The following is a 57,671-nucleotide window of genomic DNA, read 5'->3' as shown; positions in this document are numbered from 1 at the left end:
CGGTAGAGACGTTCAATTTTTACCCGCCGTTTGTTTGGCGGGGAACGTCTCTACAAGTTTATTTCCCAATCGCATGGTCAATTGCGTTCCGGACTGCAGTAATATTCGCCGGCAGAAGTATGGGCGGATTCGGATAAAGTGAATTCACATCAGACAGCGTTTTCTCATGATAGTCCACCTTGAATTGTGAGAACTTCAACCCGTGCGCTGTGGATATGACTACGACACGGTCTTTCTTCGTAATAACTTTGCGTTCAATCAATTTTGAGAGCGCAGCGAGTGCCACGCCGGTTTGCGGACAAGTGAACAATCCCGCACGATCGGCACGGGCGGAGGCATTTGCTAATTCATCTTCCGTTGCCTGCTCTACGATACCGTCAAACTGCCGCAGTACTTTCACAGCTCGCTCATAACTCACCGGTGCTCCAATTTGGATTGCAGAGGCGAGAGTCTTTTTTGCCTCGACGGGTTTATATTCTTTATATCCGTTCAGAAAGCTTAGATAGAGCGGATTTGCATGCGATGCCTGCGCGCATGCAATACGCGGAAGTTTTTTAATCAGACCGAGATCGCGCATCATCAGTAGACCTTTGCCCAACGCGCTTACGTTGCCAAGATTTCCGGCAGGGATGACAATCCAATCCGGCACTACCCAATCGAACTGCTGAACGATCTCAACACCGACCGTTTTTTGTCCCTCCATCCGCAGGGAATTCATCGAGTTGGCAAGATAGATAGAATTGTCTGCGGTGATTTCCTGTACAATACGCATGCATCCATCAAAATCAGTATCGAGCGAGAGTACTGTTGCGCCATTGGCAATCGGCTGTACCAATTGCGCTGTAGAAACCTTTCCCTTCGGCAAAAAGACGATTGTTGGAATACCTGCCGCCGCACCGTATGCAGAGAGTGCAGCAGAGGTGTCGCCTGTAGAAGCGCACGCAACAGCACGAATCGGTTTTCCATCGGCGATCATCTGTTTTACAACGGAGATGAGCACCGTCATACCAAGATCTTTGAACGAACCTGTATGACTGTTGCCGCAAAGCTTTACCCACAAATCAGGAACTCCGATATCTTTCCCCAACCGTTCTGCCCAAAAACAATTTGTATGCCCTTCGTACATCGAAACAACGTTCTCATTATCAACGTCAGGACATACCCATTCTTTCTTTCCCCACACACCACTGCCATATGGCCACTTATTGATGCGCGTACGATCATCGAATAGTTTTTTCCACGATGCTGCTTTTCGGCGCTTCAGTACTTTCATGTTGTGCTGAACATCTAACAATCCGCCGCAATCTTCGCACCGGTACACAACGGCATCGATGGGATACCGGCGGCCGCAATCACGGATACATTCTAGCCAGCTGTGCTGCATATTTTTCTCCTCTTTGATACCAAGCTATTCACAAAAATCATTATATCCAAATTGTGACAATACTGACAATCATCAGTGAAAACATCGTATATCCCAAAATCTGACTTGCTTTCTCCGACTTGAATATTTTTGCAATGACATCGCCCATCTTGAGCCAAATGATCATACAAGGAATCCCGACCAACCCGAAACTTATCGCATAGACGAAAACATTCAGATGAATGTTATTTGATTGCGGCAAAAAAGCACTCGCTCCACTGATAGCCATAACCCACGCTTTCAAATTCACAAATTGCATGGAAAATGCCTGACCAAATCCGATGGCGGCTTTTTTGCCAGGTTCTATTTCCACGTTGAGCTTTCTTAAAACAAATGCGAGATAGAGCATCCACAACGATCCGACAATTTTCAATACTAATCCAGCTGTCGGATTGTTCGTAATGATATTTGCAATGCCATATCCGGCCAAGCAGAGCATAAGAAAGAACCCGAGAAAAATTCCGAGCATAACATTTCCCGAATCGTTGAAACCATATGCTTTTCCATAGGAAAGGAGCATCAAGTTGTTTGGACCTGGGGTAATAGACATCAAAGAAGCGTAAAGGAGATAACCGAATAAATTAAAACTCATGGTATGTACACGTTTCCTTACTTCAGGAAGGATTCCATCAATCGGTAACCATTGTCAAAGACGATACCTGTACGTGCGGCATTTGTTTCTCCAAGAGGCAGATGTACCTCGGCATTGATTCCATCGCCCATCATTGCAAAAGGCACCGCCTCACCCGTATGTCCCTGGGTTGATACCGGCGTAGGATGGTCAGGCATCACAAGCATTCGCCAGTTGTTGTACTTCTTGAGCTCTGCCATCACCGGCCCTACAATGTGTTTATCAATTTCTTCTAACGCTTTTTTCTTCACATCTGCTTTTCCTGCATGGCCCGCTTCATCCGTCGCTTCCACATGGACCAGAACAATGTCATATTTTTTGATCGCTTCAATTGCAGCCAATCCCTTTGCGCGGTAATCGGTATCGAAATATCCTGTCGCACCTTCAACTTTTATAAAATCGAAACCGATAAGATTTGCCAATCCTTTGACAAGATCAACCGCTGTGATTGCCGCTCCCTTCAAACCGTATTTTTTTTCGAACAATTCCATCCGGGCCTTCTTGCCATGACCCCAGAGCCATATTGAGGTTGCCTCGTTTTTTTTGAGACTCCTGCGATGAAGATTAATACGGTGGTCCTTAAATAGTTTTTCACTCTTTTTAATAAGTTCGATAAGAACATCAGCGTTTTTTCCGCGCGGTAATAATTTTATTGTCTCCACACCAATATTATCATGCGGCGGCTGTAATTGGAGATCAGGGAAATTATAATCTTTTACTATCATCAAATGACGGTAACCAACTCCCGGATAAAATCTGACGCGGTTGCTCCCTAACGCCTTGTTCAGTTCCTCGATGAATTCTTTGCCTTCTTCGCTTGAGATATGCCCGGAACTGTGATCAACCATTTTACCGTCCGCGGTTGTCACAAGATTGCAACGGAATATCCAATCGTTTTCTGTAACATCGATCCCTTGTGCAACGGCTTCGATTGGGGCTCTGCCTGTGTAATATTCTGCCGGATTATAGCCAAGCACTGCCATCATTGCGACATCGCTGCCTGGTTGAAGCCCAGAAGGTACGGTCTGGCAAAGTCCCTGTTGTCCATTCATAGCTATGAAGTCGATATTGGGTTTCTCTGCTGCTTCGAATATCGTTTTACCGCCAAACACCTGTAACGGTTTGTCCGCTGCTCCATCAGGCACAACTATAACATACTTCCTACTCAATGAAAAACTCCTTTATTCGATTGTACTATTGAGGTAAATAGTGGAGCAATTTGAGGAGATCGGAAAAAACTCCCATAGCTGTAACATCCGCTCCCGCACCGGGACCCTGCACTACGAGCGGTGTTTTTGAATATCGTTGTGTTTTGAACGCAATAATGTTATCGCTTCCCTTCGTTGAAGCAAGCATGTGATTTTCCGGAACTTCCAGAATACCGGCATGTGCCTTTTCACCTTGTAAGACTCCAACATATCGAAGAACACAGCCATGGAATTGGGCGGCTTCAAGACGGCGTTTCATAGCTTCATCATACTTTGCATAGCGTTGAAAGAACTCGCCCGAGAATTTTCCGCCCTGTAAAGGCTTCGGAACAAGATTCTCAACTTTGATATCGTGCATATCCATCTTCAATCCTATTTGGCGCGCAAGAATTAAAAGTTTCCTTGCGACATCGCCGCCCATCAGATCTTCGCGTGGATCCGGCTCTGTGTAGCCGAGACCGAGCGCCTCTTGTACAAGTACACTGAATGGCCGTGTGCCGTCATAATAATTGAAGAGATGACTGAGTGTTCCGGAAAACATCCCTTCTATTTTTACAATTTGATCTCCGCTCGCAATTAGATCTTGCAATGTGGAGATAATCGGCAAGCCTGCGCCAACGTTTGTTTCATAGAGAAAATATTTCTGCCGATTCTTCATGAGTTCAGTCAGTTGTTTATACCGCTGCCACGGAAGAACATTCGCTCTTTTGTTCGGTGTAATAATGTGCATATTCAATTTTACAAAATCTTCGTACATATTGACAATTTCCGGGCTTGCAGTACAATCGACAAGGACAGCGTTCGTTAAGTGAAGCGCTGCAATTTGCTGTAATAATTCTGGATATTTCATTTTTTTAGGAGCGTTATCAAGAAGTTCTTTCCATCGTTTGAGATCGATCCCTTTTGAAGAAAAAACAGCTTTTCCGATATCGTAAATTCCGCATACACGGACATCAAATCCTTCCGATCGAAGATAGGAATGTTGCTGCTGGATCTGCCTGAGAAATGTACCGCCGATATTACCGGGACCAATCAGAACCACACCAAGTTTTTTCCTTGGCTCGAAGAATGCCTCGTGGATAACATTGAGTGCAAGAAGTTTCTGTGCTTCGTCAATGACAAATGAAATATTACGTTCCGATGCTCCTTGAGCAATGGCAGAAATATTGACGCTGTTTCGTCCAAGCGCCTGAAATACTTTTCCCGACACACCCGGTGTGCCCTTCATTCCATCGCCGACAATTGCAACAATCGTCTGATAAGGTTTTTCGTCCAACGAAGTCAGTCTGGATTGAAGTTCAAAGTGAAATTCATGATGCACCGCTTTTTTCGCCGCGCCTGCATCCGACGTGCTGATAGCAAAGCAAATAGTATGTTCAGATGATGCCTGGGAAATCAAGATCACATTAACACTGTGGGATGCAAGCGCTCGAAACAATCGCTCTGCGATTCCGGGAACTCCTACCATGCTCATACCGCGTAAGGTAAGAAGCGTGCAATCATCTACTGAGGTGATTCCTTTCGCTACGCCTTCCCAGCGGTTGATGTGATGCGAAATGTGTGTACCTGCTGCCGCTGGATTCAGTGTATTCTTGATATCAATCGGAATATGTTTCGCTACGGCAGGAGCAATAGTGGAAGCATGGAGTACTTTTGCACCGAAATAGGAAAGCTCCATCGCTTCTTCATACGACATCTGCGGCACAACGAACGCAGCGGGAACAGAGCGCGGATCCGCACTGAGAATTCCATCGACATCTGTCCAAATTTCAATTAACGAAACATCAAGCGCAGCCCCGAAAATTGCCGCCGAATAGTCGGATCCATTTCTTCCGATGGTGGTGGTAAGACCGTCGTCGGTTGAACCGATGAATCCTGTAACAACTGGAATAAGTCGCTTGCTCGAATGTTCAAAGAGTTTTTTGAAATGTATTTTGATTGCACGATTGGTTTTATCAAATTGAACGGCAGCACGTGTGAATCGATCATCGGTCTTCACAATTTCGCGTGAATCGACGAAACACGATGGTTGTGATTGTTGTAGAAATGAAGCGATGATCAATGCCGAAAGCCGTTCACCAAAGCTCGCTGATAAATCAAGCGCGCGCGGAGAACTGTGGCGAAGCAGATAAATTCCTTGAAGAACATCTCTGAGTTCTGCGAGCATTGTTTGAAGTTGTGCTGCAACATGCTTCGGTGGACAATTATTATGAAGAACTTTCAATATCGTCGTATGGCGTTTCACAAGTGTTTTGTACATTGACTGAAACTTTGTATCACCTACTTCTGCCAGATGCGCACATTCTAATAGTTGATTTGTGACTCCTTGAAAAGCCGAGACAACGACAACCACGCGTTCTTTCTTCGCAGCATCGAGAACAATGGAAGCAACGTCACGAATCCGTTCTGGATTGGCCACTGATGATCCGCCAAACTTCAATATTTTCTTTATCTGCATGTGGTTTCTCTATCGTTTAAAGACTGAGAGGTATAGTTTTATTTTGTAGAATATTTGCAAGCTGAAGCATGTCTTCCATCACACCGGCGGCTTTGATTTCGGGACCTGCTCCAGGTCCGGAGATAACAAGCGGCATTTCTTGATAACGATGCGTAAAGATCGCAACAGAATTTGCCGGACCGCTTTTGGATCCTATGTGGCCATCTCTGGCAACCGACATCAATCCAACTCTGCCTCCTTTGGAAGTCATTTGTGCAACATACCGAAGGCTTTTCCCTTCACTTTGTGCCAACCGAACCTGCGACGCATACATCTCGTCGAGCGATGGGAGTGCAGACATAAATTCTTCAACTGTTCGTCCAGCCCATGTTGACGGATACATTGGTTCTGAAGTCAGATTGTTCATCTCCAACGGCCAACCAGCTGTGCGTGCAAGAATCAGCGCTTTTCGCACAATATCATGTCCGCTCAAGTCGTCCCGAGGATCCGGTTCTGTGTAACCCATATTCTTCGCATTTGCCACAGCGACAGAATAAGGAAGTCCTAGTTCCAGTGCGGTACAAAGAAAGCCGAGCGTTCCGCTGACCGATGCTTCAATACTTGTTACCTCGTCACCGGTATCGAGCAAATATCGCAGCGTAGAAATGATCGGCAATCCCGCCCCGACCGTTGCTTCATAGCGAATGAGCGGATGATCAAAAAACCACTTTGCTTTTGCCCATTCACCGGCAAGCGGAATTTTATTTGCCATGACAATCCCGCATCCTGCCTGTAATGCATCTTTTAACCGCGGCACAGCGTCAGTGGAATGTGTTGCATCAACAACGATGATCCCTGGACGGTACACATCATTTAACTTTGTGTGAGGATGAAGATCTGTAATACCATTGAGCCTGCGCCGTTCATCTGTGTCATGCAGAATTTTCTGCAGCATTTCTTTAGGAATCCCATCGCTTTCCAGCATCAGACCCGAGGAATCTGCAATGCCAACAAGAACAAATTGAATGCCGGTTCTCTGGGCAACAGTTTTGTGCGTGTCAATAATTTGACGCACAAGAGTCCGACCCACCGGACCGAGACCGAGCAAAATAAATGGTACTTGTATGTCCATCATTCATCTCACAAAAGAATATGTATCATTATATTCCCGCAACAACCATGTCACCTATCTCTTCAGTCGTATATCCCATTTTTCCTGCCGCGAGAGTCTTGAGTTTGTTTTGCACGATCTTGATAACCGCATTCTCAATTGCTTTTCCGGCTTTTTCTTCTCCGACTGTTTCTAACAGCATCCCCATTGCACAGATCGCTGCAAGCGGGTTAATGACATGTTTTCCCGTGTACTTTGGAGCCGATCCGCCGATGGGCTCGAACATGGAAACACCTTCCGGATTAATATTACCGCCAGCTGCAATTCCCATACCGCCCTGCACCATTGCGCCAAGATCTGTTATGATATCGCCAAACATATTATCTGTTACGATAACGTCAAACCACTCAGGATTTTTCACAAACCACATGGTCGTCGCATCAACGTGAGCGTAATCTGTCTGAATATCCGGATATTCTTTTTTCACTTCATCGAATGTACGCTGCCAGAGATCCCAGGCAAAGGTCAGTACGTTTGTTTTTCCGCAAAGCGTTACTTTTCGCTTCTTGCTGTTGCGCTTTTTGCAATATTCGAACGCGTAGCGTATGCAGCGTTCAACACCCTTGCGTGTATTGTGCGAGATTTGAATCGCAATCTCATCTTTCGTGCCTTTATTTTCAAAACTGCCTAAACCTTTATAGAGACCTTCGGAGTTCTCTCGCACAACAACAAAATCGATATCTTCCGGTTTCTTATCCTTGAGTGGACAGAAGGCTTCATTGTACAATTTGATTGGACGTAAATTAATATACTGATCGAGAGCAAAACGTGTCTTCAGCAAAATCCCTTGTTCGAGAATGCCGGGTTTCACGTCCGGATGACCGATTGCACCCAGAAAAATTGCATCAAATTTCTTTAAACCTTCAAGCTCTTCATCACTAATAGTTTTTCCGGTTTTCAAATACCTTTCACCGCCGTAATCAAACATTGTTGTATCATAAGAGAATCCATATTTCTGTGAAACGGCCTTTAGAACTTTCAAACCTTCAGCTACCACTTCCGGACCAGTGCCATCACCACCAATTACTGCAATATTATATTTCTTTGCCATTGTTATTCTATCTCTCCTTAGTTATTAACATTAAAAAATATTGCCACGAGCTTCAGCTCGTGGACTTGATTATTAAAAGAGTCTCGGCTTTAGCCGCATCTATGTCCAATCATCTAAACTTGTGACTCAAGCCAAGTCTATCTCATACTCATTACACACGACGTGAACCTGTCTGCCGGCAGGCAGGCGTCGTGGCAATACAGTGACACCTTATTCTTTCTATCTATAAGTTATTCATTACTTTGCTTAATTCTTCCGACCTTCGTGTTGCCGTAGCAACGGCATCAATCAACATCGAGCGAAGGCCATGCGATTCAAGTTCGTGAATTGCATTTATGGTTGTTCCACCGGGCGTCGTCACTTGATCGCGCAAAATTGCTGGATGCAAACCGGAAGATTTTGCCAACTTTGCCGAGCCGAGAACTGTTTGAATGGCAAGCTTTGTGGAAATGTCACGAGACAATCCCATTTTCACTCCGCCATCAATCAGGGCTTCAATCACCATATAAATGTATGCCGGACCGCTGCCGCTGAGACCGGTAACGGCATCAAGTTGATCTTCGGTGACAACGACAACCTCGCCTACAGCTTCGAAGATGGCTTTTGCAATTTTCTGCTGCTCAGCAGTTACGTGCTTTCCGAATGCAACGGCTGCTGCGCCTTCATCAACCGTCGCAGCAATATTCGGCATCGTACGCACAATGCCAAGATTCGTTCCTAGCATCTGTTGAATAAACGCAATGCGCATGCCAGCGACAATCGAAATCACGAGATGGTTGTGCCGAATCGACTCTTTCATGACTTCTAATACTTTGGAAAGTGTTTGCGGCTTCACACAAAGCAATAAAATATCCGACTCTTTCACCGCTTCTTTGATGCTGAGCGTTGTGCGGATTTTCCACTCCGATGCAAGGGTTTTCAGTTTCTCTGCATTGACGTCGCATGCAATAATTTTTTTGGGAGGCGTCAATTTTGCGTTGATGATACCCTTCAGTAACGCCGATCCCATATTGCCTGCACCAAGAATAGCAATCGGCCGATCGATATGATGGTGATCCTCATGCTTCTGCGTCAATTCTTTTCCCTTGGTCTGCATAACCTGTTCTCCGTTATTTTGCGTACTTCGCTTCGTATTGTTCTACCTCTTTGCTGAACCGCCGCAAATATTCCAATTCATCGACGCCGTTCAGGAGACAGAATTTTGAAAACGGATCGATCGGAAACGTTGCGTTTTTTCCGGATGGAAAAACGATTCGCTGTTTTTCAAGATCGATCGTCACTTCGGCATTCGGAGAATTTTGAATTTCTTCTTTGAACTGCTGGTGTTCTTCCTGCGTGAGAACGATGGGAAGAAGTCCGTTCTTCATCGAATTACTGCGGAAGATATCTGCAATGGTCGTGCTGATCACTGCTCGAAATCCGAATGCTGTGAGTGCCCACGGCGCATGTTCACGCGATGAACCGCATCCGAAATTATCTCCCGCTAAAAGCACCTGCGCTCCACGATGATGCGGCTGGTTCAACACAAAATCGGATTTTGGAGAACCATCGGCATCGTACCGCCAATCGCAAAACAGCTGTTCGCCAAGTCCATTCTTATCGGTGACCTTAAGAAATCGCGCTGGAATGATTTGATCTGTGTCTATATTATCCACAAGCAGTGGAACGACGCGTGATGTAAGTTTTGTAAATGTTGCCATAGTATTTTTTAGACTTTAGTGATTGAAAATGAATTTATCGTTTCACGGCTTCGACTTCAAGCCGCATCATATGAACATGAACCCTACCGTTTCCATCAACGGAATGCTGCTGAATATAATCATTCGCTAACCGGGCAATAAAAATTTCTCTCTTTTCATCCGGTACCCGCTGCGTATACGGAAGCCATGTTGTTCGAATCCACGCTTTAAAATCAGTGTGGTCTTGGTGAACCGCGTCCTTGGGTATTAGCTCGATACGTTTTGCATGGAACCCTGCTTCATATACCCACTGACGGTACTCTTCGGCATTGTAAAAGCCATACGGAAAAGTAAATCCATGGAAGTACCCATGCCATTCGTTTGTTTCAATTAATTTATCAAACACAGCCAATACATCCGCCGCATTGCCGCGACCACCCATTTGCAAGAGAATTTTACTACCACGCTTTAAGCTTTTATAGATACCTTGCAATACAGGACGTTGATCAAGGATCCAATGTAAGGTCGCATTCGAAAAGACAATATCGAATTCATTCTCGAACGTTAACCGGCTTGCATCTTCGTGTTGAAATCGCACGTTAGGAAAAACAACTGCTGAAAACTTACTTTGCGCAAGCGCGATCATCGCATCGGAGCTGTCAATGCCAATGACCGATCCATTCGGCAGGCAGCCGGCAATCTCGGCAGTGACTTTACCGTCACCGCTTCCAATATCAAGAAGCTTTTCGTTGCCTTTCAACCTTAGCTTGCCGATAAGCTCACGCGCCCATTGCTGCTGGATGCCAGAACTTTTCGCATAGTCAATTGCATTCCACTGATAGGTTTGCACGTTCATTACTCAATCCGTGAGTAATGTGCGAACATCTGTGATCTTTCCAGTAACAGCGGCGGCGGCGGCAGTCAGCGGAGAAGCGAGAAGAGTTCGTCCGCCTTTGCCTTGCCGGCCTTCGAAATTGCGATTACTCGTTGAGACGGCATATTGACCTGCCTTAATTTCATCTCCATTCATCGCAATGCACATCGAACAGCCGGACTCGCGCCATTCGGCACCGGCATCAATAAATACTTTATGCAATCCTTCCGCTTCCGCCTGCCGTTTGATTTCCTGGGAGCCAGGTACAACCATCGTGCGTACATTCGGTGCAACTTTGCGTCCTAAAAACACGCGCGCAGCTTCGCGTAAATCAGAGATACGGGAATTTGTACAGCTCCCGATGAAGACGACATCAATCTTTTTTCCGGAAAGAGGTTCATTTGGTTGAAATCCCATATACTGAAGCGATTTCTCCAATGTCTGCCTCTCTGACGCATTGCTCATCTTGGATGGATCAGGAATCCGTCCTGTCACCGGTAACCCCATGCCCGGATTTGTACCAAAAGTCAACATAGGCACAAGGTTTGAAACATCCAACAATACTGTTGTATCGTATATTGCACCCGCATCTGTTGGCAAGGAACGCCAGTACTTCATCGCTTTTTCCCATGCATCGCCTTTCGGAGCAAACTCACGATTTGCAAGAAATTCAAATGTTTTATCGTCCGGAGCCATCATACCTGCACGAGCACCGCCTTCGATGGACATGTTGCAGACGGTCATGCGTTCCTCCATTGAAAGAGAACGAACAGTCGATCCGGTATATTCAATGACGTGCCCTGTGCCGCCGCCGACGCCAATCTTTGCAAGCAACGCAAGGATGATATCTTTCGCTGTCACGCCTTTACTCAGTTTTCCTTCAATACGTACTTCCATTGTTTTGGGAAGCCGCTGCAAAAGACATTGGGTCGCAAGTACGTGTTCGACTTCGCTTGTGCCGATGCCAAACGCGAGAGCACCAAACGCACCGTGCGTTGCTGTGTGGCTGTCACCGCACACGATGGTCATTCCCGGTTGGGTAAATCCGAGTTCCGGTCCGATCACATGCACAATACCGCGCTGCGGATGATCCTTGCCATATAAACGGAAACCAAATTCCTGTGCATTCACTTCCATCTGACGCATTTGTTTTGCAGCGAGTTCATCTGAAATTCGAAGAGAGGGCGGCAAGGTCGGAATACTATGATCCATTGTTCCGACAGTTCTATCCGGACGCCGCACTTTGAGTCCGCGACGACGCAGACCCTCAAATGCTTGGGGTGAAGTAACTTCATGCACAAGCTGTAAATCGATGTACAAAACCGCAGGGGAATCTTTTTCCTGCGCGACAACATGTGCGTTCCAAACTTTCTGAAAGAGTGTGAGTGGCTGAGACATTATTTCATTCCGTGATTATTATAGTTCATTGCATATTCAAGAATACTATCTACATGTATTTCGGTTGTATTCAACAATTTGAAATTAATAAAATCCTCTTCTTTTAAGATAAAAGGTAATTCCGTTCCGCCTAATATCAGACCTTCTATACTGTTTTGCTTTATCATGTGAAGAACGATGTCAATAAAGGCATTCTTTGTCTCTTCAAGAAATATTCCCTTCACAAACTCATTCATATATTTATCATGAATGTAATTTTGTGATTCCAAAGACGGTGTTATGATCTCTATTCCTTCTCTGGAAAATCCAGCTTGATAAAATCCGCTTTGCATTGTGGACATTGTACCAAAGAGTCCAAGCTTTTTGACACCGAGTTTTATTGCATACGCGACCGTTACATCAACGATACTGATTAATGGAATAGCAGATCTCTTCTGCAATTGTTCAAAAACAACGTGAGGTGTGTTGGATGCTATCGCTGCAAAATCAGCACCGCCGTCTTTCAGCTTCTGAATCTCACTACTTAAATAATCGACTAATGCGTCGTACCATTTTTTTGCAACCAAGTCTAACATCCGCGTCATATCAATACTATTAATCAATATAGATGGATACTGACGGGTCTTTCCTTTTTCTTGAAATCCAGAAATTATTTTCTGATAATAATCTATTGTCGATGGAGGAGCAATGCCTCCAATAATTCCAATAACTTTTTGCATAGAGATACTGAGACGGTAACACTATCCTTCAGAGATGTTTATTTTGGCTGTTCTTCTTTTCGTTTTTTTGATGCCAAGGCCCGGTTCAACGCTTCTAAGTATGCTCGCGCACTCCCGGCAAGAATATCTGTACTTGCGGCGCGGCCGTTATACAACACACCATCAAACTCAACGCGCACAAATACTTCACCGACTGCATCATGACCAAGGCTAACAGATTTGATAGAATATTCCGTTAGCTTTCCAATCATACCGGTTATACGTTCGATCGCTTTATAAGAAGCGTCCACAGGTCCGTCACCTGTTGCCGAGTCTACAATTGTTTGGTCACCTTGCTGTAATTCGATTGTTGCAGTCGGACGAAGATTTGTACCGCTGACGATTTGAATGTTCGCAAGATGATACACTTCTTCGGTTTCACTGGAGGTTTCAAGAATTGCTTCAAGGTCCTCATCAAATACTTCTTTCTTTTGATCGGCTATCTCACAAAAGAGTTTATAGGCGCGCTGGAGCTCTTCGTCAGATAATTTGTATCCCAATTCAGTATATCGCTGTTTCAATGCATGTCTGCCGGAATGTTTTCCAAGCACCAACATGGTATGTTTGATACCGACTGACTGCGGCGTCATGATTTCGTATGTGATAGGGCTCTTGAGCACTCCATCCTGGTGAATGCCGGCTTCGTGGGCAAACGCATTCGCGCCGACGATTGCTTTATTTCGCTGAACCATCATACCGGTAAGACTGCTCAATAATTTACTTGATTTGTAAATCTCCTCTGTATCAATATTCGTTTTAAGACCAAGTTTTTCGTGCCGCGTCTTGATAGCCATAGCTATTTCTTCTAACGAAGCGTTGCCCGCACGTTCACCAATCCCGTTCAGAGTGCACTCCACCTGTCGTACACCATTTTGAATCGCAGCAATAGAATTGGCAACTGCCAGACCGAGATCGTTATGACAATGTGAGCTCAAAATCGCTTTGTTGATATTCGGCACTCGTTCTCGCACCATACGAAACATTGCACCATATTCATCAGGAATAGCATACCCGACGGTATCAGGCAGATTGATAATACTTGCACCGGCGTCAATTGTTGCTTCGACAACTTCGTATAAATAATTAATATCGGTACGGGAGGCATCTTCACAAGAAAATTCTACTTCTTCACATAGCGATTTAGCATACTTCACCGCCCACACTGCATCTTGTAAAACCTGCTCACGTGATTTCTTCAGTTTGTACTTCAAATGCAAATCCGACGTTGCGATAAACGTATGGATACGCGGCTTGACCGCTCCTTGAATCGCTTCCCATGCACGATCAATATCCAGCTTTACGGTACGGGCAAGTGCTGCGACTGTGCAAGTTTTTATTTTCTCCGCAACGAGTTTTACTGCCTCGAAGTCGCCGACAGATGCAATAGGAAATCCTGCCTCGATCACATCGACGCAAAGAAGCTGAAGTTGACGGGCGAGACGAAGCTTTTCTTCAATATTCATACTACAGCCGGGAGATTGTTCGCCGTCGCGCAGTGTCGTGTCAAAAATATATATTCGGTTTTCCATAGTTTGTTTTCCTACACTGTTTTGTTTTCGAGGTGTGCTAACTTGCGAACCCACTCCATCAATATTCCAAATTGTTCCGGTGTTAGCGATTGCGCCCCATCCGAAAATGCAGCTTCCGGATGCGGATGCACTTCAATAATGAGTCCATCGGCACCAACAGCAATAGCTGCTTTTGCAAGCGGTGTCACAAGACTGCGCACGCCAGTGCCATGACTTGGATCAACGATCACAGGCAGATGACTCAACTCTTTCAAAGCCGGCACCGCTGAGAGATCACAGGTGTTGCGGGTGTAATCTTCAAATGTTCTGATGCCTCGTTCGCAGAGTATGACTTGTTCATTTCCCTGCGACATAATGTATTCTGCCGACATAAGCAATTCTTTCAATGTGCTGGACTGGCCGCGTTTTAGCAGAACCGGTTTCTTTAATTTACCGATGTCTTTCAGCAGTGCAAAGTTTTGCATGTTCCGCGCGCCAACCTGTAAAATGTCTGCATAGTCTGCCACGAGCGGTACGTCGGTCGGTGTGATTACTTCTGTAATAATAAGCAGCCCGGTTTTTTCACGCGCTTCGGCAAGGAGTTTTAATCCTTCTTCTTCTAAACCTTGAAATGCATAAGGTGATGTCCGTGGTTTGAACGCACCTCCGCGCAGAACTTTCGCTCCCGCCTTCTTTACTAATTCTGCTGAAAGGAGAATTTGTTCGCGGCTTTCAACCGAGCAAGGTCCCGCCATCACAACAATAGTGCCGTTACCAATGACAACAGGCGGCAGATTGGTTTCATTCGGAGCCGGAATTGTAATAGACGTTCGAGACTCATTCCATTCCCGGCTTGCAAGCTTAAACGGTTTTAAAATCGGGACAACATTTTCCACGCCATCGAGTGTTTCGAGTGCCTGCAATCGGTACTTCCCGCGCTCATCTCCCACACAAGCAATCACGGTGCGCAATTCGCCATAAATTGGATGCACACGGAATCCAAGTTCTTGCACTTTCTCGAAGACACGGTCAATTTCCTGCTGGGCTGCACCTGCTTTCATCACAATAATCATTGAACAATTTCCCCTTTATAAAGAACCAAATATATTATTTGATCTCTTTTGCCTTGTGCTTCAATAAGTGATAACTGATCGAATCAACCAGAGCTTTCCAGCTTGCTTCAACCACGTCCGGAGATACACCGACTGTATTCCATGATGATTCACCGTTTTTCGTCTCAATAAGTACGCGCACTTTTGCCGCTGTTGCATTTTGTGTATCAAGCACACGCACTTTGTAATCAGTCAGGTGAATTTCACTGAGTTCTGGATAAAATTTTTCAAGAGCTTTTCGCAGCGCTTTATCGAGTGCATTAATCGGGCCATCTCCCTCGGCAGCAGTGATTTCTGTCTCGTTGCCTACGCGTATCTTAATAAGTGCTTCAGAACGTGCATCCTTTTCAAGACTATCTTTTTGGATGCTGACCTTGAATCGTTCTAAATCGAAGAATTGTTTCATCTCTCCGGTATGGCGCTTTACCATCAACTCAAACGATCCTTCGGCATCTTCATAACTATAGCCGAAGTGTTCCATCTCTTTGATTTCATCAACGATTTTCTGCACGGCTGGAGATTTTTCGTTCAGCTCCATGCCTAATTCCTTCACTTTGAAGAGAACATTGCTTCGACCAGAAAGATCTGAAATGAGAACTCGGCGAACACTGCCCACTGATTCAGGTACGATATGCTCATAGGTAAGTGCAGATTTCATCACAGCACTGACATGAACGCCGCCTTTGTGGGCAAATGCACTTTCACCGACGAACGGAAGATTCTTCTGGTGTTTCATATTTGCCAGTTCACTTATGTATCGTGAAACGCTCGTAAGGTGCTGCAGTTGTTCATCTGCAACACAACGATATCCCATCTTTAATTGAAGATCGGGAATAATTGTGCAGAGGTTGGCATTCCCGCACCGCTCGCCATAACCGTTGATCGTTCCCTGAACTTGCACACATCCTTCGCGCACCGCCATCAATGAACTTGCGACAGCGGTTCCTGAATCGTTGTGCGTATGAATACCAAGCGGAGTAGAAATATTCTTTTTGACCTCACGTACTAATTCTGCTACTTCCCACGGCAGGGTACCGCCGTTGGTATCGCACAGAACAAGGATTTCTGCACCCGCCTTGGCAGCAGCCATTAATGTCTGCATGGCATAGGCCTTATCCTGTTTATATCCATCGAAGAAATGTTCTGCATCGTAGATCACTTCTTTTCCATGTTTCTTAAGATAGACGACGGAATCGCTAATGATCGTTAAATTTTGTTCGGGTGAAATTTGCAATGCTTCTTTCACATGGAGCAGCCATGTTTTGCCGAAAATTGTTACAACCGGCGTCTGTGCATCCAAGAGAGCGCGAATATTCGCATCTTTCTCGACAGGATTTTTTGCACGGCGTGTAGAACCAAACGCCGCGATTTTTGCATGCAAAAACTTAGTGTTGCGAGCACGTTCGAAAAATTCCATATCCTTCGGATTCGAACCGGGCCAGCCGCCCTCGATATATGACACACCAAACACATCAAGCCGTTTGGCAATCTTTATCTTATCTTCGGCAGAGAAAGAGATCTCTTCGCCTTGTGTGCCGTCGCGCAGCGTTGTATCATAGAGATATATTTGTTGCATAGACAACCTTTTACTAATCTATGAATGATTACTTCTCTTCACAGTGCATTTATAAAATCTCAAGTTCCAAACTCCAAACAAATGACCATATTCGAAATACCAAAACTAAAAACGATTTGTTGCGTGTTTTAGATTTTCATTGGTGGAAATTGTTTGCTATTTGTCATTTGTAATTTGAGTTTTCCTATATTTTAATTTTGTCCTCGACCGCTGATTCCTTTGACACGCTTGGAAGTCGTCTTTGACTTTGCTTTCTCTTTAGGACGGAGCGCGCGAACCGCACCACCAGTACGCCACATCTCAGAATTATGAATCTCGCCAAGCTTCTTCGACAGATATTCTTGGTAATCCTTACCGCCGCAGTCTTGAATTACTTCGCGTGTTTCCTGACCGGTCTTGACAGACTCATAGAGTCTTTCAAATACCGGAAGATTCGCCTGGTGGAAGATCGGCCTCCACTTAAGCGCACCATGTTGTGCTGTCACGGAACAGTTTGAATACATCCAGTCCATCCCGTTCTCATCGACAAGCCGGATAAGACTCTGTGTCAGTTCCTCAACTGTTTCATTAAATGCTTCGGATGGCGAATGACCATTTTTACGAAGCACATCATACTGTGCCTGCATGAGGCCTGCAAGCGCACCCATGAGAACTCCGCGTTCGCCTGTAAGGTCGCTATAGACTTCCTTCAAAAAGGTTGTCGGGAATAAGTAGCCCGAGCCGATTGCAATTCCAACAGCGATGCAGCGCTCTTCTGCGCGTCCGGTTGCATCCTGGAATACACCAAAACTTGAATTGATGCCTGCGCCGGAGAGAAAATTTCGGCGAACATTGAGACCGGAACCTTTCGGAGCAACAAGAATTACATCAACATTTTCTGGTGGAATAACTCCAGTCTGATCTTTATAGGTAATGGAAAATCCGTGCGAAAAATATAATGCGTCACCGGGTTTAAGATTCTTCTTGACCTCAGGCCAAATTATGCGCTGAGCTGCATCGGACACAAGTATCTGAATGATGGTTCCGCGTTGAACAGCTTCTTCAATCGGGAAAAGTGTTTTACCCGGGACCCATCCGTCTTTCACCGCACGGTCCCAATCTTTTTTATACTCTTTTGACTGGCCGATGATCACATGAATACCGTTGTCTTTCATGTTCAGCGCCTGGGCGGGACCCTGTACACCGTATCCAATGACAGCAACTGTTTCTTTTTTTAGAACCTTGCGCGCCTTTGCAAGTGTAAACTCCTTTCGAGTAACAACTTTCTCTTTTTCTCCGCCAAAATCGATAATCGCCATGAGTTTTTCTCCTTAATTAGATGATTTTTTCTGTTTCAATAATTCTTGTCTTAAGTATAGCCACTGAAGATTCAGTGTCAGTCAATACATCTTTATGATCTTCGTGGACAAAATCTTACGGTAAATTTGAAAATCCCATTAAATGAATATCCATTGCACGGGCAACTTTTCGTCCTTCCGCAATCGCCCATACAACCAGTGATTGACCCCGTCGCATATCACCCGCTGCAAATACTTCGGGAACAGAGGTCATGTAATTCTCGTCGGTGGAAACATTGCCGCGAGAATCGAGCGCAACGCCAAGCTCATCGAGCAATCCATTCTTCGTCGGTCCGGTAAATCCCATTGCAATGAGGATAAGGTCGGCATCCATGGAGAACTCCGATCCCGGAACCGGTTTAAACTCCGGCGCAGGACCAACACGTATTGCGTGCAGTTTCTTTACATTGTCATCAGCATCGCCTTCGAATCGGGTTGTTGCAATAGACCAGTCCCGAATTCCACCTTCTTCGTGTGCACTTTCAGTACGCAATTGCAGCGGCCACAACGGCCAGGGCGTACTGGGCGAGCGGTCATTCGGAGGTTTAGGCATAATCTCAAATTGCTGTACGGATGATGCTTTTTGCCTATGCACTGTCCCAAGACAGTCGGCACCTGTATCTCCGCCGCCAAGAATAATCACGCGCTTGCCGGTTGCAAGAATTTCTTTTTCCGGATCAACAATCGTACCGCCAACACGCTTATTTTGCTGCGTGAGAAATTCCATGGCGAAATGGATTCCTTTTAATTCACGTCCCGGGACTTTCAGATCACGGGGAGATTCAGAACCGCCGCAGAGAAGTATTGCACTGTATGAGCGCTGCAATTCATCGGAGGCGATATTCACTCCGACATGCGCTTTCGTAGCAAACACAATTCCTTCCGCTTGCATTATTTCAACGCGCCGGTCAACTTGATATTTTTCAAGTTTGAAGTCGGGAATTCCATATCGTAATAATCCGCCAATGCGGTCGCTCTTCTCATACACTGTGACATGATGCCCAGCACGATTTAATTGCTGTGCCGCTGCCAACCCAGCCGGTCCCGATCCGATCACTGCTATTGTTTTTCCTGTCCGCACCGCGGGGCGCTCAGCCCTGATCCATCTTTCGCGGAACGCAACATCAATGATCGACCGCTCAATTGCCTTGATTGAAACAGGCGGTTCATTGATGCCTAATACGCATGCAGTCTCACACGGAGCAGGGCAAACACGTCCGGTGAATTCCGGAAAATTGTTTGTCGAGTGCAGAATGCGGATTGCTTCTTTCCATCGATTACGGTATACAAGGTCATTCCAATGCGGAATAACATTATTCAGCGGACATCCTTGATGACAGAAAGGTATTCCGCAATCCATACAGCGAGCGCCTTGCGTACGTACTGCTTGATCGGGAAATTCTTTATAAACATCCTTCCAGTCGTTGATACGCTCTGTGACCGGCCGCCGTGCCGGTGTTTCACGTTTAAATTCTAAAAAACCAGTCGGCTTACCCACGGGACACCTCCTCGACAACCGCTACCGATGTCTTTTTTTCCTGAACCGCATTTGACGCAGCGCTCAAAACTCTTTTATAGTCATGTGGAAATACCTTCACAAACTTTTTTACAAGCTGCGGCCAATGGTCAAGAATAAATCGAGCACGCGGGCTTGCAGTATATTCAAAATGGTTTTCTACAAGCTTTCGTATCGTTTCTTCATCCTTCGCATCAAGCGGATCAACATCGACCATAGACCGGTTACATAGTGTCGTAGAAAACTCGCCTGATTCATCGAGCACGTACGCAAAGCCGCCCGACATACCTGCCGCAAAATTTTTTCCAGTTGGTCCAAGAACCACCACAATTCCATTCGTCATATATTCGCAGCCGTGAGCACCAACCGATTCGACAACAGCAGTTGCGCCAGAGTTGCGGATAGCAAAACGTTCACCTGCTTTTCCATTGAAATACGCTTCGCCGCTCGTTGCTCCATAGAGAATAACATTACCGACTACCGTGTTTTCCTCGGGCACACATTTCGATCTTCTCGGCGGATGAATGATTAGTTTGCCGCCTGACAAGCCTTTTCCCGTATAGTCGTTGGCATCTCCTTCAAGCATCAGGGTGACACCCCGTGCGAGAAATGCGCCAAAACTTTGGCCTGCGGAACCGGTAAAATGAACTTTAATAGTATTCTCCGGCAATCCGCCAGAACCATACTTCCTGGCAATCTCACCGCTGAGCATTGCACCAACCGTGCGGTGTATGTTTCGAATTGGGAGATTGAACTCTACAGGAGTTTTGTTTTCAATTGCTTCCTTTGCTTTTTCAATCAACTGATAATCAAGGACATCGTTTAATCCATGATCTTGCAGAATTTGACTGCGGCGGCCGAATCGTGACGGCGCCGTAGGATTATGCAGAAGGAACGAAAGATCAATATGTTTTGCTTTCCAGTGCTCGACGGCTTTTCGAGCTTCCAGCATATCGACACGCCCGACCATTTCATCCACCGTCCTGAATCCAAGCTGTGCCATAATCTCGCGCAATTCTTCGGCAACGAAGAAAAAGAAATTGATGACATGTTCCGGGGTTCCTTCAAACTTTGCACGAAGAGCCGGATCTTGTGTTGCAATACCGACCGGACAAGTATTGAGATGACATTTTCGCATCATGATGCAGCCCATCGAAACGAGCGGCATAGTCGAAAAACCAAATTCTTCCGCACCTAACAATGCTGCAATAGCAACATCGCGCCCTGTTTGTAATTTTCCATCGGTTTGCAGACGGACACGGCTGCGCAGGTCGTTCAAGACGAGCACCTGTTGTGCCTCCGCAAGTCCGATTTCCCATGGAATGCCGGCATGCTTAATGGATGACAACGGCGATGCTCCTGTTCCGCCGGAATCGCCGCTGATAAGAATCGAATCTGCATGCGCCTTCGCGACGCCGGCAGCAACGGTACCGACACCGTTTTCCGAAACAAGTTTTACGGAAATGCGGGCGCGCGGATTTACATTCTTCATGTCGAAAATGAGCTGCGCCAGATCTTCAATGGAATAAATATCATGATGTGGCGGCGGTGAAATAAGTCCGACACCCTGAATAGAATGCCGTGTTCTCGCAATGATGGCATCTACTTTATGGCCAGGAAGTTGACCGCCCTCGCCAGGTTTTGCACCCTGTGCAATCTTGATCTGGATCTCGTCTGCATTGACCAAATAGTTTGCCGAAACACCAAAACGCGCAGAAGCAATTTGTTTAATAGCGCTCCGGCGAAGATTTCCGTCAGCATCCGGTTTGAATCGTTCTTCATCCTCTCCGCCTTCACCGGTATTCGATCTGGCGCCCATGCGATTCATCGCAACAGCGAGTGTCTCATGCGCTTCTTTACTGATAGAACCGTACGACATTGCCCCGGTAACGAACCGTTTAACGATTTCTTTTGCCTGTTCAACTTCGTCTATCGGGACAGAGCGTGTTCCTTTTTTAAATTCCATCAGCCCGCGCAGATTATACAATCCTCCATCCTGCTTGTTGAGATGCTGCGCATACTCTTTGTAACTTTTTTTATCCGAGAATCGCACCGCTTGCTGGAGCTTTGTGATGGTTGTTGGATTCACCATATGCCGTTCGCCATTGATACGGAAGTAATAATTCCCTCCGAGATCAAGTTCTGTATCGACACTGGTGAGTTTCCGGAATGCAAATTCGTGTTTCATCTTTGCTTCCTGCGCTATCACATCCAGCCCGATTCCGCCAATACGAGAAGCGATGCCCGTAAAATATTTGTCGACAAGTTCTTTTCCCAGACCGATCGCTTCGAATACCTGCGCGCCCTGATAACTTTGTAATGTGGAAATACCCATTTTCGACATTGTTTTGAGTATTCCTTTATTTACTGCTTTTTTATAGTTGTACACTGCTTTTTCAAGCGTCAGGCCTTCCGGAAAATATTCGCGATTCGAAAGCTCTTCTAGTGTTTCGAGAGCGAGATACGGATTGACCGCACTTGCACCGAATCCGATCAGCAAGCAGAAATGCATCACTTCGCGCGGTTCACCGGACTCGACCACCAGTGCCACTTGCGTACGGGTTTTTTCCCGAACGAGATGATTGTGCACTGCAGTCAGAGCCAGTAAACTTGGGATTGCTGCATACTCTTCATCGACGCCGCGGTCGGAGAGGATGATAATGGTGTACCCTGATTTAATTGCCAATGATGCGCGACGGCAGAGTCCGTCCAGCGCGCGTTCAAGTTCCTTTTCTCCACCATCAACACGGAAGAGCGTCGGCAGCATGGTGGCAAGAAAATCTCCCTGCGAGACCCGGCGCATTTTTTCCAGATCGTGATTTGTCAGGATCGGTTCCGGCAATTTCAGCGTGTGGCAATGCTGAGGCGTTTCATCTAGAAGGTTGCCTTCTGTTCCAATATAACTTTTCAGCGACATTACTAACTCTTCGCGGATGGAGTCGATCGGCGGATTTGTGACCTGCGCAAAATTTTGTTTAAAGTAATTGAACAACGGTTGTGGTTTATCCGACAAACATGCCAGCGGTGTATCCGCACCCATCGAACCGACAGGGTCCTGTCCATCTACTGCCATCGGGATCATGATCATCCGGATATCTTCGTCTGTGTACCCGAACGCGCGCTGCCGTTTCAGTAAATCTTCAGGACTGAAACCGATCTCGCGCGGAGGTTCAGGAAGCTGATCGAGCCGAATTTGATTTTCTTGAATCCATTGAGCATAGGGTTGACGCTTTGCAAGCCTGGCTTTGATTTCTTCGTCTGGAATGATTCTCTTTTCCGTCAGATCAGCAAGCAGCATGTTGCCAGGTTCCAGGCATCCTTTGTGTTTTACGTTTTCCGGTTCAATATCCAATACGCCCGCTTCAGATGCCATGATAAGAAAATTATCATGCGTTACCAGATATCGTGCAGGACGAAGTCCATTACGATCAAGTGTTGCACCGATCACGCGTCCATCGGTAAATGCGACAGCGGCAGGGCCGTCCCATGGTTCCATCAATGATGCATGGTATTCATAGAATGCACGTTTCTCCGGCGACATTCCCGTATCCGCATCCCAGGCTTCAGGAATAAGAATTGTCATTGCATGAGGGAGACTGCGCCCGCTCATCGTTATCACTTCTACTGCATTATCCAATGCAGCAGAGTCGCTGACACCCGGCTGGATGATGGGGAATAATTTTTCGATTTCATCACCAAACACCGCCGATTTCAGTACCGATTGACGCGCAGACATCCAATTGACGTTTCCGCGTAAAGTATTAATCTCTCCATTATGACAAATATATCGAAACGGATGCGCAAGCTGCCAGCTCGGAAATGTATTTGTAGAGAACCGCTGATGCACAAGACAGAGCGCGCTCATCGTGTCAGGATCCGACAACTCTTTATAGAAACGTGCAATCTGCGGCGCGATCAATAATCCTTTATAAATAATGGTATAGGACGAAAGCGACGGAACATAAAAGAAATTTTTATTCTGGATATTCGAGGCTGCAATTTCCGATTCGGCTCGTTTCCGAATAATGTACAATTTGCGTTCAAGTTCTTCGCGCGTCATACCAGAAGCCTTCCGAACGAAAATCTGTTCAATGTACGGCTGCGACACGCGTGCAACACGGCCGATCGCATCTGCATCAAGCGGCGTGTCACGCCAACCGAGCATGCTCAATCCTTCTTCCTGCACTATTCGTTCGATGATGGCTTCACATTCAAAACGCGGCTGAGGTTCAACCGGCAGAAATAACATTCCAACGCCATACTCGCCTTCGGGCGGCAGTGCAAAGCCAAGCTTCCCGCATTCTCTTGCAAAAAACTTATGCGGAATCTGTATGGTAATACCTGCACCGTCTCCTGTTTTCGGATCGGAACCGCTTGCACCGCGATGCGCAAGGTTCACCAATATCTGGATCCCTTTCATGATGGTATCATGCGAACGCTCAGCATTCACATTGACGATAAAACCTATTCCACATGCATCATGCTCATTACGCGGATCGTACAACGGAAAATCTTTTAATACTGTTGATGTCATATTATTTTCATTTACCTTATCATTATGCTTATGAATCATTAAGCCATTGGGCCTGTGAGCCTAAAAGCCTTTGAGTAAATATTACTCAAAGACTCAACGACTCTATGGCTCATATGCTATGAAATCATACCTCGCCCTGAAACTCTCGTTTGATTGCTACGCGACCTGTGCGCGCCAGTTCTTTAATACCAAAAGGTTTGAGCATGTTAATAATTGCATCCACCTTCAATTGTGAACCCGTCGCTTCAATGGTTAGTGTTTTCGGACTGACGTCTACTACCTTCGTACGAAAGATTTCCGAGATCTGCATAATCTCCATACGTGTTGTCGGTGTGCATTGTACTTTCACCAACGCTAGTTCCCTGTCAACGAACGTATCATCTGTTAGATCGACCACTTTAATCGTATCGATCAGTTTATGGAGCTGCTTCATAATCTGTTCGATGATCTGATCGTCGCCGCGTGTCACGATGGTCATGCGCGAGACTTCGTCATCCTCTGTCGGCCCGACGGTGAGACTGTCGATGTTATATCCCTTTGCCGCAAAGAGTCCGGCAATTCTATTCAAAGTGCCAAAATGGTTTTCCACAGTCATCGAAATCGTGTGCTGTTTTGCCTGTTCATTTGTCATTGATGATGCCATGTTCATTTCTCCTGTTTTCGGTAGCATTATCCTTTTGCATGAATCATCGTTTTATGAGTTGCATGCGATTGTTCTAGCGGTTCGGGACTATCCATAATTTCGTTTACCGTTTGTCCGGCGGGGATCATTGGATAAACATTTTCTTCGGGTGCTACGACAAACTCAACGAGAATAGGACCATCGTTATATTTTAATGCAATTTTGATGGTGCTCTCAACCTCTGCAGGTGATGTCACTCGCATACCGCGAATACCGTACGATTCAGCCAGCTTCACGAAGTCCGGACTTGTAATTTGTGTATGGGAATACCTTTTTTTCCAGAAAAACTCCTGCCACTGGCGTACCATGCCGAGATATCCGTTATTCATAATAAATATTTTCAAAGGAAGCTTATTTTGGGCAATGGTCGCCATTTCCTGAATGTTCATTTGAAAACCGCCGTCACCGCTGATGCACACAACCGGCAGGTCTTTGCGGCCGAATGCTGCACCCATTGCAGCGGGAAGTGAGAAACCCATTGTTCCGAGGCCGCCCGATGTAATCTGCGTGCGAGGATGTTTCCATTTGAAGAACTGGGCGGTCCACATTTGCGATTGACCGACATCGGAAACAACAATAGCATCGCCGTCTGTAATTTCGCCAAGCTTGTGAATAACATGCTGTGCACGAAGCGACCCGTCCTGTTTATATCTCAGCGGATGTTCTGCTTTCCATCTATCGATTGTCTTCAGCCACTCTTTTGTATCCAGCGGTTTCACAAGTTCAAGCAATTGTTTGACAACGCGTTTTACATCTCCGACGATCGGAACATCCGCCGGCACATTTTTACTGATTGCGGATGGATCAATATCGATATGAATTTTCTGGGCGTTCTTTGCGAATGCTTCCACTTTTCCAGTCACACGGTCATCAAACCGTGCACCAATAGCAACAAGTACATCGCACTGATCGACAGCCATGTTGGAGTACCACGTACCATGCATGCCCAGCATACCGAGCGCCAGTTTGCTCTGCTCAGGATATGCACCTAATCCATGCAGAGTTGTGGTTATCGGTGCATGCAGTTTGTCCGCAAGTGCACGAACTTCCACAGATGCGTTTGAACTGATAACACCGCCGCCGACATATAACAAGGGCCGTTTCGCTTCATTGAGAAGTTCTGCCGCTTTTTTGATTTGTCTCAGGTTCCCTTCCACAACCGGATTATAACTTCGGAGTGAAATTGTCTTAGGATATTCAAAGACCGCTTTTGCCGCAAGCACATCTTTCGGCAAATCGACAAGCACTGGGCCCGGACGTCCGGTGGTGGCAATATAAAACGCTGCCTTGATGGTGTTTGCCAGATCGTTGATATCTTTCACGAGATAATTATGTTTTGTGATCGGGCGCGTGATACCGACAATATCCACTTCCTGAAACGCATCGTTTCCAATAAGTTTCGTGATGACCTGACCTGTGAACACGACAAGCGGTATCGAATCCATATACGCGTCGGCAATTCCGGTTACTGCATTTGTTGCACCGGGACCGGATGTAACAAGCACAACACCAGGCCTGCCGGTTGCTTTCGAATACCCCTCAGCGGCATGTGTTGCACCTTGTTCGTGCCGAGTGAGAATGTGTTTGATGTGTGTTAGGTCATGAAGTACATCGTAGATGCCGATAACGACACCGCCTGGATACCCGAAGAGTGTATCGACGCCTTCTTCTACAAGGCACCGCACAAATATTTCTGCTCCCGTCATCAGTTTGCCTTGATGATTGTCCTGTGCTTTCATCGGTGTCATAACCGTATTCCTAAATTAGTTGTGAGATGAAAAAATAATTTCTTCCTTAACTTCTCAGCGTTGCGCCGGTGTTGGCACTGGTCACAAAATACGAATACCGCCGCAGCCATTTGCTGGTTGTGCGCGGTTTGAATTCCGGCAGAGATGCAATACGCGAACGGATTTCTTCGTCGCTCAAGCGAACGTTCAACGTGCGCGCATCAAGATCAATGTCGATCATGTCGCCGGCGTGTAATGCCGCAATGGGACCGCCGCTTGCAGCTTCTGGTGAAACGTGTCCGATACATGCGCCGCGCGTTCCGCCGGAAAAACGTCCGTCGGTAATGAGCGCAACTTTATCTCCTAATCCCATTCCCATAATTGCTGAAGTTGGTGAAAGCATCTCTACCATACCCGGTCCGCCGCGAGGCCCTTCATAACGAATCACGACAACATCACCGGCTTGCACCTGTCCGGCAAGAATACCTGCTTGCGCATCTTCCTGACTTTCAAAAATTTTTGCAGGTCCACTATGCTTGCGCATGGGAGCAGATACTCCGGCTGTTTTGATCACTGCACCTTCAGGTGCAAGGTTTCCGAAAAGAATCGCCAGACCGCCTTTTGGCGAATGTGGATTTTCTATCGGACGAATAACTTCTGCATTCTTCACTTTTGCTTTCGCAACAATGCTCCGTAATGTTTTTCCGCCCACAGTCGGCCGATCAAGATGCAAAAGATCATCCCCTTTGCGCGTTACTTCATGGAGAATCGCGGGAACGCCGCCTGCCTTGTGTAAATCCTGGATATGCCAGGGACCGGACGGACTGATTTTTGATAAATGTGGAATCTTATCTGCTACTTCATTGATGCGCGAAAGCGGATAGTCTATTCCAGCTTCATTGCAGAATGCAAGCGTGTGCAGCACCGTGTTGGTACTTCCGCCCATCGCCATATCCAAGGCGAAAGCATCGTCGATCGCGTCCTTGGTGACGATGTCGCGGGGCCGGATGTTCTTTTCAATCAATTTCATTATTATTTTTCCGGCTTGCTTCGTAAGGTCGTTCCGCTGTTTGCTTTTCGCAAGAGCGGTGCCGTTAAAAGGCAGACCCAGTCCAATCACTTCTAAGAGACAATTCATGGAGTTCGCCGTGAAGAGTCCTGAACAGGAACCGCAGGACGGACAGGCAAATTTTTCAAGAATTTTTAATCGCTTTTCATCTATCGTTCCAGATTTGTATTCGCCGACTCCTTCAAAAACGGAAATCAGATCAATCGTTTTACCGTCGGGAGTTTTTCCGGCTTTCATCGCACCGCCGGTGACAAAAAAAGTGGGAATATTGGTGCGGAGCGCGCCCATTACCATACCGGGTACAATCTTATCGCAATTTGGAATACAAACCATTCCGTCGAATTGATGACCTTCGATCATTGTTTCTATACAATCGGCGATCAGTTCGCGGGAAGGCAGGCTGTATTTCATTCCGGCATGTCCCATCGCAATGCCGTCATCTACTGCGATGGTATTAAATTCGAATGGTACACCTCCCGCTGCACGGATGGCTTTCTTCACAATTTTCCCGAATGCCTGCAGGTGCACGTGGCCTGGTACGATATCCACGTAGGAATTCGCAACGGCAATAAAGGGTTTGCCGAAATCTGCTTCTTTTACGCCTGTTGCGCGAAGAAGAGCACGGTGGGGTGCTCGTTCAAAACCTTTTTTGATTTGGTCGCTACGCATACTTCATTCCTTTCTGACAGAAAGTAACATACTTTTTCATCTGCCAGAGGCGAACGTTGCAAGACCTGAATTTGTTGGATACCGATTTCGGTGTGCTTCGTCAGCCTCTGGCTTTTCTCAGCCTACAATAATAAGGCTAAGAGTAAGCACGAGGCTAAGAATAATAGTCAGCGGTACAATTACGACATTCGTTGACAGAACAACCGTAGACACGACGCTTGGTGAAGCGGTGCTGTTTGTTGAAACGGAGGCGATATGGTTGTTTTGTTTCACTGTATTTGAGTAAATAATTTCTGTTATACAGTACGAAATTCTTTTCGGTTTGTCAAGAGTTTAGCAAAAAAATCTTAATCCAAACATAAAATTAATGAATATTTATACAGGCAAATGAACATTATCCAAGTGGAAGGATTTATTCGAAAATGGATTCCAAGGACTATTTTAAAGACTAAGCACTAGCCGTCACAGGTAGCGAGCCCTTTGTGATTCCCGCTTACAATCCGCGGGAATGACAAACAAGAAAAATGTCATTCCCGAATGTTTCAGTCGGGAATCTATCCTTGGAATAATAAAACTGTTTTTCAATGACGTGGCGATAGCCTCTCGAACCCCCTGTTCCGATTGCATCGGAACTTCCCCCCTTCAAGCGAAGGGGGGATAAAGGGGGGGTCGCTTTTACAACTCAATTACTTTTTTCTCAACTCGCGGGAAAAGCTTATCAAGCTCTTTCTGTACTTCAATAGTCCTGGCAATGGAGGTTCCCATTTGGCAGTAATGTCCTGAGTCTTCCATTTGTCTGCCTTTGCGATCTTTGAGATATTTTTCCATGACCTGATACCCGCCGATTTGGTAGTTCCATACTTCGGCAGAAACGTTCTCAAAATATTTCTGATCGTTGATATACACGCGTTCGTTCTCTTTATCGTATCGCGGCTTGACTATGGCGTCGTCTTTACCCTTACCAAAATATTTGAGGATGGGTTTGTTCAAAGCTTTATGCTTGAGCAAATGCAGTTCTATCAGTTCACTGCCGAGTTTCGACATTTCATGAAATAGCTCATAATTTTTGGTGAACGGAATGCGCGGGAAATCAATCTTCAAAAACTCTGCATACTTTTCGCGGTAAACATTGCTATATAAGACGGCGTAACAGTATTGCAGGATTTGCTCCGGCGTTGGGACTTTGCCGTACGTTTCGCCCAATTGCTCAAACACTTTCAGCGCAATGTTCGCTTTCTTGCCCCTGTCCCCTTGGGATTTTGCTTTGCCGTATTCCGCTGCGGTTTCAAACAGCATCATAGTGGAAAGTGAGGCTTTCTTTTTTGCTTTCTCGGTTTCGTAGAGATAAAGAGGTGCTATATAGGATATCCCGCCTCCGGCTGTTTTATTTCCAACAACACATTGATCTATGAATGTATCAGATACAAAAGGAGAGACATCAAACTTTGGAGATTGAGGTCTCATAAAACAAATTCCAATATTTTCCTTTAACATATGCTGCATTACATCATAGCGCATTCTTTCAACAATAAATTCAGAATAATAAATGAAACGCTCATCAAAGGGTCGATATAATATTTTATTATAATGCTCATCATAATCTTCGTCTTTCGCCAATTTTTCTCTTGCTTCATCCAAATCCCAACTACCAGAGCTTTTTAAATGATAAGCAGATGCAAGAAATTCTTTGTCAAATTTCATATTTCTGAATTGTCTTATTCTTCCTTCCAGCGCTTCTTTATTAAAAGCAATGGCAAAGTCATCTTTTGCTGTAACTATTCCAACATTATGAGTTGGGAAAACATCATTCACTTTCCACCATTTCTCATAATGTTCAATCTCTTCCGTATTTCTTTTAATCAAGAAATACCATGGTGTTTTTGGATTCAATGTTTCATAATCTTTTTTCTTAAATGGCTTCTTTTCTAACCATTCATATTTTTCATCTCGTAAGCCAAAAATATCCCGATGATAAACCTTACAGCCCTTTGTATTTTTTGTTTTTACAAAAACGGCAATCGCTGTTCCCTGCTGAATATCAAAAACATTTTCATCCTTCTCACCGTCGGGAGTCGTTTCTTTTTTCTTAGCATTGCCGTGCAGATCAATAATATAAATCTCGTTATACGTTTTCACCAAGCTTTGACGCATACCGCGAAATGTAGGATTATCCAAATAACTATGGTTGGTAATCATACCAACAATTCCCTGCCCGGCTTTGTGAATCTTCCATTGAGCAAAGCGAAGGAATTTTACATAATCATCTTGCAGCCATTTTGGGTTTTTCTCGCCAAGCGGTTGTCCATCAACAGTATAATATCCAGTTGCGCCATCAATATCTTCTTTTAATAGTTGTTCTGTCCAATCATTGCTGTTTGCGGAATTAGCTGAGTACGGCGGATTGCCAAGAATAACGAGTATCGGTTCTTTTTGTTTTATCTGTCCGGCAAGGTGGTTTTCATCGCTTAGGGATTCAAGTCCGGGAATTTCGGTTTGCTTTAAATCTTCTATGTCGAGTGTGTTGGTCAGATAGAGCTTAAAGCGGTCGTCGTCCTGCATGGTATAGCCGAGTTCTTCCAGCAAGAAACTGATTTTAATATGCCCGATGGCATACGGAGCCATCATCAACTCGAACGCATAAAAGTTTTTGAGAATCTGGTTTTTAATCAGTTTCGTTTTTCCTGCATCGCCGTATTTTGTTATGTATTCTTGTACCGCCAGCTTAATTGCTTCCGCAGGAAACGTGAGCGTTCCTCCTGCCGGATCGAGCAAAGTTACATCTTTACTCGCCAATCCGTCTTGCAAATGGAAATGTGTTTTAAGCAAATCGTGAATTGCACGGACGATATATTTCACCACCGGTTCCGGTGTGTAATACACTCCGCGTTTTTCGCGCGTGCCTGGATCGTAGATATTCAAAAGGGTTTCGTAGAAGTGAACGATCGGATCTTCGCCTTTTCCCTTCCGGTAATACTCATCCAGAATTTTGTTCACATCGGCCGCTTGAAGCACTTCGGCAATGTCATCAATGATTACTTCCATCTGCGGCGGCAATTTGTCGAGAGAGATAAATCGAAACACATCGCGCAGGATGCCGATGGTTTTGGGAATCAGATCGTACGCTAATTTACGGTTGAACTCTCCGGTTGCACGCGTGCGCGCTGCAAACAATCCGTAAGTAATGGTTTGTGAATAGATGTCCGCAAAATCTTTCGGTGAAAGATCGGAAACGAGATATTGTTTGAAGGCGGTATAGAAGCCGAATGTTTTTCCCTTGCCATGTTCTGCTTCTTCCAGTTCTTTGATGACTACTTCATCGCGCAAAAAGCCGGTACGTTTTGCCAGCTCTACTGCGAGATTTTCTGCGGTGAGCACATTGGGCAGAGAGAAAGAAAAGAATTTTTCCAGAAGCGTGATGAACTTTTCTTTGTGTTCGACCGGCGGAACGGTTTTGAGTTTTTTGGCGATGTACGGCCTGGCGAGAAGAACTTTATCGAACAAGTCGCCGTTGCGGTATAACCGGAACTCGTAAAAATCAGTGAGGATAAGATTGGGAAATGTGGCGCGGTAGCGTTTCAGTTGTTCTGAATCTTCAATGAGGTCGAGATTCTCTCCCGGCTTCTTCGCTTCGATGTACCCAACGATCTGCTGCTTGCCATCCCACACGCGGAAATCCGGATTTCCAGCTTCGGTCTTTTTAGGAAGCGTGGTAATTTGAATATGCTTTTTGCCCGTTTCAGCGGCAAAGGATTCTAAAAAATTGGAGAAGTTACCGTAATAACTTTCTTCGCGGGCGTCGCCCTGTGCGGTGCTGGATGCTATTTTCTTGATGTATGTTTCTAACATATACTATCCTGTACAGAATTCAATCTCATCGGAAAAGACAAGTACCCATGTGCTTGCCTTGAAGCATTGCGGCGGGAATCGTATGAGAAAATAGTAACGAGTTTTGGAGTGGAAATCAAGAGACGTAGAGTCCGACGCCTCGTCGGACATTTTCCAAATCTTCACCATTCCTAATATCGTCCAGCTAAGAGCTGGACTCTACGCCTGCTTTGTAGAATCCGACACCATGTCGGACATTTTCCGGATTCGACTCATTTCCTGTTTGTCCAATTGAGAGCCGGACTCTACGTCTGCTTTATATTCATTTTAAATTTTCTAATTTGACATTAATCGAAGAGGCAGCGATCGCGACGATGCCAACGACAACGACGATAACAAGTGTCACAGTACCAATTATCTGCAATGCATTGTACTTTTCCATTTTGACTCGATCGATGAGTTCTTGCGGGATTCTTTCGCTAAAAATCGAATCTTTACCGTCAACGATTTGAATCCCCACACATTATAGCGGCGGGGAAACGGTATTCACTTCATTTACCTTTGACTTTTTCCTTGCTTTACCTTATTCTATTTATTATTACCTGTTGCAGGATATTAATTCAACGGCACACCGTATTCTCTATTATCAAGCGACTGGAATATTTATAGTTTCATGAGAGTTGAGAAAAAATAGTTGAGGTCGATTCTAATGTTTGAATGGCTGAAGACCCAAAAACAAGTTCTGCCTTTGAAAAACTTCCTCCGGATCATTTTTTTCTTCTTTATATGCTTTGGAGTCCTCGTCGGATCGGGTTGCGACGAATCACTCCCTCCCCGCGATAATCCGGACATTTTATTCAAGGGGGATATCTCCTGTACTTATATTTATTCGGACAAAGAGAATGACTGCAGATTCTTAATCGATGTGACAAATATCTATGATGAAACTATCCAGGATACGGCTTTGGTTCAGGGAACAATCGAAGTGAGCCTCAAGCGGGATCCGCAGTATCACAAAACGATCCATCTTTCTCTTCAAAATTTTCTTGGACCATTCGTCTATGATACGTTGAGAAATCTCTTCACAATCGATCCTGAGAAAAAAGCAACTTTTTCTGCCACGTGGAATTTTGTTGATGACAACCAGGTCGATCTTACAACCACCATCTTCACATATCAGGTGGATACAACTTGCCCGTTCCGAACTATATCACAGACGGAGACGTTTATAGTCAAAGGATCTATTCAGATTGTCAATAGAGGAGGAATTACTTCATTCGGCCCTAAAGAATTCAAGACATTTTATATCACGCCTTCTTATATCGTAACCAAGACCTGTACTCCGTATCCATAATTCTCCAGCCAAGATGAAAAGAGCAACAAAGAACATATTTTTTCTTTTGATAGGTCTCTTCGGATTGATTCACTCAATCTCATTAGGGAGAGGAATCACGGGGACACTCGAGGGAAAAGTACGGGATAAAGATACTGGGGATCCGCTTCCAGGTATAGCGGTTGTCGTGATCGGAGCGGGGATAGGATGCTCAACTGATTCGCTGGGACGTTATCAAATAACAGGTATCCGAACAGGTGTGTATGATGTCCGGTTCCAAATGATCGGATATCAGACGAAGACCATTACCAAAGTCACAATCCTTCCGGATTTTAAGACAAATGTCGATGCGACGCTCAAACAATCATCGGTGGAAATGGAACCGATCGAAATTCGAGCAGAGCATGCTCTTATCCAGAAAGATAAAGCCGCATCAGCGTACCAGTACAGCGGAGCGCAAATGGATCTCTTGCCGGTTTCACGTTTGAACGAAGCTTTAACGTTGATGCCTGGGGTGACGCGGGAAGGGAATGTCCGTGGTGGAAGAACGAACGAAGTCATTTACTTGTTAGATGGGATACCAATCCAGGATGTCATTTCCGGAGGTTCCTCGGTCGAACTTTCTAAAAATACTGTAGGGGCAATGACGATGTGGATAGGAGGATTCGATGCAGAGTTTGGCAACGCGTTATCCGGTGTAGTGAACATTGTCAGTCAATCGTCATCGCCAACACAACAATTTCAAGTGCGGTATGAACGTGATCATTGGCTTGCAGACCATCTGGTCCAGCAGACCGATAAAGAAGATGAAATAGAATTGTTTGCCAGCGGACCTCTTATAGCAGGAACGCTTTCGTACCTCACCACGAACACTTATTCTTTGAATGACTCACGCTGGTGGCAGGATTTCCAGCATTTCTTTCCATCCCCCATCAATAAGAATTTTACGGGACTCACGCGATTAGAATATGTACCGACACAGGCAACGCGTCTCGTTCTTCAAGGGCTTTATTCCATTCAACAGATGCGGGATTATGAATATCGCTGGCGTTATAATTTGGCGGGGCTTCCCGAACGGAAGAAAGATATCTACCGCGGTACAGCGATGTTTACTCATACACTCTCGCCGCATTCGTTTTATACCGTGACCCTTGGGTATTCTACTCAGCGTTCCCACATCGGCCCCGAGACGAAGGACGAGTTGACATTGATGCCGTACCAATACGATATCTACTTGCGTTTCATTGCCAGTGGGTCAAAGAATTGGTGGGCTGAAACGAAACAGGACATCTTCACGCTGAAGGGAGAATATACGCTCCAGGCATTCTCATTCCACACTTTTAAAACCGGGGCAGAACTCAATCAATACACAATCTACGGCGACATCATCAAATACGAACCGCAGGTAACCTATTTCGGGAAACCCATACTCGATGCCCCATTATTAAACTACAGCAATTTTTATGAGTATCATCCACGCATGGGTTCTGTTTTCGTCCAGGATAAAATGGAGTTTACCTCTGATGGTGCAATGATGAATTTCGGTTTCCGGTGGGATTTCCTTGATCCGGCTGCACAGCGGCCGATCGTTGAATACATCCCAACGAATCCGGATGAATACCAACAGCACGTCACAGGAACAGTTCACACGACGGTGAAACAACAGATCAGTTCTCGGTTCTCATTTACGATGCCCGTTGGGCCGGATGGATATCTTTTCGCTAACTATGGCCGGTATGTTCAGTTTCCCCTCTTTGAGTATCTCTATTCCGGTATCACACCAATTCAATTAGAATACGGGGCAAAGAATGTTTTAGCCGGTAATCCAGATTTGGAACCTGAACGGCTCACTGCCTGGGAATTTGGCGCAAAACAGTTATTGAAAAATAATTGGGCGATTTCGGCAACGTATTTTCAGAAGAAAATTACAAATCAAATCGATGCGAAGACTCTTGTTCCGTTTGACAACAAATTTTCGGGAAATTACGGATACGCCTCCTATGTCAACCTTGATGAAGCCTACGCAGAAGGTTTTGAGATTGTCTTGACTCATGAAAGTCCGGATTGGCTCAATGGATTTATCTCGTATACCAATATGTCGACAGAAGGATTGAGCGAGCAGGCAGATCAGAACATCAATATCGCACAATGGGGTTTCGCTGTACCGGCATATCCATACCCGCTCAGCTGGGATCAGCGGCATACTGTAAAGATGAACCTGGATGCAAAACTCCCGTTCGGAATAAATGCAGATCTGTATGCAGAATATCATTCACCGCGGCCGTACACTTTCTATCCGACAAAAGATGGATTTGTTCCTCTTGATCCCTCCCAACCGTTCCTCCCCAATAATCGCCGGATGTTCGAAGTATATACCATCGACGTCAAAATTCAGAAATCAATACAAATTCATTCACCCTTTCCCATCGATCTCAGATTGTATGCAGATATCCGTAATGTATTGAATACGAGAAATGTACTCTGGATTGATTCGAATAACCGCACTGGAGGAGAGCTTGACGATCCGAGTGCGTATAGCACACCGCGCCGGGTTCGCATCGGAATTCAATTGCAGTTCTGATAATTCTACTACCGTGTTGCCTACCGTATGACATCTTTCACGGCCCCATCCTCTGATTCGGTTTTCGTTGTGTCAGGGCGCAGTGATAAAAACTTGGTAAGCCGGGGCTGAATACGTTATTCAGGAAGATTGTTTGTGTGTGCCTCATACCTTTGTATTTTTGCATGAGGTGAGGTGCGTATTTTTTCTATGAAGAACTATACCGTTCTGGAAAAAATTGGTTTTTCTTTCGTCGTTTTCGGAAGGTAGGCATCGAAACACATAGCAATGTTTCGAAGAACGAATCGGCCCGAATCGGTCACGACAATGTGATCACGTTCCAAAGAAAGTAGTTGGAGAGGAATAAATTCTTTCAGCTTGAGCAGTGCATCGGAAAAATATTCATCAAAAATAATTTCGAAACGCCGTTCTATATCTCGCTTATCGAGTTCGAGATCGCACATCAAACGCATAATGACAAACTTGCGAACTTCATCATCAGGCGTCATTTTGTAGCCAAGGATAGTTGGAAAATGTCCGTTTTCAATTGCATCATAATACGCGGGTAAATCTTTTACATTCTGCGCGTACACCGTTCCAAAGTGTGAAATTGCAGACATGCCGAAACCAAAAAGATCGGCGCCTGCTTTGATGGAATATCCTTGAAAGTTGCGGTGTAATGTCTTGCGTTTTTGTTCGCGCGCCAGTTCGTCTGTCGGTTTGGCGAAATGATCCATGCCGACATACACATATCCCGCGTCAATAAGCGTATTGATTGTTAATTGCAGCAGATGTAATTTTTCTTCCGCGGTCGGCAATTGATCCTGGTGGAGGAGTTTTTGATGCGGCTTCACCCATGGCACAAATGCAAAGTTGAACACAGCAATCCGCTCCGGCGACAACTCAATCACTTTTTCTAGCGTCGTCGTAAACAACTCCACCGTCTGCAGGGGCAGACCATAAATGAGGTCTACATTAATGCTTTTAATTCCAAGTTCTCGCGACCAACGGAAAACCTGCTGCGTCAATTTTTCCGGCTGAATGCGATTGACTGCTTTTTGCACATCATCATTAAAATCCTGTACACCGAGACTGAACCGGTTCGCTCCGCTGTCGACAAAAGCTTTCAGGTGATCGAATGTCAGTTCGCGCGGATCAATCTCGACACTGATTTCAGCATCATCTGAAAATGTGAACCGCTCCCGTATAAATTTTGAAAGCCCGCTGATTTCATCCGGTGTCAGATACGACGGCGTGCCGCCGCCCCACGCCATCTGAACAACTTTTCTCTCTTTGCCGATGAACGATGCTGTGTGATCAATTTCTTTCTTCAACGCGATGAGATATTCGGATATCTTTTCGCGGTTCTTTGTAATAATGGTCGTACATCCGCAAAAGTAGCACAGCGTGTCGCAAAAAGGTATATGGAGGTACAATGACAACGGGGCAGAGCTGTTATGATTATTTTCGATCAGGTCATCTTCAAAACGTTTCGCAGTATATTGAGCAGAGAACACCGGCGCCGTAGGATAACTCGTATAACGCGGACCTGGACGGTCAAATTGTTTCAGAATAGAAAGAAGATTATCGTTAATTGCTTTTTGCAAGCGGTACTTTACTGTTAGGGATTGGGAAATAGGCGTTAGTTATTGACTTTGAGCCTTGGGCGTTTTGTTTTTACCTGCTGACTCTACAATGCTTTCTGCAAGCTGTATGCTATCTTTGTGCAACTTTCTCCGGCTTTGTTTTCCTACCCTTATTGATGCATTGAGTGCAAAGCTCTGCCGTAGGATGTTTCTTCAGATGAGCTGTTGAAATATGTCCGCCGCATAAGATACACACGCTGTACAGGTTTTTGTCGCAATCTTTTATTGCATTTTCTATTTCTTTTCCTTCGGTTCCATAACGCAGCGTTCGCTCGCACATCGCCGATGGATTTGATTTGCATGGTTGAACCGGTTGATCACAGAACGGACAGATAAGATCTTTTCCATCTTTGAGTGAACCTACCCATGGAGACTTGGACATTTTATCCAAGTTTTTCCCGAGGGCTTTCATCAAGATTTTCTTTCTCATCTGATTCTCTTTAGGTTTTCCCATACTAATTCTCTTCACCCAATAACACAGGCAAAGAGTAATCAGTTCCTAGACAAGAAGTTTATAACGATTAAGCGCTTTCATATAATTCGCTCGTTCATAGGAAGAGGGCTCGGCAATGGATTTATGGCTGAGACTTCCCTTCATCTGTTCGATGGACTCGTATTCATGCTCCGTCATCCAGTGCTCTACATCCTTTACCACTTTAGCGATATGTTCCGGACCATGCATCAGCAGTGCAGAACACATCATCGTGATATCTGCCCCTGCCATCGTCAACTTCAGCACATCTTCTGCCGTGTGGATACCGCTCGTAGCCGCGAGACTTGCCTTTACCTTTCCAAATAAAATTCCGATCCAGCGCATTGGCAAACGGTTTGCGTATGAATCGCTTAATTCAACACCCGGCTTCACATCCAATTCTTCGAGGTCAATATCCGGCTGATAGAAACGGTTAAAGAGCACCAACCCATCGGCCCCTTCGTTCACAAGACGTTGTGCAATATGAGGAATCGAACTGAAAAATGGACTTAATTTTACGGCAACCGGAATCTTCACTGCACCGTGGACTTGCTTCAATATCTCTATGTAGCGATTCTCTACGTCTATACCGGACATCGTTCCGCTTGTGGGAATATAATAGACATTTAATTCCAAGGCAGCGGCTCCTGCTTCTTCCATCTTTTTTGCATAGCGAGTCCAGCCGCCCGGTGTGACACCATTGATACTGGCAATAACCGGAATTTCCAGTTTGTTCGATGCTTTCGCAACAAGCTCCAAATATTCTTCTGGAGCAAATTGATAATCACCGGTATCGGGAAAGTATGTAAGTGCTTCCGCATAACTCTCCGTCCCGTATGACTTGTAGAAAGCCAGCGATTCAGCTTCATTAGTGACCTGCTCTTCAAAGAGCGAATGCATCACAATTGCTGATACGCCTGCATCTTCAAGTCGGTGCATCGAATCCATCGAGCGTGATAACGGACTCGCTGACGCAACAATCGGATTTTTTAATTTCATTCCGAGATATGTTGTTGAAAGATCCATCGTATTCTACTCCTCGTAATATGAGACGAACAAAGCACTTACCAGAGAGACACTCGGATGCCGCTCTGCAAAATGCAAAGCAGCATGAGTATTCAATAATCGATGTCACGCACGATCCAATAAAATATTGCTACGACTTTTGGCTACGCCATCCCTTCGGGACAGGTCGTGGTTTTTATTTCACAAAAAAATCCGGGCTTTTCCCAAAGGGATGGCCTTTTGCCAAGCCCAAAACGAATCAAAATGCGGCTGAAGCCGATGTTGTTTCGTTTTATTTTACCACGACGTAAACCTGCCTGCCGGTAGGCAGGCGTCGTGGCTATAAATTAACTTGTTTTGTATAATATCAGTTAACGATTACTTTGTACGAAGCGTTCCTTGTTAGTTCGTTGCCGGAGTTTTTTCATTGCCGCTTTCGTGCGCGAACTGTTCATAGAGCGACCAACGGACTTTCACGTCTTCTTCCGCCAGCTTCAATAATTCCTTTGCACGCTGAGGGTCGCTTTTTGTCAAGACATTGAAGCGTGTTTCCGTCGATGTGAAATCTGCGAGTATCCCCTTTGGTGCTTTTGAATCCAGCTTAAACGGATTTTTTCCCTCTTTGATCAGTTCCGGATTATACCGGAAGAGCGGGAAGTAGCCGGTCTCGACTGCAATTTTCTGATTTGTCATGCCGCGCGCCATATCGATGCCGTGCGCGATGCAATGCGAGTATGCAATAATGATGGATGGACCGTCGTATGATTCTGCTTCGATAAATGCACGTACAGTCTGCGCATCGTTTGCACCCATCGCTACGCGCGCCACATAAACGTTATTGTACATCATCGCCATGAGGCCGAGGTCTTTCTTTGCTGTTGATTTGCCTGCAGCGGCAAATTTAGCAACTGCACTGCGGTTTGTCGATTTCGACATTTGACCGCCGGTATTGGAATACACTTCGGTGTCGAGAACGAGAACATTCACGTTTTTACCGGAGGCAAGAACATGATCTAATCCGCCGTAACCGATGTCGTATGCCCAGCCATCGCCGCCCATGATCCAGACGCTTCGCTTTACTAGATTATCTGCAAGAGTCAAGAGTCGTTTTGCTTCCGGTGTGTTCATACCTGCTAACTTGTCTTTCAAAACCTTTACACGCTCACGCTGCTCGTAGATTTCAGCTTCATTCTTTTGCACAGCTTCGATGAGTGCCGTGGCAAGATCGACACCGATATCGGTTGAAAGTGTTGTCACGTATTCTTTTGCCATTGCATTCAACTTATCAGCCGTTAAACGCATACCGAGACCGAATTCCGCATTGTCTTCGAAGAGCGAATTCGACCACGCTGGTCCGCGTCCGTCAATATTCTTTGCCCACGGAGTCGTTGGCAAGTTGCCGCCGTAGATAGATGTGCAGCCAGTGGCATTCGCAACCATCATGCGGTCGCCAAATAACTGACTGGCTAATTTGATATAGGGCGTCTCTCCGCAGCCGGAACATGCGCCGCTGAATTCGAACAACGGACGGAGGAATTGTGATCCCTTGACCGTATCGACTTTCACCGTACGCCGGTCAACTTCAGGCAGAGTGAGGAAGAATTCGAAGTTCGCTTTTTCCTGCTCGCGGATTGGAGGCTGGGGCTTCATATTGATTGCCTTTATCTTTGCTTCCTTCTTGCTCTTCGCAGGGCAGAATTCCACGCAGAGACTGCACCCCGTGCAATCTTCCGGCGCTACTTGAACGGTATACTTCATACCTTTGTACTCTGGTCCTTTGTAATCCATCGCCTTGTAGTTCGCAGGAGCTGATGCAAGCAGAGCGGAGTCAAATACCTTTGTTCGAATCGCGGCGTGCGGGCACACAATTGCGCACTTGTTGCACTGGATACAAATGTCCATTTCCCATACTGGAATTTCGAGTGCAATGTTTCGCTTTTCCCATTGCGCGGAAGCTGTCGGGAATGTGCCGTCATTCGGCATTGCAGAGACGGGAAGCTGGTCGCCATCACCGGCGATGATTTTTGCGAGAACATTTTTGACAAAGTCGGGTGCTTTATCAGAAACTGCCGGCGGCATTTCAATAGTGCTCGTAACGCCGGAAGGAATTTTTACTTCGAAGAGATTCGCAAGTGTCTGATCGACTGCTTGATAATTCTTCTCGACAACCGCTTCGCCTTTTTTACCGTATGTCTTTTGAATAGAATATTTAATCGCCTTTATCGCTTCGTCTTTTGGCAAGACTCCGGAGATGGCGAAGAAACAGGTTTGCATAATCGTATTCACGCGGCTGCCCATACCGGTTTTCTTCGCAACATCATAAGCATCAATGACAAACAGTTTCATCTTTTTGTCGATGAGCTGTTTCTGAATATGACGCGGTAAGTGGTTCCATACTTCATCTTTACCGTAGATACTATTCAACAAGAATGTACTGCCGGGAATTGCCGCTTGCAATACATCGAACTTTTCAAGGAAGAACCATTGATGGCATGCGACAAAACTTGCACGATCAATGAGATAAATAGAATGAATCGGGCGAGGGCCAAAACGCAAATGTGAGGTCGTCGTAGATCCGGACTTTTTAGAATCATAAACAAAGTACCCTTGCGCATAATTCTCAGTGTCTTCGCCAATGATTTTAATAGAATTCTTATTCGCTCCAACCGTACCATCGGCGCCTAAACCATAGAAGATCGCGCGAACGACATCGTCTCTTTCAACACTGAAGTTCGGATCACATACCAAGCTTGTATGAGAGACATCGTCGTTGATGCCGACAGTGAAGTGATTCTTTTGCTGCGGCTTCTTCATTTCGTCGAAGACCGCCTTTACCATTGTTGGTGTAAATTCTTTTGAGGATAATCCATAACGACCGCCAATGACACGCGGCATGGATTTGATAGGTGCTGTACCAGCGGCGAGAGATTCGTTCAACGCTGTGATGACGTCAAGATACAGCGGTTCACCGACAGCACCGGATTCTTTCGTGCGATCCAGCACTGCAATATTCTTCACCGTTGCAGGCAGTGACTTCACAAAATGTTCAATGGAGAACGGACGGTAGAGGCGAACTTTTACTAAACCGACTTTTTCACCTTTCTCAATCAAATATTCAACTGTCTCCTGCGCTGTTTCTGCGCCGGAACCCATCATAATAATGACGCGTTCTGCATCCGGTGCGCCAACATATTGGAATAATTTATATTCACGTCCGACAAGTTTTGCAAATTTGTCCATTGCTTTTTGCACAATACCCGGCACCGCTTCTGTGTATAGATTTGCTGCTTCACGTGCCTGGAAAAATACATCGGGATTTTGCGCAGAGCCACGAAGAACCGGATGTTCCGGAGAAAGTGCACGTTCGCGATGTTTCTGAATCAATTCGTCATCAATCATTGCCCGAATATCGGCATCGCTCAATTGCTCGATTTTCATAACTTCGTGTGACGTTCGGAAGCCGTCAAAAAAATGAATAAATGGTATGCGCGATTCAAATGTTGCGGCATACGAAATAAGCGCTAGATCCATTGTCTCCTGCACCGAGTTTGCAGACAACATTCCCCAGCCGCATTGGCGCGTCGCCATGACATCGCTGTGATCGCCAAAGATCGAAAGCGCATGCGTTGCCACTGTGCGGGCGGCAATGTGGAACACTGTCGATGTCAATTCACCGGCAATTTTAAACATATTGGGGATCATAAGCAGGAGCCCCTGCGAAGCTGTAAATGTGCAGGAAAGCGCTCCGGCCTGCAAAGCACCGTGCACAGCGCCGGCAGCGCCGCCTTCACTTTGCATCTCCACCACTTGCGGAACCGTACCCCACAGGTTTGTTCGTCCTTGCGCTGACCATTCATCTGCCCACTCGCCCATATTGGAGGAAGGTGTAATGGGATAAATCGCAATAACTTCGTTCAATTTATGAGCAACATAGGCAGCCGCCTCGTTGCCGTCAATAGTAACTTTTACTCGTCCATTCTTTGCGTCTGACATTGTATTGGTCTCTTCTCTATATTATAATTGATAAAAAAACATAGTCTATATACTCAGGCAAGAATTGTTCCGTCCTGCCAAGCCGTATTTATCTTGAAATTTCGCAAAATATGTGCACAACTACAAATAGAATTCGCAGTTCTGCGAGATGGCGGCTTCAGGTTTGCAGAATTGGAAGAAATGTAATTCGATTCTTCCGGTAAGGTATCAGAAGAATAATAAGGGCATTATCCTTCTAATAACGATAGAATCGACAAAAGAATTTGATATGAAGCTCCTCGCTGCAATCGACAATTTATCCTCAATGGCTAAAGTTTTTGGGACAGATCCGAGATTTCATTTTGTATAAACAAGCTGAGTCAATAAAAAGTGAGAGAGTGTATAGTCCGACTTGACTCTTGCTAATAAAACAAATCTTTTTTACTCTTTTTTCACCTTTTTATTGGTATCAGTTTTTTAGACATTATCTTTTATACTTTAGGAGTTCAGGTATGAAAAAGATTACGAAAATTATTACAACCTGCAATCTTATCATAACCGGATTGGCATTTTCCCAATCACCATCTATAGGCATATTCAAGGGCAATGGCGACATAGGCACATCTCTGAAACCCGGATCTGTCCAATACGATTCCACAAAGAAAACCTACACTGTTGCGGGCGGCGGGGAGAATATGTGGTTCTCGAAAGACGCTTTCCACTTCGTATGGAAAAAGGTATCCGGCAATATTTCGCTCGCTGCAAATATCCAATGGATTGGCACGGGCGGCCATCCGCACAGAAAAGCCTGCCTCGTTATCAGACAAAGTTTAGATGCCGGTTCAGCTTATGCAGATGCCGCGCTTCACGGTGAAGGACTTACATCTCTTCAATACCGCGAAGTTCAGGGTGAACTAACACATGAGATTCAATCCAATGTTAAATCGCCGGTAAAAGCCCGCATAGAAAAAGACGGCGATTATGTTTCTATGTCGATCGCCCGCGAAAACGAAGAGCTTCAACCGGCAGGCGGATCTATCAGAATAAAAATTACAGACCCGTTCTACATCGGACTCGGTATCTGCTCCCATGACAGCAATGTCGTTGAAACAGCGGTTTTTTCAAACGTAGAAATCAGAAATATGGAATCAAAAGTTATAGGAGAGCCAATGCTCGAAAGCACACTTGAAACCATCGCAATCGCATCGACAGATCGAAAAGTAATATATAGAACACAGGATCATATAGAGGCGCCCAACTGGTCGCGAGACGGGAAATACCTCCTGTTCAATAGTAATGGCCTCATGTATAAGTTGGAAGTCAACAGCTTGACACCTCAATTAATCGATACAAAATTTGCCAAATCCTGTAACAACGATCACGGCATATCACCCGACGGTAAATTGCTGGCGATCAGTGACCAGACCGTAGATAATAAATCACTTATTTATGTTCTGCCGGTTGAAGGAGGAGAACCGCATCTCATAACTCCAACTGGACCGTCATACTGGCATGGCTGGTCTCCTGATGGAAAAACACTTGCATATTGTGCCGAACGTAACGGGCAATATGATGTTTATACTATTCCTAGTACCGGCGGCGAAGAGAAGCGGCTGACAACCGCTCCGGGTTTAGACGACGGTCCGGATTATTCCCCCGACGGGCAGTATATTTATTTCAATTCTGAACGTACCGGATTCATGCAAATCTGGCGTATGAAAACAGACGGCAGCGAACAGGAACAAGTTACAAAAGATGATTACAACAATTGGTTCGCGCATCCTTCACCGGACGGCAAATGGATTGTTTTTCTTTCATACGACAAAGATGTGAAAGGACATCCTGCGAACAAGGATGTGATGCTGCGAATGATGCCTGTTGGCGGTGGAGAAATAAAAGTACTGGCAAAATTGTTTGGCGGGCAAGGGACAATCAATGTTCCTTCATGGTCACCCGACAGCAACAATCTGGCGTTCGTAAGTTACAGGCTGATTAGCCCCAGATAAAACTTCTGAAATATTAGAAGAGATGATAATTGTGATGTCTTTAGAAAATGAGACTTTAGAGAATCCATATGTACGATAGAGAAACAGAAACAGTTTCCATCTGGATGTAAGTCCTGACCGCAATAAACTGAGATAGTGCACAACCTTGCTGTTCATTGGAAAACTTGGTAACATTCCCGCGAGTGATTCTCTCCCATCGCGTCGTTCTACTTTGAGAATCGGAGAAGTGCTCTTGTCTTGAAATACTTATGGAAGCAGAATTACAGCATCGGGGTAGTTTATTTTCTGTTCTATCGCAGGAGATGCGTCTGCGGAACTACAGTCATAAGGCAATCAAAGCATATAAAACAGTATACGTTCTCTTATTAGAACATAGAGTTGCCACATTGTTCACAAAAATCGGATCACTTGTGAATACATCCCCATCAAACGGGCGCGAGTGTCATTCGGCGAAGTATCTCTCCAGTTTGCTCACGATCATTATCTTCTTGCTGCTAGGTTGTGAGAGAGACATGGTACCGTTGTTCCAAGAGGCTCAGCCTCATTGGAACAATACTCGAGGTCCCTTCTTGAAAACGCGATGGGGGCAGGATGGTTCTTACGCCGCGTTTAGTCCGAAGCACGAAGCGCTTGGATGCTGGTCTGTCGCATTTGCGCAAACCCTTGCCTATCATCGCCTGCCACCGAAAGGGGAGATAGTCTACAACACTCACGGGGGTATAAGTATCAACGAACGGCTTGATAGCCTCGTGAACTGGGACCGTATAGTGCCATCGATCGGAGAAGAGAGGCAAGCCAATGATACAATGCAAATCGCGCAATACTGCTACCAGGCCGCGGTTGTAGTTCAGAAGGATTTCGGACGTGGAGAGTATATGGATATTAGCATTGTGCCGCGGGAGGTTTCTGAGCACTATCGCTGTCGCGTTGACCATGTGAACACCAATATCGCAGAGCGGGTAAAAACGGAGATGTTGGCCGGACGACCCGTGGTAGTGTATTTCAATGACATCCTCGACATCGGAATTGTTCGAAACGGTCATGCGGCGGTCATCGACGGTTATGTGGAGGACCAAGGGCGCGTCATGGTTCATATTAACTTTGGTTGGAAAGGGGCGAGCGACGGGTGGTACGATTATGCAATAGTCGCCAAGGAACGAGATCTCCAATATATCTTCACACTTGTGCCATAAGTACTCGATTGTGCAGAAAGCAAGGGCGCCAATTCTACTGTCCCGCAACTGCGCCTAACAAACGGCAAACCGGCGCTCGCTCTCTGTATAAGAAAGAGTTAAACCTAAGTTTGGCTCGTTATAAAGAGCTCGCAACAGCGGTTTGGCTAAATGTTGGCTGCAACCCAAAAAAGACGACAACTTATGGGATTTGAAAACATAATTCAAAAGGGCCATCGTGATAATGTAATTATTACCTGGACAAATAAATATGGATTCTTAATCTTTAGAACTTGAAACGAAGGGAAATTCTAATGAATCATTTAACAACATTAATAGGCTCCTTGATCGTATTGCAGATCAATAGCCTCGAAGCGCAGGAAATCAAAAACACAACGGCTATCGCTCAGGTGTTTGCAGATACCACCATCCGCCCATCTGGCATGCGGTTGGAGTGGACATACTTCATCAGCGGAAGTGATTTTGAGTCTGTCAAAACACGCACACCAGTTATCGATCGCGACGGCATGCTCTGGTTCTTAGGCGAAACGGAGTCAAAGGATTTTCCTACAACGCCTGATGCACTCTATCGCACCTACCTGGGAGGTAACGACATGGGCAAGGAGGACATCTACCTCATGAAGTTTAACACCCGTCAACCTGAGATCGCCTATTCAACTATTCTGGGTGGCGCAAAGGGATCGGAGTCTCCCTCTGATTTGGTCGTGAAAACCAACGGCACTATCACTATCGTGGGCAGTACCAGCTCCCGGGACTTTCCCACGACCGATGACGCGCTTACCAACCAGTTTCAAGGGCCTGAAAATGGCCGTCATGACGACGGCTTTCTCACGATTTTGGGCAACGGTGGGCGCAAACTGCAATACTCAACGTTCATCGGCGGCACCCGCCCCGACAGGGTGACGAAAGTGTTCATCAACCCTTCCGGCGAGATGACATTGTTTGGCACCACTGAATCTCCGGGATTTCCAACTGCTGATGCAATCCGCCCCGCTGGGGTTAGGGATGGGTCTCAGTTTGTGATGCGTCTGGATGCGAAGGGACAACGGATTCTGTCCTCGCGTCTATTGGCTAATTTCGCTCCGTGGGAGCCTGACGTCTTGCAGCTCGCTTCTGGTGATTTACTTATTACGGCTAGCACCAACAACCCGGCGTTCCCAACCACCCCGAACGCCTACAGCAGTATCTATCACGGCAGCGACATTCAAAAAATGCCCGATGGCAAACTACTGCAAGGGCAAGGTGACGTCTTTGTCATGCGTCTAACAACAGACCTGAAAACAATTTCCTTCGCCACCTTATTTGGCGGAACCGGAGATGATTACTATCCAAAAATTGCTACTGTTCCCGGCGGCGACTTCTTTATTTTCGGAACTACGACATCGAATGATTTACCAGTGACGACCGATGCCCTTGAAAAAACAATGGAGAGCAAAAGGGCACTTTTTCTTGCCCGCTTCAGCGGCGATGGCAGACAACTCAAGTATTGCACCTATCTGGGAGGCAAAGGAGCCGAATCAACTTCCTATGCCGGGGGACTCGTCTACGATGGCCGATCGAAAATTTATCTCGGCTGCGGACAGGTCACATCGCCCAATTATCCAGTCACGCCGGATGCTTTACAGGCGAAACCTCATGGGTGTCAAGACGCTGTTCTTCTCTCCTTCAACGTCGCAGACAATTCGCTAGCCTATTGCTCTTATCTCGGAGGGTCGAAGAACGAGGACATACCTCAACTCACCTTCGACGCGAACGGTGCGCTCTACGTAATTGGAACTACGGATTCAGAAGACTTCCCGACACTCGAAAAAAAAACTGGACAAAGGAAAGGGATGGATATCTTCATCTCTAAGTTCTCAATCAACCTGGCCTCAAAGGATTCAGTGAAGAAACCGTCATCACTTTAAAGATTAATTCACTTGAAAAATGGGCTGCTGCCAACACCGCATATATTTTATTGGGGTTGTACTACTAATTTCAAAGGATTTGCTTCTATTTAAGTTTTGTGCACCGTGATAGCGAAGCACTTCGAACCTCCCCAACAAAACATATGCGCAACGTTATGTGCAATTATAAAAACACTATAACTCAATATAAAACATGGAAACACTCAAAAGATTTGAAAACTACTCGATTGGGACTGTGATTCTATCAAACTTTGTTTCAATAGGTATTTATGGACTTGGCTTTCTCATAATTTTTAGAATAGGATTGGTGTTTTCATTACTTTACTTACTGTTTATTTTAATGTTAGAATTTAGATTGTTACGACATCATTGCCCCAACTGTTATTATTGGGGCAAGACCTGTGGATTTGGAAAAGGGAGACTCAGTGCATGGTTTTTTAAAAAAGGCGATAATTTTCAATTCTGCATGAAAGACTTTACCTGGAAAGATATGATTCCTGATCTATTAATATCATTGATACCATTCGTTATCGGGATTGTTTTACTGATTTTAAGTTTTGATATTCTTTTGTTGTCTACATTAGTGATGCTCGTATTATTAACGATAACCGGTAACGGTTTCATTCGTGGGACATTGACTTGTAGCTATTGTAAACAGAGAGACATAGGTTGTCTTGCGTATGAATTGTTTAATAAAGGAAAATAATAAAGAGATGGTAGACGGGTGATGAGAAAGGGTAAATGAATAAAATAAAGAATTTGTGGCGCTGGTTTTTTGCATGGATTTTCATGAGCGCCTGCATATCTGGATTGCTCTATGCCCAATCCGTTGATGAGATCTTCAATAAATTCATCAAGAGATATCACACCTATCAGGGCACAACGCTTCCCTATTACATATTCCTGCCGGCAAACTATAATCCCCAAATGCATTATCCCCTTGTTCTGTGCTTGCATGGAAGCGGTGAAATGGGCGACAATTCTTCCGCCGTGAAGAAAAACAGCATGGCAATTGTATGGGCAAGAGATTCAAACCAGACACGCTGGCCCAGTTTCATACTTGTTCCGCAATGCCCGACGAACGGGTGGTGGACAAATTCGAATATCGAGCTGGCTGTTATCGATATTTTGGATTCGCTTCAATTTGAATTCTCTATAGATACAAACCGTTTGTATATCACGGGTCTTTCGATGGGCGGATTCGGAACCTGGGACATGATCGTACGTTATCCAGCTAAGTTTGCTGCTGCTGTTCCTATGAATGGCGGGGGAGATCCATCGAAGGCGTCAGTGATCAAAAATATTCCAATATGGAATTTCCATGGCGCACAAGATGCTACTGTCAGCGTGACGTACTCAAGAGTGATAATTACCGCACTTGAAAATGCCGGCGACACCGTTGTCTATACAAATTGTCATAATGGGGATTGCACAGGTTTGTCCGATAGTACTATTGCCGATAAAATTAAGCACCATGCAAAACTATTATACACGGAATACCAGTATGGCGGTCACGTAATCTGGGATCAAGCATACAATACTGTTTCTCTCTTGCCATGGGTATTTGCGCAATCGAAAGCACAGGCACCAACCGGCACGAAACGAGAGAACTTTAATGTAATTCCAAAGAAACCAAGTTTATTGCAGAATTTTCCAAACCCATTCAATCCATCAACAAATTTCGGATTTCGAATTGCCAATCTCGGATTTGTGAGTCTGAAAGTTTACGATATGCTTGGTAGAGAAGTGGCTACTATCATTGCAGAAGAATTGCCTGTGGAAAATTATTTAAAACAATGGAATGCAGATAATTTTCCAAGCGGCGTTTATTTTTATAAGCTTCAGACTGGCAACTACTCCGATACAAAAAAGCTTGTACTACTGAAATAGAATTCGTGTAAGGCCAATAAGCTGTCTAGTCGAAGGACCTGCAGAGAATGCCGGTAGGCTGGGCTAATAGTGTTGCTTCTTCTAAAAAATCTAAACGCTCGAACCCTGTCCGCAATTTACTGAATCAATCTGAATCGTTGTGTGTTCAATTCCAAATCGTTCTTGAAGCAATTTCTTGATAGCCGATAAACGTTCGGTTGTTGTTCCATCGAAATCTGCACAAACGTGAACGCTGAGTGCAGGATATCCCGAACAGATACTCCAAATATGCAAATCATGGACTTCGCGGACTCCCTCAATTTCACTGATGGCACGAGCGACTTCTGACAGTGAAAGACCTTCCGGAGTTCCCTCAAAAAGAATATGGAGCGAACTTCGTACAACTCGCCACGAACCCATGAAAAGAAATATACAAATCAAAACACTGATGATGGGATCAATGATCATCCAGCCAGTAAAGAGCATAACAATACCGCCGACGATGACGCCAACAGAGGATAAAGCATCTCCAACAACATGAAGAAAAGCACTGTGGACATTGAGGTCGAGTTGATGATGTTCTTTCAGGAGCTGCGCTGTCATAAGATTGGCGATCAATCCAATAACAGCTATCACCAGCATTTCGGCACTATGGACAACCACCGGCGATTTGATTCGCTGCCACGCTTCATAAAAGATCGTGATGGTGACGGCAAATAGTGTTATCCCGTTTGCCAATCCTGCAAACACTTCCAGACGATGCCAACCGAATGTATGCCTGTCGTCAGCAGGGAGAGCGGAGACACGAAGAGCAATATAGCTGAATGCAAGCGCGAAAAAATCGAGGAATACATGAGCAGAATCGCTGAGAAGTGCAAGGCTTCCTGTCCAGAAACCACCCGCAAGTTCAGCAACAAAAATGAATGCCGAAATTCCAAGAGAAAGCACAAAGCGGCGCTGAAGTATTTGAGTAGCGTGATTCATTGGTATTCTATTTCAAACTACTCCTCTGTCATCCGGGCGAGTAACTTTAGTTCTTCCCCCACTGACCGATGCTTTGAACAATATCTCCATTCATTTTAAATTCTGATGTAAGATGAAATTCGATTTCCGGAAACATTTCCTGTGCGGTGTTATAGGACCACGTTCCTTCAGCGAGAAAAACCGGTTGGTCATCCTTATCATAAGCGATATGGTAATTCTGGAGTTCCTGAAAGCGTTCGAGTTGTTCTTTATTAGAAGAGGTGAACCAAAAAGCTTTATAGATATTCATCGATTGCATTTCGCAATCCGCTCCATATTCGTGCAGTAATCTGAATTTTATTACCTCAAACTGCATTTCGCCGACGGTGCCCACGATTTTTACATTCCCTTGCTGTCGAATAAAAAGCTGCGCAACACCTTCATCGGAAAGCTGTCGAATTCCTTTGTCTAATTGTTTCGCTTTGAATGGATTTTTATTGACAAGTTGGCGGAATACCTCCGGTGAAAATCTCGGTATCCCTTTGAAGACGAGCTGCTCGCCCTCTGTTAGTGTATCGCCGATCTTGAAAATACCTGTATCATACAATCCCACGACATCGCCGGGCCACGCTTCATCAATAATACTTTTTTCATTTGCCATAAAACTTGTCGGCGTAGCGAACCGCACTTCCTTTTCCAGCCGTGTATGAAGATAATATTTATTACGCTCAAACGTACCGGAACACACACGGCAAAATGCAATACGATCCCGGTGATGAGGATCGAGGTTGGCGTGAATTTTAAAAATAAATCCGCTGAATGTTGCTTCCGCAGGCTCGATTTTTCTGATGTTCGTTTCCCTCGACTGCGGCGAGGGGGCAATTGTGACAAATGTATCCAGTAATTCTTTCACACCAAAATTATTGATGGCGCTTCCGAAAAAAACCGGGGCAAGATATGCATCACGGTAATGTTTTTCATCGAACGGTTCAAACACTCCTTCAATTATTCCAACTTCCTCACGAAGCTTCGCGGCAGAATCTGCTCCGATCTGTTCATCAAGGAGCGGACTGGCAAGGTCGTCAATAGCGACGATATCATCCGAGATGCGGGTTTTATTGGGAGAGAAAAGCTTCAATTGTTTTTCGAATAAACTGTACACGCCTTGAAAGCGCGCACCCATACCAATAGGCCAGGTGAGCGGCCTTGTATGAATACCGAGCTCGCGCTCCAATTCGTCCAAAAGAGCGAAAGGATCACGTCCTTCTCTGTCCAGTTTATTAATGAACACGATCACCGGTGTGCTTCGCATCCGGCAAACGTTCATGAGTTTTCGCGTTTGCTCTTCTACACCCTTCGCACAGTCAATAACGAGGATAACACTATCCACGGCTGTGAGAGTTCTGTAGGTATCTTCAGCAAAATCTTTATGGCCCGGTGTGTCTAATATATTGACTTTGTATCCGTGATATTCGAAGCCCATCACCGAAGTTGCAACAGAAATACCGCGCTGCTTTTCAATTTCCATGAAGTCGGAAGTGGCGGTCTTTGTAATTTTATTGCTTTTCACCGCGCCTGCAGTGTGGATCGCCCCGCCGAAGAGCAGCAATTTTTCCGTAAGCGTGGTTTTTCCTGCGTCCGGGTGACTGATAATGCCGAATGTGCGGCGTCGTGCGAGTTCGTTATTTTTCATTAATATTGTTTTGGAATTGAAATCTTCGTTTTCTTTTACTACATGAAAAGCGGGCACGGTTATGCCCTGAACAATAGAGGAGGAGCTACGGTGGTGTAAGCTTGCTATGGATCAAAAGTATAATCATCTATTTGTAAGATACGAAAAGTTTAAGAGAGAGCCAAGAAGTCTCTTTCGCCTTCATCTTTCATCGCTTCAATCATTCATCAGTATTGCTTCTGCTAATTCAGATGCATCATGGACATATCGAGCGCATTTGAGATCTCGAAAATTATTTTCTTTAAAGAATTGCTGACCTTCCGGTGTTTGGAGATTACAGCCAAGTAATTCTTTGCAGGAAATGCTTCCATGTTTGGCAATGAATTTTTCCGAGAGTTCTCTCACAAGCTTGTATGTCAAATCATTTGCAGCATTGTCTTCTCTTATGGTTTTGCCATATTTGCAGCCGATGAGTAAAATCGCTCCCGACACGGCTCCGCACACTTCCTGACGACGTCCCATTCCTGCGCCAAATCCGCATGAGATTTTAAGCGCGTTGGTTCGATCAATGCCAAACTCTTCTGCATACGTCGAGAACACTGCTTGTGCACAATTAAATCCATTAATAAAAGTTGCTGCTGCCTGATTTGGTCTTGTGCTCATGGAGATATCCTTTTTTCCATATTCAGAAATTATGAGGGGACAAAAACCTTTTTCTCTCTACAAAATACTTTTTTATGAGCCACCATGCAACATTCATCAAAGAAATGAACACCGGCGCTTCCACCAGCGGACATATGACTGCTGTATGCTTGTATACGATAATCATTACAACTCGTGCCAGCGATGCATATTTGCGGACGTATGAACCACAGTGGACTTGTACTTATTGCCATTATATATTCTCTGATCAAATATCTCATGAAATTCAAGTTGCTTCATATCTAATAAATAATAAAATTGAAAGTATATTGTATTTCCCTTACGTGAGCAGAGTACCCACCATCTCCTTTTCTGAAAGGATGAGCAATATGAAAAAATTCCAAATCGTTTTTCTCTTTCTTTCTTGGTTCTTCGTTGAAACAACTGGTTTTGCCCTTCCGCGATTTACCACAATAACAAACCTCAAATGCGGAAGCTGTCACATCGATCCCAATGGCGGCGGAATGCGCAACTATTACGGCGCAGCAATGTGGGGAAGAGAAACATTGCCGCTTCCAGTATTATCTCAGGACACAACGATGATAGGTTTTACTCCGCGTTTGAACGAATTTGTGAGCATCGGGATGGATATGCAAACGTTGTTTTACTATCAACAACAGCAGAACCGTACTTCATTCTACCAGATGCAGGGAGATATTTATCTCTGTGCCCGTCTCGCAAACAAACTTCTTCTTTACTTCAATAAAGGCCTGTACGGGTTTGATGTATTCGGTATCGCTTATGTTCTTCCGGCAAATGGATATATAAAAGTTGGCAGGTTCACGCCGGCGTACGGAACGAGAATAGATGACCACACAACCTTCATTCGCACAAAAACAGTATTTCCCTATTATCGCAGGGAAGATACCGGAATCGAACTAGGTATCTCGCCAAATACTTTTACCTGGAATGTAGGTATATTCAACGGTGAAGATGGAGCCGATCCTTCTAATGGAAACATCAGATTGATTACAAGCAGGGCAGAAGCTTTAATTCGATTGGATAATCTGAATATTTCTTTTGGCGGATCTACCTGGTTCAACAAAGGCATCGCTGGCAACCTCACAATGTATGGCGGATTTGCAGGTTTGGGCTATAAGGATATCACAGTCCATCTAGAGGCGGATCTCAAAAAAGACAAAGCGACTCGTGGAACAAATGAATTTATTTCTTATCTCGAAGTGAATTATTTAGTTATAGACGGTCTTGATTTAAAATTTATTTATGACTTCTATGATCCCGATGTAGACGTTCTGACCGGAAGCGAATCGAGATACAGCATTGGTGCGGAGTTTTTCCCGCTCCCCGGTATAGAAGTACGTCCGATGTATCGATTTCATTCAACACTGGGCGATGTGCAACAAAACGAGTTTGATTTCCTGGTTCATCTCTTTATTTAACATTGCGAGGCATCTATGAATTCCAAAAAAATATTCTTTGCTGTTCTTTTCATGACAATCATTCTTGTTGTTTTGTATAGCTGCAAAGATATGGGGACTGCACCCTCTGCGCAAACAGGATTATCTGCGAGCAGTACCAACGTCACTGTCAATAAGGGAGCTTCTGCTCAAATTACCTTATCAGGAGGAATAATACCATATTCAATTAAAAGACTACCTCATACTGCCCAAGCAACAGTTTCGCTGGCTTCATCAGTGCTGACAATCTTCGGCATCGATACAGGCAGTACAAGCACCGTGGTGGCAGATAGTAAAACACCTGTTGCTGACAGTTTAGAAATTTTGATTTCGGTTCTTGGAACCTCTGCAGCCGTTTCGTTTTCTAATAAAATCCAGCCGATCTTTAACAGCCAGTGCAGTGGAGGTTGTCATGGCAGCAATGGCGGATTATCGCTCGCCGCAGGTACAAGCTATTCTCATCTGGTTAACGTACAAGCGCAATCAAGTTGTACGTCCTTGAAACGTGTTCTCCCGAATGAGGCAGCAAATAGTGTGCTCTATAAAAAAGTGTCCGGGACTACCTGTGGAGCTCAGATGCCGCAGGGCAGCATTCTTACTGCAGGCGACATTGCATTAATCCAGGATTGGATTAATCAAGGGGCAACCAACAACTGATACCTATCTCTATTAAATAAACAGCCTAAAGCAAATAATTACTTCAAAGAAATAATTATTTTGTATCGAGAACGGAAAAATAACAGAAAATAAATCCTCGATATTTTAATAGACACCGAGGATCATTGGGCTAACGAATATATTCAAACCTTTTTTAAGGACGATGGGAATCAACGTATATTAATCAACCTTTTGAGCCTTCAAATTTATTTTCCCTTTGTTTGCAAGTCTTGTGAGAAAATAGGTAATACTCTCGCGTGAGAGTTTGAAGTGCTCGGCAATCTTTTCTATCTCATTAATTTTAGTTTCTTGAACGTAATTCAATAGTTCTTCTTCAATCTGAGCAGCCCATTCCTCGAAAAGTTGACGTACTTCAGGAGTTGCAAATGTAGCCAATTCACTCGTTTTACTCATGGATGCCATCATCTTCTTGCACATGTCCCAAGGCATTTCCATCTGTCCTTCTGAACCATCGCTATTTTCCTTTGCAGACTTCATCATCCCCATCTGACCCTTGCCGCCCATCATCATACTCATCATGTTCATCATAGGCGAACCAGTTCCGCCTCCCATCATCGCACCCATCATTTTCGGCATCATGGTTTGCATCATCGCTTGTTTCTCTTCGCCTGTCATCGTTCCCATAAATTTCTCCATCATGTCTCCCATCATCTTTTGCTTGTCTTCAGGCTTTATATCTGCAAAGAATTTGTTCATCATTTGATCCATCATGACACTTTTTTCTTCTGATGTCATATTCCCCATCATGAAGTCCGCCATTTTATCCTTGATACCCATCGTCGACTCCTCCTATGATTATTTATTGTTAAAGAATTTCATCCATTGTTCCCGGCACGTAAACATAGTTTCTCTACCTCGTGTTTTGTTGACGGAGTTGATGAGCAGTTCCGAGAAAATGCCGAGAGCATCGAGCATGCGCACATCCGATAATTCGTAATAGATAAACGGCCCTTCCCGTTTTGTCTTCAGAATATTCTGTTCTCTGAGCACTCGAAGATGGTGCGATGCGAGCGGCTGAGAAAGCCCTGACATTCCAACGATCTCTGAAACAGACCGTCGTTGGTCACCGATGATCCGAATAATCTTCAGCCTGTTTGCATCACCGAGGGTTTGAAAAAGATTTTGTAGTTTTATGCTGTCATCCATATCAATGTATACTTATATAAACGTGTGTTTATATTATAATGAGATAATATTGCTTTGTCAAGTTTTTTCTATTTCAATGTATAACCAGGTAAATTACGAGGTTGATTTAAGAAACGGGCTTCTGATAGAATTTCACTGCTGATCGATTCTTTCTCTTTACAATTCGCTATACGGTTTTATCACTTCTGAAGTATCTCTTCTTTAACCATAAAGAAACATGTACCAAACTGATAAGAACGGGAACTTCGACTAACGGACCTATGACGGTTGCAAACGCGACTTCGAATTGATACCGAAAACTGCGATTGAGACTGCTAACGCCTCATCAGTGAGATTATTCACCAATGACGGGGATACATTTTGGAGGATTTGAAAGCAGGAACAAGCAGGCAGATTTGCCTGCTTGATTTTTAGGAAAAGTGATTGAAGAAATTTTATATACGAAAGTGAACTATGCTAATAAAAAAATCTCGATGTGTTATTGAACAACGAGATTGTGATAAGAATGATCGAATTATGAAAAATATTATTCGGCTGCGAAACTCAAACCGATAGATACTAGACGCAAGCTTTTGATCAACATCCACCCTGAATCTTCTTTTGCACCTTTGCAGCTTTAGGCTGCCTATTCTTCGCATCGGCGATCATCTGGGAAATTGTTGTAGATGCGTTTGCACGAAATGTATTCACATCTGCATCCCATCGACTGCCCGTGGATTCCAATTTTGGAATGAGGATGGTCTTCTGAAAATTTTCCAAACCACCTTGTAGCATAGCGATATTTTCATATCCCAATTCCTGTAAGAGCAATGCCGCAGTCCGGCTATCATTTTCATTTTGTCCAATGACTACTTTGACTATGCGCCGATCAGAAAGAATCGGTGTCAATTCTTTTCCAAACAGGTCTTTTATCTGCACATTGATCGAGCCAGGTAATGCGAGTG

General features: G+C 45.0%; 41 protein-coding genes (1 of these 41 cut by a window edge). 9 read left to right on the top strand and 32 right to left on the bottom strand.

The window, feature by feature from the left end; all coding sequences use genetic code 11:
* Window positions 1-58: 58 nt before the first annotated feature.
* The 22 genes from thrC to NTX44_12170 form a co-directional block, all read right to left on the bottom strand.
* The gene (gene thrC / locus NTX44_12275) at window positions 59-1,384 is read right to left on the bottom strand and encodes a threonine synthase (protein ID MCX6122377.1); all 1,326 of its coding nucleotides are present in this window, start codon (window positions 1,382-1,384) and stop codon (window positions 59-61) included.
* Window positions 1,385-1,424: 40 nt separating this feature from the next.
* Entirely contained in the window at window positions 1,425-2,015 is a 591-nt protein-coding gene (locus NTX44_12270; GenBank protein MCX6122376.1) for a LysE family translocator, read from the bottom strand.
* A 17-nt stretch (window positions 2,016-2,032) separates the two neighbouring features.
* Window positions 2,033-3,223 carry a cofactor-independent phosphoglycerate mutase gene (locus NTX44_12265; GenBank protein ID MCX6122375.1) on the bottom strand — a complete coding sequence of 397 codons (1,191 nt, stop codon included), beginning with the start codon at window positions 3,221-3,223 and terminating at the stop codon, window positions 2,033-2,035.
* A gap of 25 nt (window positions 3,224-3,248) precedes the next feature.
* Window positions 3,249-5,720 carry a bifunctional aspartate kinase/homoserine dehydrogenase I gene (gene thrA, locus NTX44_12260; protein ID MCX6122374.1) on the bottom strand — a complete coding sequence of 824 codons (2,472 nt, stop codon included), beginning with the start codon at window positions 5,718-5,720 and terminating at the stop codon, window positions 3,249-3,251.
* Window positions 5,721-5,736: 16 nt separating this feature from the next.
* On the bottom strand, window positions 5,737-6,834 hold the full coding sequence (locus NTX44_12255; GenBank protein ID MCX6122373.1) for a hypothetical protein: 1,098 nt from the start codon (window positions 6,832-6,834) through the stop codon (window positions 5,737-5,739).
* Between the two features lie 25 nt (window positions 6,835-6,859).
* Complete coding sequence (locus tag NTX44_12250) at window positions 6,860-7,921, bottom strand: 3-isopropylmalate dehydrogenase (GenBank protein ID MCX6122372.1); 1,062 nt, start codon at window positions 7,919-7,921, stop codon at window positions 6,860-6,862.
* 223 nt (window positions 7,922-8,144) lie between these two features.
* Complete coding sequence (gene proC / locus NTX44_12245) at window positions 8,145-9,017, bottom strand: pyrroline-5-carboxylate reductase (protein MCX6122371.1); 873 nt, start codon at window positions 9,015-9,017, stop codon at window positions 8,145-8,147.
* A 13-nt stretch (window positions 9,018-9,030) separates the two neighbouring features.
* Window positions 9,031-9,621 carry a 3-isopropylmalate dehydratase small subunit gene (leuD, locus tag NTX44_12240; protein ID MCX6122370.1) on the bottom strand — a complete coding sequence of 197 codons (591 nt, stop codon included), beginning with the start codon at window positions 9,619-9,621 and terminating at the stop codon, window positions 9,031-9,033.
* Window positions 9,622-9,655: 34 nt separating this feature from the next.
* Window positions 9,656-10,456 carry a methyltransferase domain-containing protein gene (locus tag NTX44_12235; GenBank protein ID MCX6122369.1) on the bottom strand — a complete coding sequence of 267 codons (801 nt, stop codon included), beginning with the start codon at window positions 10,454-10,456 and terminating at the stop codon, window positions 9,656-9,658.
* Window positions 10,457-10,459: 3 nt separating this feature from the next.
* Window positions 10,460-11,872, bottom strand: coding sequence for a 3-isopropylmalate dehydratase large subunit (gene leuC / locus NTX44_12230; GenBank protein ID MCX6122368.1), 1,413 nt, complete (start codon window positions 11,870-11,872; stop codon window positions 10,460-10,462).
* A complete protein-coding gene (locus NTX44_12225; GenBank protein ID MCX6122367.1) occupies window positions 11,872-12,591 on the bottom strand; it encodes an amino acid racemase in 720 nt (239 codons plus the stop codon). The genes leuC and NTX44_12225 overlap by 1 nt, the downstream gene beginning before the upstream one ends.
* 38 nt (window positions 12,592-12,629) lie before the next feature.
* The gene (locus tag NTX44_12220; protein ID MCX6122366.1) at window positions 12,630-14,159 is read right to left on the bottom strand and encodes a 2-isopropylmalate synthase; all 1,530 of its coding nucleotides are present in this window, start codon (window positions 14,157-14,159) and stop codon (window positions 12,630-12,632) included.
* 11 nt (window positions 14,160-14,170) lie between these two features.
* A complete protein-coding gene (aroF, locus tag NTX44_12215) occupies window positions 14,171-15,211 on the bottom strand; it encodes a 3-deoxy-7-phosphoheptulonate synthase (protein MCX6122365.1) in 1,041 nt (346 codons plus the stop codon).
* Between the two features lie 34 nt (window positions 15,212-15,245).
* Complete coding sequence (cimA, locus tag NTX44_12210) at window positions 15,246-16,826, bottom strand: citramalate synthase (protein ID MCX6122364.1); 1,581 nt, start codon at window positions 16,824-16,826, stop codon at window positions 15,246-15,248.
* Window positions 16,827-17,017: 191 nt separating this feature from the next.
* A complete protein-coding gene (gene ilvC, locus NTX44_12205; GenBank protein ID MCX6122363.1) occupies window positions 17,018-18,124 on the bottom strand; it encodes a ketol-acid reductoisomerase in 1,107 nt (368 codons plus the stop codon).
* A 115-nt stretch (window positions 18,125-18,239) separates the two neighbouring features.
* Window positions 18,240-19,661 carry a glutamate synthase subunit beta gene (locus NTX44_12200; protein ID MCX6122362.1) on the bottom strand — a complete coding sequence of 474 codons (1,422 nt, stop codon included), beginning with the start codon at window positions 19,659-19,661 and terminating at the stop codon, window positions 18,240-18,242.
* Entirely contained in the window at window positions 19,654-24,213 is a 4,560-nt protein-coding gene (gene gltB, locus NTX44_12195; GenBank protein MCX6122361.1) for a glutamate synthase large subunit, read from the bottom strand. The genes NTX44_12200 and gltB overlap by 8 nt, the downstream gene beginning before the upstream one ends.
* A gap of 124 nt (window positions 24,214-24,337) precedes the next feature.
* Window positions 24,338-24,856, bottom strand: coding sequence for an acetolactate synthase small subunit (gene ilvN, locus NTX44_12190; protein ID MCX6122360.1), 519 nt, complete (start codon window positions 24,854-24,856; stop codon window positions 24,338-24,340).
* A gap of 26 nt (window positions 24,857-24,882) precedes the next feature.
* Window positions 24,883-26,643 (bottom strand): biosynthetic-type acetolactate synthase large subunit, encoded by a 1,761-nt coding sequence (ilvB, locus tag NTX44_12185; GenBank protein MCX6122359.1) that lies wholly within the window; start codon window positions 26,641-26,643, stop codon window positions 24,883-24,885.
* Between the two features lie 46 nt (window positions 26,644-26,689).
* Complete coding sequence (ilvD, locus tag NTX44_12180; protein ID MCX6122358.1) at window positions 26,690-28,360, bottom strand: dihydroxy-acid dehydratase; 1,671 nt, start codon at window positions 28,358-28,360, stop codon at window positions 26,690-26,692.
* Window positions 28,361-29,035: 675 nt separating this feature from the next.
* Window positions 29,036-32,206: an N-6 DNA methylase gene (locus NTX44_12175; GenBank protein ID MCX6122357.1), complete on the bottom strand. Its 3,171-nt coding sequence runs from the start codon at window positions 32,204-32,206 to the stop codon at window positions 29,036-29,038.
* A 301-nt stretch (window positions 32,207-32,507) separates the two neighbouring features.
* A complete protein-coding gene (locus NTX44_12170; GenBank protein ID MCX6122356.1) occupies window positions 32,508-32,705 on the bottom strand; it encodes a hypothetical protein in 198 nt (65 codons plus the stop codon).
* Between the two features lie 405 nt (window positions 32,706-33,110).
* Here NTX44_12170 and NTX44_12165 point away from each other — a divergent pair, with 405 nt between their 5' ends.
* Window positions 33,111-33,539 carry a hypothetical protein gene (locus NTX44_12165; protein MCX6122355.1) on the top strand — a complete coding sequence of 143 codons (429 nt, stop codon included), beginning with the start codon at window positions 33,111-33,113 and terminating at the stop codon, window positions 33,537-33,539.
* A gap of 13 nt (window positions 33,540-33,552) precedes the next feature.
* Entirely contained in the window at window positions 33,553-36,099 is a 2,547-nt protein-coding gene (locus tag NTX44_12160) for a TonB-dependent receptor (protein ID MCX6122354.1), read from the top strand.
* Window positions 36,100-36,296: 197 nt separating this feature from the next.
* On the opposite strand, the gene hemN is transcribed toward NTX44_12160, so the two are convergent.
* The 3 genes from hemN to NTX44_12145 form a co-directional block, all read right to left on the bottom strand.
* Window positions 36,297-37,685: an oxygen-independent coproporphyrinogen III oxidase gene (gene hemN, locus NTX44_12155; protein MCX6122353.1), complete on the bottom strand. Its 1,389-nt coding sequence runs from the start codon at window positions 37,683-37,685 to the stop codon at window positions 36,297-36,299.
* A gap of 109 nt (window positions 37,686-37,794) precedes the next feature.
* Window positions 37,795-38,154, bottom strand: a complete 360-nt coding sequence (locus NTX44_12150; protein MCX6122352.1) for a hypothetical protein — start codon at window positions 38,152-38,154, stop codon at window positions 37,795-37,797.
* A gap of 69 nt (window positions 38,155-38,223) precedes the next feature.
* Window positions 38,224-39,222, bottom strand: a complete 999-nt coding sequence (locus NTX44_12145) for a dihydroorotate dehydrogenase-like protein (GenBank protein MCX6122351.1) — start codon at window positions 39,220-39,222, stop codon at window positions 38,224-38,226.
* On the opposite strand from NTX44_12145, the gene NTX44_12140 reads away from it, so the two are divergent.
* A complete protein-coding gene (locus tag NTX44_12140) occupies window positions 39,210-39,512 on the top strand; it encodes a hypothetical protein (GenBank protein ID MCX6122350.1) in 303 nt (100 codons plus the stop codon). The genes NTX44_12145 and NTX44_12140 overlap by 13 nt on opposite strands.
* A gap of 91 nt (window positions 39,513-39,603) precedes the next feature.
* On the opposite strand, the gene nifJ is transcribed toward NTX44_12140, so the two are convergent.
* Complete coding sequence (nifJ, locus tag NTX44_12135) at window positions 39,604-43,194, bottom strand: pyruvate:ferredoxin (flavodoxin) oxidoreductase (protein ID MCX6122349.1); 3,591 nt, start codon at window positions 43,192-43,194, stop codon at window positions 39,604-39,606.
* A gap of 491 nt (window positions 43,195-43,685) precedes the next feature.
* Between nifJ and NTX44_12130 the strand changes: the two genes are divergently transcribed.
* From NTX44_12130 to NTX44_12115, 4 genes are all read left to right on the top strand, one after another.
* Window positions 43,686-45,179 (top strand): hypothetical protein, encoded by a 1,494-nt coding sequence (locus NTX44_12130; GenBank protein MCX6122348.1) that lies wholly within the window; start codon window positions 43,686-43,688, stop codon window positions 45,177-45,179.
* Between the two features lie 248 nt (window positions 45,180-45,427).
* Window positions 45,428-46,372 (top strand): C10 family peptidase, encoded by a 945-nt coding sequence (locus tag NTX44_12125; protein MCX6122347.1) that lies wholly within the window; start codon window positions 45,428-45,430, stop codon window positions 46,370-46,372.
* A gap of 293 nt (window positions 46,373-46,665) precedes the next feature.
* The gene (locus NTX44_12120) at window positions 46,666-48,279 is read left to right on the top strand and encodes a hypothetical protein (GenBank protein ID MCX6122346.1); all 1,614 of its coding nucleotides are present in this window, start codon (window positions 46,666-46,668) and stop codon (window positions 48,277-48,279) included.
* Window positions 48,280-49,020: 741 nt separating this feature from the next.
* Window positions 49,021-50,169, top strand: a complete 1,149-nt coding sequence (locus NTX44_12115; protein ID MCX6122345.1) for a T9SS type A sorting domain-containing protein — start codon at window positions 49,021-49,023, stop codon at window positions 50,167-50,169.
* A gap of 90 nt (window positions 50,170-50,259) precedes the next feature.
* Here the strand turns inward: NTX44_12115 and NTX44_12110 are convergent, their stop codons facing one another.
* The 3 genes from NTX44_12110 to NTX44_12100 all read right to left on the bottom strand — a co-directional run bounded on the left by NTX44_12110 (window position 50,260) and on the right by NTX44_12100 (window position 53,446).
* Entirely contained in the window at window positions 50,260-51,132 is an 873-nt protein-coding gene (locus NTX44_12110; protein MCX6122344.1) for a cation diffusion facilitator family transporter, read from the bottom strand.
* Window positions 51,133-51,178: 46 nt separating this feature from the next.
* On the bottom strand, window positions 51,179-52,861 hold the full coding sequence (locus NTX44_12105; GenBank protein MCX6122343.1) for a peptide chain release factor 3: 1,683 nt from the start codon (window positions 52,859-52,861) through the stop codon (window positions 51,179-51,181).
* A gap of 138 nt (window positions 52,862-52,999) precedes the next feature.
* On the bottom strand, window positions 53,000-53,446 hold the full coding sequence (locus tag NTX44_12100) for a C-GCAxxG-C-C family protein (GenBank protein MCX6122342.1): 447 nt from the start codon (window positions 53,444-53,446) through the stop codon (window positions 53,000-53,002).
* A gap of 368 nt (window positions 53,447-53,814) precedes the next feature.
* Here NTX44_12100 and NTX44_12095 point away from each other — a divergent pair, with 368 nt between their 5' ends.
* Both NTX44_12095 and NTX44_12090 read left to right on the top strand, forming a co-directional pair.
* Window positions 53,815-54,885 (top strand): hypothetical protein, encoded by a 1,071-nt coding sequence (locus NTX44_12095; protein ID MCX6122341.1) that lies wholly within the window; start codon window positions 53,815-53,817, stop codon window positions 54,883-54,885.
* Between the two features lie 15 nt (window positions 54,886-54,900).
* Window positions 54,901-55,560 carry a hypothetical protein gene (locus NTX44_12090; protein MCX6122340.1) on the top strand — a complete coding sequence of 220 codons (660 nt, stop codon included), beginning with the start codon at window positions 54,901-54,903 and terminating at the stop codon, window positions 55,558-55,560.
* Window positions 55,561-55,740: 180 nt separating this feature from the next.
* Here NTX44_12090 and NTX44_12085 read toward each other — a convergent pair whose 3' ends face one another.
* The 3 genes from NTX44_12085 to NTX44_12075 all read right to left on the bottom strand — a co-directional run.
* Window positions 55,741-56,358: a hypothetical protein gene (locus tag NTX44_12085; protein ID MCX6122339.1), complete on the bottom strand. Its 618-nt coding sequence runs from the start codon at window positions 56,356-56,358 to the stop codon at window positions 55,741-55,743.
* A gap of 18 nt (window positions 56,359-56,376) precedes the next feature.
* The gene (locus NTX44_12080; protein MCX6122338.1) at window positions 56,377-56,727 is read right to left on the bottom strand and encodes a metalloregulator ArsR/SmtB family transcription factor; all 351 of its coding nucleotides are present in this window, start codon (window positions 56,725-56,727) and stop codon (window positions 56,377-56,379) included.
* A 576-nt stretch (window positions 56,728-57,303) separates the two neighbouring features.
* Window positions 57,304-57,671 carry the 3' portion of a YeeE/YedE thiosulfate transporter family protein gene (locus tag NTX44_12075; protein MCX6122337.1) on the bottom strand. It continues 826 nt past the right edge of the window, so the window shows 368 of its 1,194 coding nt (coding positions 827-1,194); its start codon lies beyond the right edge, outside the window; the stop codon is at window positions 57,304-57,306.

The organism is Ignavibacteriales bacterium (genome assembly GCA_026390575.1).
Lineage (GTDB): Bacteria > Bacteroidota > Ignavibacteria > UBA10030 > UBA10030 > Fen-1298.
This window is presented reverse-complemented; position numbering and strand designations above follow the sequence as displayed.

What these genes read in the sequence shown, in the direction of transcription:
- thrC (MCX6122377.1), bottom strand. Translation starts at nt 1,384, where the DNA reads ATGCAGCACAGCTGGCTAGAATGTATCCGTGATTGCGGCCGCCGGTAT.
- NTX44_12270 (MCX6122376.1), bottom strand. Translation starts at nt 2,015, where the DNA reads ATGAGTTTTAATTTATTCGGTTATCTCCTTTACGCTTCTTTGATGTCT.
- thrA (MCX6122374.1), bottom strand. Translation starts at nt 5,720, where the DNA reads ATGCAGATAAAGAAAATATTGAAGTTTGGCGGATCATCAGTGGCCAAT.
- NTX44_12255 (MCX6122373.1), bottom strand. Translation starts at nt 6,834, where the DNA reads ATGATGGACATACAAGTACCATTTATTTTGCTCGGTCTCGGTCCGGTG.
- NTX44_12250 (MCX6122372.1), bottom strand. Translation starts at nt 7,921, where the DNA reads ATGGCAAAGAAATATAATATTGCAGTAATTGGTGGTGATGGCACTGGT.
- proC (MCX6122371.1), bottom strand. Translation starts at nt 9,017, where the DNA reads ATGCAGACCAAGGGAAAAGAATTGACGCAGAAGCATGAGGATCACCAT.
- leuD (MCX6122370.1), bottom strand. Translation starts at nt 9,621, where the DNA reads ATGGCAACATTTACAAAACTTACATCACGCGTCGTTCCACTGCTTGTG.
- NTX44_12235 (MCX6122369.1), bottom strand. Translation starts at nt 10,456, where the DNA reads ATGAACGTGCAAACCTATCAGTGGAATGCAATTGACTATGCGAAAAGT.
- leuC (MCX6122368.1), bottom strand. Translation starts at nt 11,872, where the DNA reads ATGTCTCAGCCACTCACACTCTTTCAGAAAGTTTGGAACGCACATGTT.
- NTX44_12225 (MCX6122367.1), bottom strand. Translation starts at nt 12,591, where the DNA reads ATGCAAAAAGTTATTGGAATTATTGGAGGCATTGCTCCTCCATCGACA.
- NTX44_12220 (MCX6122366.1), bottom strand. Translation starts at nt 14,159, where the DNA reads ATGGAAAACCGAATATATATTTTTGACACGACACTGCGCGACGGCGAA.
- aroF (MCX6122365.1), bottom strand. Translation starts at nt 15,211, where the DNA reads ATGATTATTGTGATGAAAGCAGGTGCAGCCCAGCAGGAAATTGACCGT.
- cimA (MCX6122364.1), bottom strand. Translation starts at nt 16,826, where the DNA reads ATGCAACAAATATATCTCTATGATACAACGCTGCGCGACGGCACACAA.
- ilvC (MCX6122363.1), bottom strand. Translation starts at nt 18,124, where the DNA reads ATGGCGATTATCGATTTTGGCGGAGAAAAAGAGAAAGTTGTTACTCGA.
- gltB (MCX6122361.1), bottom strand. Translation starts at nt 24,213, where the DNA reads ATGACATCAACAGTATTAAAAGATTTTCCGTTGTACGATCCGCGTAAT.
- ilvN (MCX6122360.1), bottom strand. Translation starts at nt 24,856, where the DNA reads ATGGCATCATCAATGACAAATGAACAGGCAAAACAGCACACGATTTCG.
- ilvB (MCX6122359.1), bottom strand. Translation starts at nt 26,643, where the DNA reads ATGACACCGATGAAAGCACAGGACAATCATCAAGGCAAACTGATGACG.
- ilvD (MCX6122358.1), bottom strand. Translation starts at nt 28,360, where the DNA reads ATGCGTAGCGACCAAATCAAAAAAGGTTTTGAACGAGCACCCCACCGT.
- NTX44_12175 (MCX6122357.1), bottom strand. Translation starts at nt 32,206, where the DNA reads ATGTTAGAAACATACATCAAGAAAATAGCATCCAGCACCGCACAGGGC.
- NTX44_12160 (MCX6122354.1), top strand. Translation starts at nt 33,553, where the DNA reads ATGAAAAGAGCAACAAAGAACATATTTTTTCTTTTGATAGGTCTCTTC.
- NTX44_12150 (MCX6122352.1), bottom strand. Translation starts at nt 38,154, where the DNA reads ATGAGAAAGAAAATCTTGATGAAAGCCCTCGGGAAAAACTTGGATAAA.
- NTX44_12145 (MCX6122351.1), bottom strand. Translation starts at nt 39,222, where the DNA reads ATGGATCTTTCAACAACATATCTCGGAATGAAATTAAAAAATCCGATT.
- nifJ (MCX6122349.1), bottom strand. Translation starts at nt 43,194, where the DNA reads ATGTCAGACGCAAAGAATGGACGAGTAAAAGTTACTATTGACGGCAAC.
- NTX44_12130 (MCX6122348.1), top strand. Translation starts at nt 43,686, where the DNA reads ATGAAAAAGATTACGAAAATTATTACAACCTGCAATCTTATCATAACC.
- NTX44_12125 (MCX6122347.1), top strand. Translation starts at nt 45,428, where the DNA reads ATGGAAGCAGAATTACAGCATCGGGGTAGTTTATTTTCTGTTCTATCG.
- NTX44_12120 (MCX6122346.1), top strand. Translation starts at nt 46,666, where the DNA reads ATGAATCATTTAACAACATTAATAGGCTCCTTGATCGTATTGCAGATC.
- NTX44_12115 (MCX6122345.1), top strand. Translation starts at nt 49,021, where the DNA reads ATGAATAAAATAAAGAATTTGTGGCGCTGGTTTTTTGCATGGATTTTC.
- NTX44_12110 (MCX6122344.1), bottom strand. Translation starts at nt 51,132, where the DNA reads ATGAATCACGCTACTCAAATACTTCAGCGCCGCTTTGTGCTTTCTCTT.
- NTX44_12100 (MCX6122342.1), bottom strand. Translation starts at nt 53,446, where the DNA reads ATGAGCACAAGACCAAATCAGGCAGCAGCAACTTTTATTAATGGATTT.
- NTX44_12095 (MCX6122341.1), top strand. Translation starts at nt 53,815, where the DNA reads ATGAAAAAATTCCAAATCGTTTTTCTCTTTCTTTCTTGGTTCTTCGTT.
- NTX44_12090 (MCX6122340.1), top strand. Translation starts at nt 54,901, where the DNA reads ATGAATTCCAAAAAAATATTCTTTGCTGTTCTTTTCATGACAATCATT.
- NTX44_12085 (MCX6122339.1), bottom strand. Translation starts at nt 56,358, where the DNA reads ATGGGTATCAAGGATAAAATGGCGGACTTCATGATGGGGAATATGACA.
- NTX44_12080 (MCX6122338.1), bottom strand. Translation starts at nt 56,727, where the DNA reads ATGGATGACAGCATAAAACTACAAAATCTTTTTCAAACCCTCGGTGAT.